Consider the following 57671-nt stretch of genomic DNA (forward strand, 5'->3'; position numbering starts at 1 on the left):
CAACAACAACAACAACAACAACAACAACAACAACAACAACAACAACAACAACCTGCTCCGTCACCTCAACAGCATCCTGAGCCACAAACAGCTCGTGGGCAAATCAATAACACCCAACCGGTAACACCACCACCATCAGGAGGAGTCTCTCCTACCGTCATCAATCAGGTAAGGGTTGAAGACCTTCTGGATGCCTATTTTGCAAAAAAAGAATATACCAGGAAAACAGGAGAAGAGGACGGAACTCATACCTATACTTTCGGAGGAAGCAAAAGTAGCAACAAAACAGCTACTGCCGAAGAAAAAAATAAAGTGGCCCAGACCATTCTTAATAAAATTAAAGAGAACCTGAAATCCTCAAAGAAATATACTACTCTTGAAGTGATTGCTGCTGCATTAACCGCCGAAGCTTATGGAAAAGATACAACCAATCAAAAGACTGTAACTTTTAAAACTTTCAAGCTGGGGGTCGATTTTAAAAAGGTTGATAGTGCTCCATTGGATGATAAACTCTACCTGGTTGCCAGAACTATGCTTCTGGACGGAAAACAGGTCACCATATCCATTAAAGAAAAAGACGGAATTATCAAAGGTTCAGCAGATGCTGTTCTCCCTGTTCTGGAAATTACTGAAGAACAAATGGAACAGAAAACACCTGCCGGAGGAGAAGTTCCGGGAACGGAAAAAACAGAATTCTCAGGAACCGTAAAAGACAATCTCGTAAAAATTCCTATTCACCTCCGTCCGAAATCCGAAGAAGAGCTGAAGCAGTGGAAAGATAAGATCAGCAAAGGAAAAGAAGATGGAACCTATACCTATACATTTGGAAGTGCTACCAACATAACTAATGAAACACAAAAGGCTTCCACAGCAAAAATTATCCTCACAAATGCCCAGAAAGGCAATGCCAAAAACCCTAAAATAGAAGAGGGCAAAACCTCCAGTATAGAAGAAATAGGAAAAGTTTTAACCATAAAGGATTACAAAGCCGGAGATACTATCACCTTTAAATTACTGAAAAAGGTGCCGGAATTCCTGTATCTACACGCAAAAGCACAGGGTGAGAAACAACATGATAAGAAGTTCCTGAATAAAGAGGGAGCATATTTCCAGATTGGGAAAAAATGTGATTGTGAAGCCAGAGTACGGGCATTTATTAGAATGCTTCGTGTAGGAGAAGGTACGGGTGAAATGATTAAATCTTATGATAAAAAAGAGAAAAAGGTAATTTACATCTCTCATGATTTTCAGAGAGGTTATACCACAGCTTTTGCAGGTCATACTATAACAGATTTAAGTACCCATCCTCAGTTAATATATAAAGGTAAGAATGACAAAGAAGGTTCCTCTGCTGCGGGTGCTTACCAGGTAATGAGATATACATGGTGGGAACTGGCTGGGTTTGAAGTCGTAAAGAAGAAAAAAACAGGCAAATACTTTGAAGAGAGAGATCTTTTGAAAAAATATAAAATTCCTGATTACACAACGGAATCCCAGGATAAAATATGTATTGCCCTGATGCAAAAGCAAAGGGAAAATCTTCTTAATAAGATAATAGCCAATAAAATTAGAGAAGCTATACAACAAGATGCCTGCTATATTTGGGCAAGTTTACCAGAAAATGAAACAGAAAGTCATTATTATTACAACGGTAAAAGACAGCCTGCAACACCGTTAAACGCATGTATAGAGCATTATAATCAGTTTCTTGAAGAAGAGTTGAAAGGTAATAGTAATCTACACCTTAAAGAAGGCTTCTTAAAAGATTTTGACATTAAATGTTGTAATAACAGCAATGAATCATCAGGTGTTTGTCCAGAAGATAGATCTCAATGTTTTGAATATTCCGATGTAGTATCCAATCCTAGATTGAACAACCAAAGTGATAATGTTAATAAAAATAGATGGCATCGTACTAAACGTTATAATAATACGCATCCAAATGGATATTATCACACAGGTACAGACATTTTAGCATCTTCCGGTACAACTGTAAGCTCAATATTGTGTGGTACAGTATATGATCTGGTGAAAACATTTACTGCAAATGAATATAGAGAGAACAGTTTGGGTAATTATGTTATTATTAAATCTAAAGATAAAAACGGAGATGATGTTTATATAAAATATTGTCACTTAGATGAAGTATCTGTCGTTAAGAACCAAAAAGTAAAACATGGAGATGCAATTGGTCAATCCGGAAGTACAGGAAATGCAGCTTCTGTTTATGAAAATGGTAAGCTTATTCATGGTATAAATCCTATTTATAGACATATACACATAGAAGCAGCTACAAGTTCCAGCTTTGGCACGACTCGTATTGATCCCGAACAATTTATGAAGACCAAATTTGACGAAACTACAAAAGGAAATCCGACATGAAAATAAATTTTTTATTTCTGCATTTATTACTGTTTTTATGTATAGTTAGCTGTAACGGACAGGAAAAATCAGTAACGTTAATACCTGCTAAAGAAGATAAAATAAAACCTTCGCTAACAGACAACTTTAATAAAACAAGCAATCTGTATTTTGATTCTGAGAAAAAACTGAGTTTTTCTTCCACACTTATCAAAGAATTAGGAAAATTTACAGTGTATTATATTCCAAGGTCAAAAGAAGAGATTATTGATTATCAAAATTTTGAAAAAAATCATGATATTAAACCTTTGCGTGACGAAGAAAATTCATTGAATTATTTTTCTGATGCTGATCAGAAGAAAATTGATAAAATTCTCAGAGAAAAGATAAAGTCAGAAAAAGGCTTTCAAATCATTGGAACATTTATTCCAAAAAATTTCATCAATATTGAAAATGATAATGAGTATAACATCGGTTTTCCATATTCACAAAAGTATTACCAAAAAGAAAATGGGAAATGGAAATACCTATTTGAGAAAAAAATTACAAATGCAGAAGAGGAAATCTCCAACAATTCTAAAAACGCTCTTCTTTCATTCACTATAGCACAAAAGGAAACCTCAGACCCGAATGTAAAATACTCTGTTAATGGAAACTGGCAGGTAGACTGTAAAAAAGGAGCCGGAAGCTTATCTATCGATGGCAATGAGGCATCACTGACGGTTTTGTACAATCAAATTTATATCGATATGAAAGAACTCAAGAGATATGATTTTGAAAAAGGTATTGCCTATACACTAAAAGAAGTTCCGGAAGATATCGGAAACATTGGAAGAGGGCTCAACTGGAAAGAATATGTAAATAATGAACCTATAGCATATCTGAAGATAATTGATGAAAATACTATGTTTTTCTACTGGTACGGATTTTACAACAAAACAACAAAGCAGAGAGAATGTAAAGAAACTAATTTCCAGCAGGAAAGCAAAACCAAAGAAATCATTCTAAAAAGATGTTCTCCTCAAAATTAAAAATTACAGACAAAGTAATTTTGATATAAAAAATGCAAGCAAACAATATCACCTTTATATTGTTATTTATTTTTCTCTTCTCATTGGAAGGGAACGCACAGTCATATAATAAAAATAAAATTAATGTTTTAGGAATATGGAAAACTAAGTGCAATACTGATGATCATGTAAGTAATATTTTATTTTATAATAAGAACGAGGGAGAATTAAACATGTTTAATAATACAAAACTTGTTTCAAAGATGATGGTCGAAGTTTCCCCAGATTACAAATTAATAAAATATATAGGAACAAATATTATTGGAGAAGGAGTAGATGTAAAAAAAATCACTTCACTTACAAAAGGAGATGTGATTGCAGTGATTGAGGGTATTGATGAAAATAAAATATCAATACATTGGTTAGGTTTTGAAAAAGAAGAATTATTTATTAACAATCCTTTTAGCCAAGGAAATACTACAACGTTAGTGAAATGTAATAAATAAATTAAACTTTCATAAAAAATGTTCGTAATGATATGATGAAAGTATCTCAAATTTTATTGCTCGTTAGTGCTCTTCAGATTATTTCCTGCAAGGAAACCCATGGTAATAAAAACACTCCGGAACCCAATTCCAGTCCAAGGCGTGAGAAGATTGTCACAGGGCAGCAAATACAGAAAACAAAAACGGAAGAAAATCCAGGTCAAGCTTCTGTACAGGAAACAGGATCTATCTGGAATGGGAAATATTCAGGTTCATTTTTAAGATTAAAAGATGAAACTGCAGATCCCAGAGCCTGGGGACAGATTCATCTACACATCTATGAGAAAAGTGCAACACTTTCTATCGATTCTTATGTGGAGAATGTTCAAAAAAAATTAGAAATATTCAGCGAATCAAAAGATGAACTCAGACTAAAAGATATTTCCGATGGGAAATCTCTTACCCTATCTAAAAAATCCGGTACAATCACTATGGAAGGTGACTTAATGGAATCAATAGTCGGAATCAGTGAAAAATATGAAATTGAAAAACTGTCAGATAAAACGTATGATGAAGTTTATAATACGGTAACATCTAATGGTAGATATCAGTAATCCAGCCATGATGCTCAACATTTCAACATCTTCGGAACACAGTTTATACTGGGATATAATATTAAATTCTAATACTTATCATAAAAATCAGAAACTCTGAACACCAAACAATTAATGTATTTTTAAAATAATAAAAGTTGTCTCAGACCTATTGAAGACAACTTTTTTCATAACTTTACTTTAAATTTCAGCACTTGGCTAATCTTTACAAAAAAGACTCTCCCTTTCAGGTTTATATATCGTTCAAAAAATATTTGGATGTATTGGAGCATATCCGTTATAACGACCGTCTAGAGTACCGGGTCAATTATGCTGAATCCCTTATCGACAGGACAAAAAATTTCACTGAGCTTAAAGATGGCTTTCAGGATACCACCCTGTTGGAAAAACATGAAGACCTTATCAGGCTTCTGCTTGCTGACCTCTTCCCTACCGGCCTTACCCATAATGAGATCAAAGCGGCAAGCATTCCCCTTTCTAATATTACTTTTAATTATACCGAAAGGTTTAAAAACATCCTTAAGGACGCCGGGAAAGATTTTGAAATAGAGCTCAGAAATATTAGTGACAATGAATTTTATGTTTTCTGCTGCTGCCTGATTCTTCAGAGCTACTTTAAGAAAGATATCAAAAGTACAATCCCTTTTTATTATGATATCCCGAATAAACAGGGAATCATGAAACATTATAAAATAACGGTAAATTCAGACTTTACTGAAATTTATCCCACAGAAGAGGCAAAAATACCATCGGATGATATTTTGGATATGCTGTTGGAAAACCTTGATGACTTTAAATTGTGGAAAAAGTATTTCCCTTCACAATCCTGGATATTAAAGGGGTTTACAATTATTTCACTGGTAGACTGCACTTCCGAAGTCGCCCTTTCAGATCTGAAATCAAGTATGATAGAGATTGATCCTGAAGATTTAAATCCGGATGAAAACCTAACTGAAATTTTCAAATCCTATTTTGAAGTATCAGATCTTAATTTCGGATTGATGACCTTCAATAAGAAAGAACAGAAACTTGATAAACTCCCGATATACGAAAGTCTTCTAACCAATCATATTCTTGATTTCTGGATCAATACATTTGATGAAGAAACACGTAAAAACACGTTCAATAACTTAAACCACAACTCAAAACCCATTGTCGTTTCCAATGTCAATAATCTGGATGAAAATGTCAGACAGCTTCCTTCTTTCAGTATATTAAAAGACAATAATGTCAACAGTTTTATGGTCATTCCCATCATGAAAGATAATGAACTCCTTGCGATCATGGAATTCACGTCTCCTCTGGCTGGAAGTTTTAATGGCTTAAAACTTAAAAAAATGGAGTTTTTCTCCGATATGATCCTTTTCTCTTTAAGCAGATTTTACTTTGAGAAAAACTACCAGATAGAAGCAATTATCCAACGTGAATATACCTCTATTCATGACAGTGTGGTATGGAAATTCAGAAATGAAGCTGAGAAATATTTTACAGCATCGCTTGGAAAAAAAATATATACTTTAAAGGAAATATCATTTAAAAATCTAACCCCTTTATTTGGAGTGTCAGACATCCGTTCTTCTTCAGAGAAACGCTTCAATCTTATGCTTCAGGACCTCAACCAGCAGATTGAATGGTTAATCGATATTTTAACGTTAACCAATTCTGATTCTGAAAAGTTTATGCTGGCATTAGATGTTTTTGAAAATGAACTGAATAATGAGATCAAAGCTGACACCGAGCAGCGTTTTCAAAGATTATTGAGAGAAGAAATCCATCCGTTCTTACAGGGGAAGCTGGAAGTAAGATCATCCAGAGAATTGAAAGCTAAAATTAAAGATTACTTCCTGCAGGTACGGGTTCAAACTGACTTGTTTTATAATCACAGAAAAAAACTGGACGACTCTATCACCCTTGTCAACAGGAAGCTGGCAGATATGCTGGATGAAAGCCAGGTAAAAGCTCAACAGATCTTTCCACATTATTATGAAAGATTCAAGTCTGATGGGGTGGAACACAACCTGTACATTGGTACTACCATAGCTCCGGAGCTTCATTACACTTCAAAAGTAGTTCACAAGCTAAGATATTCGCAGCTAAAAACCATCTGCAAAATGGAAATCGAGTTTCAGTCCTTTAAACAGGACCTTCCGATTCAGTTGGATATAGCTTCACTGATCTTTGTATACAATGAAAAAATAGACATCCGATTCAGAATGGATGAAAAACGCTTTGATGTAGATGGTGCTTACAATTCTTATTATGAAATCATAAAAAAACGTCTCGATAAAGCCCATGTGAAAGACTCTTCGGAAAGAATTACCGCTCCCGGAAAAATCACGATTGTTTATTTCGGGATGGAAAACCAGAAGGAGTACCTGGAATACATCTCAAAACTTCAGAACAAAGAAATTTTACAACCTAATGTAGAATTTCTAAAAGTTGAAGATCTTCAGGGGATCACAGGGTTGCTGGCACTGAGAGTTTCATTAAAATAAAAAATAACAGTAAACTATTCAGGATATGTTTACTTTTTATCATCAATAAAAATGCTCATTTCGAATTCCTCTTTTATTGGAAACCTGTGTACTTTTGCTGACACCCAAGCATTGAGTTCTATTAATTTGAAAATCCTTTCAATCTCTTTTTTAGTATCGTCATCAGTATAACTTAGAATATCTACATTTTCAATAGTATCCTGTTTACCAATTGTTACACGAAACCTATTCTCTCCTTTTTTTGCATTTTCCGGAATTTTAAAGTTTTGAAATATTCTCTCCCGAAATTTAGCATTTCCACCTTTAAAATTAGCTTCATGCAGACCCATTAATTCCACGTCATCAATACAAGCAGCACCATGAATTTTAACACATTTCTCTAAAGACATTATAGCTTCCAATTTTAATGAATCAATTATCCGAGATTCTTCTTTTGTTGGTTGAAATGTTCTTATATTTTCTAAAATTGAAATATGATATGTTACTGATTTCCTCCTTGTGACACAACTGGTAAGGAAAGACAATAATATCAATGCCAATATTTCTTTTTTCATACTTCCTGTTTTCAATAAAAGCTTTATTAAGTAGAAAACCTCTTCTCTGTAAATAAAACAGTCAGCCAACTCAACGCCGGCTGACCATTATAATATATTTTTTGGGTTAAATGCTAAAAAATGCAACGCCAAAAGACAGAACAGAAATAATAATCCCCGCCATAAAGACTTTATACGTTATAGACAACAGCTTGTATTTCCTGTCAAGCACTTTACCGAGATAATAGAGATCCTTAACCATAGAATCATAAATGTAATCTCTGTCTTTGATCAGGTCTTTCATAGCATTGTGATAATCATCAAACAACATTTGATGGAAGTTACCAAAAAACAGCAGGTTTACTTTTCTGTTAGCAATATCCTGAGGAGTAAACGTCGTTTTAGTAACATTGGGTTTAGTAGATAATATCGCAAAGACGATAGTAAGTACACTGGACAACAGCAATATAAAACTCGGAAGAATCAGGTGTGAATTTTTAGGAGCGTCCAGTTTCGGAACCAATACGGAAAGACATACGGAAATAATCACGGCATTTACAGACAGTAGAATATTTGCTTTACTGTCGGCAATATCACTCAATCTCGTATGATTATTAAGGGTTACCCTGAATAACGTATCTACACTTCTGTCAGATTTTTCCTTTTCTTTTTTCCCTTCAGAATTATCTTTTTTATCTTCTTTCTTCTCAGCTTCTTTCTCCAGCTTTTTTTCAATCTTTTTGATATTCTTATTTTTTAAAGGTTCCCAGTTTTCTTTCGCATAATCTGTATAAAAAGTATGTCTGTTTTTCAGCATATCCAGATTTCCGGCGTTCCATTCGTCATTAGAAAAACATTTTACATTGGTAAGTTCCCATTCCTTTCTCAAGGCATCAGAAATATCATTGTAATCATGACCGGCAAAATGACTGAAATCAGCATCCTTCACTATTTTTTCAAGTAGATTCTGAGGTTCATAAGTAATTTTTGTTGCCAGGATCAGCTTTTCAACATCTCCGATATAGTCTTCAGGGTAATTTTCCTGATGTAAAAAATCCTTCATAATCTCTACCCCCCTCTCTTCATGATTCATCGCACATTCTATGTAGCCGGTATCATGGAACCAAAGTGCCACAAGTACCTTCTCCTGATCCGCTTCTGAAACAGGAGTGTTTTTCATGATTTCTTCTGCCTTGTTTACGGTGTAGGCAGTATGAATAAAATTATGATAAAAATATACCGAAGATAACTTATCTTTGAATAAGATTTCAACATAATTTTTAGCTTTGTGTAGAATGCTCATTCCTGAATTTTTGTTATTGTAAATTTATGAATTTATCCTTTAAAACTCATCTAAAAAATACTTCTATTGTTCTAAGGACAGTATTATCCGCAGGAGCCCTTTACTCCTGTGCAACCTATAACGTACAAAAAGGCAAAAACTTATTTGAAGTAAAAGATTCTGATATAAAATCTGAAAACGATTTTAAGCTTTTCCTGATTGGTGACGCCGGAAACGCAGATGAAGTTCAGGCACAGAAAACATTGAACTTACTGAAAGGCAAGCTGGATTCGGCAAACAGCAACTCTATGCTGATCTTTTTGGGTGATAATATCTACCCTAATGGAATGCCTAAAGAAACTGATAAAGACTATAATCTTGCCAAACAAAAACTCGAAAATCAGCTTTCTATCACCAAAAACTTCAAAGGAAAAACATTGGTGATTCCGGGAAACCACGACTGGTACAGCGGTATGGATGGATTAAAAGCCCAGGAAGCTTTTGTAAAGAGTTATTTCAATGATAAAAAACCCTTTTTACCTAAAAGTGGCTGCCCTATTGATGATATCAACGTATCCAAGGATATTAAATTAATTGCTATTGATACGGAATGGGTTATTGCCAACTGGGATAACTACCCGGGAATCAATAAAAACTGCAATATAAAAACCCGTGAAGATTTCTTCACAGAGTTTAAAGACCTGGTCATCAAAAATCAGGGCAAAAGAATTATTGTGGCCCTGCACCATCCCATTATCAGCAGTGGAACTCATGCAGGATTCAGCTCTGCAAAATCTCATCTTTACCCTCTTAAAAGTAAAATCCCTGTTCCCATTGTGGCCAGCGCCATTAATATATTGAGAAGTTCATCGGGAGCAAGCCTTCAGGATATCAATAACCAGCATTATGCAGATCTTGCCAACCGGTTGAAAAGTATTGTTCAGGATAAAGAAAATATCATCTTTGTTTCCGGACATGATCATAATCTTCAATATCATGAAGATGGAAATCTAAGACAGATCATCAGTGGTGCGGGTTCCAAAATTGATCCGTCCACCATTGTTGAAAAAACAGATTTCTCTTATGGTGGAAATGGTTTTGCCGTTTTAAATATCAGAAATGACCAAAGTACCGATGTTGAATTCTTTTCAACAAAAGATACACAGCTTCAGAAGCTGACTCAGATCTCGGTCATTTCAAAACCTGATGTGTTTGTGAATAACTTTCCAAATTCTTTTCCGTCAACAATATCTTCCACTATCTATCCACTCCAGCTTACCCAAAAAAGAAAATTTTACAGGTGGCTTTGGGGAGATCACTACAGAAGATATTATGGAATCCCTGTTGAAGCTCCTACAGCCAATCTTTCGGAACTTAATGGTGGTTTTATCCCCTTCAGAGAAGGAGGAGGAAACCAATCAAACAGTTTAAGATTACAATCTCCAGACGGACAGGAATTTGTAATGCGGGGTGTGAAAAAAAGCGCTATCCGTTTTCTCAACAATATGGCTTTTACCAAAAGTACATTTGGTGAGGAACTTGCCGATACTTTTCCTGAAAAGTTCTTATTAGACTTTTATACCACCAATCACCCTTTCACTCCTTTTTCAGTCGGAAATATGGCGGATAAACTGGGGATTTTCCACAGCAATCCAAAATTGTATTATATTCCTAAGCAACAGGCTTTAGGAAGATACAACCAAAACTATGGAGATGAAATGTACATGATTGAGGAACGTTTTTCTTCAGATCCCAAAACCTTAGCCTCACTGGATAACGCAAAAGATATTGTATCAACTGATGATGTACTGAAAAACCTTATCAAAAACTATAAATATTCTGTTGATAAAGAATCCTATATGAGGGCCCGGATCTTTGATATGCTGATTGGGGATTGGGACCGCCATTCTGACCAATGGAAATGGGCTGAATATGAGAAAGGTGATAAAGTGATTTATAAGCCAATCCCTAAAGACAGGGATCAGGCTTTCAGTAAATATGATGGAGCTGCATTCAAACTTATTATGAATGTTCCGGCCATCCGCCACATGAAAACATTCACAGATGACATCAGTAGTGTAAAATGGCTAAGTATGGAGCCTTATCCAATGGATTTGGTATTTCTAAAAGGATCTACACAGGAAGAATGGGTAGCACAGGCAAAATACATCCAGGAACATCTTACCGATTCCGATATTGATGAAGCGTTCAAAAATCTTCCCAAAGAAGTACAGGACGAAACCATTGCTGATATTCAGAAAAAACTGAAAATAAGAAAAACCAAATTACAGAATTACGCCTTTGACTATTATGATGTACTTCAGAAAAAAGTTCCGTTGGCAGGAACCATAAATCCTGATAAATTCGTCATTACAAAGAATGGGAAGTCTGTACTTGTACAACAGTATAAATTAGGTAAAAACAAAGATAAAAATGAATTGGTTTTTGAAAAAACGTATGATGATTCAAAAACAAAAGAACTCTGGATTTATGGGCTGGAAGATGACGACATTTATGAAGTAACAGGAACCGGGAATCCTAAGATGAATATCAGATTGATTGGTGGATATAATCACGATGTTTATAATGTGGCAGACGGAAGAAAAGTGAAAATCTATGATTTTAAATCACAGAAGAATACTTACAATGCCGGCAATGCCACCAAGAATATTTCTGATGATTATGACCTCAACAGCTACAATTATAAACACCCGAAATACAATTCATTTGCCGGGTATCCTAACTTTGACTATAACCCTGATGACGGGGTAATTGTTGGGGTTTTAGCTAACTATACCGTGAATAACTTTATTCGCGATCCCTACACCCAAAAACACAGTTTAAAAGCCAACTTCTATACTGCTACGGCTGGGTTTAGTCTTACCTATAAAGGGATTTTCAAACAGGCAATTTCAGGATGGGATTTCAATATAGATGCTGCCTATACCACACCAAGGTTTTCTCAGAACTTCTTTGGCTTATCCAATGAAAGCCCATATGACAAAGAAAATACAGAAAGAGAATACAATAGAGCCAGAATTTCCAAATTCAATGTAGCTCCTTCAATCTCCAAGAAAAGCTGGATGAATCTTAATCATCAGATTCAGCTTACCTTTGAAGACAATAAAGTACAGGTAAAGGAAGGAAGATTCATCAACCAATCTCCCGATGTAAGACCTGAAGTCTTCAGTAGCCAGCAGTTTGTAGGGGCCAATTATACATTCAGCTATAAAAATTCAGATAATATAGCCTTCCCTACCCTTGGAATGGAATTCATGCTTAATGCCGACTGGAAAGCAATCTTATCAAATTTTAACCGGAATTTCCTCACCCTGAAAGGTAAGCTGGCCATTGACCATAGAATTGATAAAAAAGGAAATTTTGTTTTTGCCAATTCCAGTCATGCCATGTGGATTAATAATGATAGTTTTGAGTTTTATCAGGCTGCAACTATTGGTGGAAACAATGGAATGAGAGCATTCAGAAATGAAAGATTCTCCGGTAGATCATACTTTATCAATAATTCAGAAATCCGATGGGATTTTGGAAGAATCAGAAATAATATTATCCCTGCTAATCTGGGAATTTTGGTAGGATACGATATCGGACGTGTATGGAATGATGGTGAATATTCAAGAAAATGGCACCAATCTGCAGGGGCAGGCGTTTGGCTAAGTCTTGCCGAAATGATCTCTGCAAGATTAAACTATTTTTACGGTTCAGATGGCGGAAGGATTTCAGCAGGTATTGGAATGAAATTTTAAATGAATAAATAACGAAAATAAAAAAAACTCAGGTTGCCCTGAGTTTTTTTATTTATAAATATGTTTGTATTATTTCTTGATGAATTTAATACTTTCAGAAATTTTTATAGCATAAAAAAATTGAAATAGCAGCTTTTCTCATATTCTTTTTATAATTTAGGATATACATAAACAAAGGCATAAGCTAAACAAAAACACACAACAAAAAACACCAATTACATAAAAACAATTCAATGAAAAAGCATTTTATATTAATTAATTTTATATTCATATTTTCAATTATAAGTTGTATTAATCAGAATAAAAGCGAAAACAACGGAAAAAATTTAACCATAAATGCAAAACAAGAGAAAATTGAAAAAGTACAATTAATCGAACAAACAAGAGGAGTTAATGATAGTGTGACTTTCACAGCTACCTCTAAAGTCTACACCTCCAATAATGCAGACCCAACCAATTCTTCTATCTCTCTTTCTGAATGGGAAAGCATTTCCAAGCAGGCAGAAGCACTTGATTTATCTGCTATATCCAAACTCCAATCCCCTACAACAGGAAGATATTCTGATAGCGCTTTGGCTACTACCATTATTATTACTTCGGGCGGTACAATATATACCTCTGCAACTTTTGACTCAGGTCATCCGCCTAAAGAATTGGAAGCTTTGTATAATGAAATTCAAAAACCTACAAGAATTCTAAAAAAGAAACCTTAAATAGATCAACAAAAAAACCACAGATATTTTCTGTGGTTTTCTATTTATAAAATATTGATGCATTTAAAAAGCAAGCTGGTATACATTTCCTCCTTCGGTTTTAGCCCTTTCATCAGCAATTATTAGTGTTTTGTCATTAAGGAAAACAATGGCTTCTTTTTGCGAATTGTGATCTAATGGTATTTTCTGAACTTTGGCAGGACTGAAATCCTCTGCTGCAAACCCGGTAAGAACATGAATATTTTTATGAGTAAGCAGTACAATTTTATCTTTGGTACTGTTAATTGTTGCAGAAGTAATAGCAGCATCATTATAACCTCCATCAAGTTTTAATCTTCCGATTAATTTCGCTTCAAAATCCCCTTCTTTATTAGGAACTTTAAAAACAAGGAAGGTTCCATCAAAACCCTTGCTTCTATTTTTAGTAAAAAGATAGAAATTACCATCCATTTCTACAAAAGCCTCGCAGTCATATAATAGGTTTGATTTTTTGGGAGGAAATTCCGTCTGTCCCTCATAATGAAATTTTGTAGTCTGAATCACTTTGGTGGTAGTCTGAGTGATATCTTTCAGATCAGTTTTCAAAATAGCAAGATCCTGTCTGTTATTATCATTGTTACCGAAATCTCCGATATAAATATTTCCCTGTGTATCTGAGATAATATCTTCCCAATCTGTATTTTCAGCATTTTCAACCGGAATACGGGCCATCAACTCTCCTTTATCATTAAGTCCATATACAGCATTTTTATTTCCGCTGTCTTCTATGACCCAGGCAGTTTTTTTATCCTGAGACAATGTAATCCCGGAAACTTCCTTTAACTTTTTAGGTAAGGTATATTGTACTTTCAATTTATCATCATTAGTGGATTGATTCTGCGCCTTAGGATTGCAGCTCAGTAAAAGCGAAATAGGTAAAATAAGAAATCTCAACATGTTGTATTTTTTTTAAATGTAATAAAAATAAGAAGCATTAATTGTTCCAAATACGACTTATGAAAGAAGCTTTGCTTTTTCCCAAAGAACATCCATTTCTTCAAGGGACATATCGGCAAGTTTTAAATCCTGCTCATTAGCCAGTACTTCCATTTTTTGAAATCTTGAAATAAATTTCAGATTTGTTCTTTCCAATGCAGAATCAGGATTAATGCCTGAAATCCTTGCATAGTTGATCAATGAGAAAAACACATCTCCCAGCTCCTGTTCTTTTTTATCAGGATCCGTTTCCTCATGAAACTCCTGAATTTCTTCATCTACCTTTGCCCACGCATCTTCCGCATCATGAAATTCAAAACCAATCCCTTTTACCTTATCCTGGATTCTGTAGGCTTTTACCATACTTGGAAGACTTTTCGGAACTCCTCCAAGGATAGATGTATTACCCTCCTTTAATTTTAATTTCTCCCAGTTCTGTTTTACCTCTTCTTCATCTTTTACTTCAGTATCACCGTAAATATGAGGATGACGGAAAATCAATTTTTCATTAAGAGAATTGATCACATCTGCGACATCAAAACTCCCCTTCTCAGATCCTATTTTAGAATAGAAAACAAGATGAAGCAATACATCTCCCAATTCTTTCTTTATTTCCTGCAAATCTTCCTGAAGTATTGCATCTGAAAGTTCGTAGGTCTCTTCAAGAGTCAGATGACGAAGCGACTGTAAGGTCTGCTTTTGATCCCACGGGCACTTTTCACGCAGATCATCCATAATATCCAGTAGTCTTCCGAAAGCTTCCAGCTTTTCCTGTTTTGTATTCATAAGTAATGGGAAATTCAAACTTATACAAATGTAAGGGTTATTTTTACTTTAGTGCAAGCCTTGGAGTTGAAAGTTAAGAATTGAAAGTATGAAGCAAAGGAATTGTGAGTGGTCAATCTGCTATGCTTGTTAATTTTTAGAGATAGCAACTATTCACTTGCTAAGCAGAATTCTCTCCTGGCTTAAAGTTGTATCTCAACATATAATATCTGAAATCTGGCATCTTGATTCTCCTCCACAAAAGAAAAAACCTTGTCAAGAAAATTCTCAACAAGGTTGTATTGTAAAATCCGGTGATTGGATTATCCTTTTTTAGTGTGTGTACTTTTCGGAGCTGATTTTGCAGCTGAAGTAGCTTTCACTTTTGGAGCAGCAGGCTTTTCTGCTTTAGGAGCAGCTTTTTTAGTTTCCTTTTCAATGCTCACTTCTTCTGCAGGCTCACCTTCCAAAGTTTCAGGCTCTGCTTTTACAAAGCTTTCAGGAGTGATATACCCTGCTTTGTGAAGAATATTGTACCACTGAGCCAATTTCTTGATGTCAGATGCGTATACTCTTTCTGTATCATAATTAGGAAGAGAAGACAACATAAATTCCTTCAATTCAGCATCAGAAGATTTGTGAGAAATAGTTTCTTTATAATCATTGTTTTTAGCAACATTTTCAAAAACCTCGAACAAAGGAACTTCTTTATCAAATGTAAACATTGCAATATTATCCAATAAGCTTACCTGGCTAGAGTTACCAATGCTTACTTTTTTCTTGTTTGTAACATCTTCAATAATGAATCCGTTTCTTAATTGAGAAACTAATTTGAAAAGTCCTGGTTTTCCAGAAATTGAAATTATTTTTTCTAACAGCATAATTTTATTTTTTGTAAATTCTGCAATCAGCTTTCAGCTTTTTGCCTTTTATTATTCGTTTTAATCCTTGTTTAAATTATTTTGGAAATCTCATTTTGTAACCAATGCTTACCTCACCTTGAGAGATCTTTGTCAGTTTTCCCTTTACGAGCTTCTTCTTCAGTGCACTCAGATGATCGGTAAATAAAACCCCTTCAATATGATCGTATTCATGTTGAATTACGCGGGCTCTAATATCGGAAAAAGTTTCTGTATGTTTTACAAAATTTTCGTCATAATATTCAATGACGATGGTTCCTTTTCTTTTCACATCTTCTCTTACATCCGGAATAGACAGACAACCCTCATTAAATTTCCATTCTTCCCCTGATTCTTCAAGAATTCTGGCGTTGATGAACACTTTCTTGAACTCTGCCAACTCATCTTTAATATCTTCATAATCCTCATCATCCGCAAGGGGCGTCACATCTATTATAAACAGACGGATATCCAATCCGATTTGAGGTGCAGCAAGACCAATGCCATTTGCACTGTACATCGTTTCGAACATATTATCCAGTAATTCCTGTAATTCGGGATAATCTTTATCTATATCTTTTCCTACTTTTCTCAAAACAGGATCCCCAAAAGCTCTTATCGGTAAAATCATCTTAATCTTTGTTCTAAAAAATTCTGCAATATGATTGTTGCACTTACTTTATCTATTAATCCTTTTTCCTGTCTCTTTTTTTTGCTTTTCCCACTTTGGGAAATAAAAAATGAGGCCATTTTGGAAGTAAATCTTTCATCAAAACGATGGACTGCAATATCCGAAAATTCTTTCTTAAATTCTTCAATGAATTTTAAAATATCCGTTTCCACTTCTGAAATATTCCCTTTCAAATCTATGGGAAGCCCAACTACTACTTCATCCACCTTATTTTCGCTGAAATATTTTTTCAAAAATTCCATGAGAAAACGGGTCTCTACAGTATCCAGTCCACTGGCTATAATCTGCATATCATCTGTTGCAGCAATGCCACAACGCGCCTTTCCATAGTCTATCGCAAGGATTTGTCCCATAATTTTGCAAATTTAGTAAAATTTAATGATTTTATTCATAACGCAGTTTTTTTATATAAATCATGTTTTATTCCATTATTTTTTTTATAATTTTAATCCTCCAAAAAAACAAATATATGAAGAAACTCATCCTCGTACGACATGCAAAAAGCGACTGGCCGGAAGAAACGGAGGATTTTGACAGACCTTTAGCAGACAAAGGTTTAGAAGACGCTATGAACATGTCCAGGTTCCTGAAAAATCATCAGATCTCTATTGATCATTTTATTTCAAGCCCGGCAGTCCGTGCGTTGAATACCTGCAAAATTTTTAACCAAACGTATCAGCTTAATTTTTCTACTGATGAAAAACTCTATAATCCTTCAGAAAGAAATTTTGAGTCTGTAATTTATGATCTGGATGACAGCCTTTCCTCAGTTGCCTTTTTCTCCCACAATAACGGAATTTCAAATTTCGCCAATTCTATTTCTGAAGACATTTTTCATTTTCCGACCTGTGGTGTCGCAGGGTTTGAAGTAGACTGTACTTCATGGTCTGAATTTGACGGAGCCAAAAAGAAACTTCTTTTCTTTTATGAACCGGGGAAAATATAGCTTCTTTTCAATAATTCTTTATTCAGTATTATTTACCTTCTTTTTTTCTTGCCAAAAAAAGAAGAAAACGTATTTTGAAGCTATTGCTGCCAATGATATAAAACTTTCTGAGCCCCAATCAGGAAGCTGGAGATATAATCATCAGGAAAAATTCCAGCAATTCGAAGATTTTCAAAAATCAAAAAATATAAAACCGGAACCGGGAAAAAACACTATTTATCTTCAACCTATTGGAGAATTTAGTGAACTTCAGAAAAAGGAAATCGAACTCACAAAAGATTATCTCAGAATATATTTCCAGCTGGAAACAAAAATATTACCAGCCTTACCAAATACTATTTTTCCTGAAAAAGTCAAAAGAATCTCAAAAGAAGGCCAAGAGCAGATTCTGGCCGGCTATATCCTGGACAGTATTCTGATCAAAAGAAAACCTAAAGATGCTGTAGTACTCATGGGGATTACAGAGAAAGATCTTTTCCCAAAAATGGACTGGAATTACGTTTTCGGGCAGGCTTCTTATGAAGATGGTGTGGGAGTAACATCTATCTACAGATTTTCAGGTGGTCAGGTAACAGACTCCAATTTCAATGAGAGCCTTTTAAGATTAATAAAAGTGGGTTCACACGAGATTGGACATATGTTTGGCATCAGCCATTGCCTGAATGCCAACTGTGTAATGAATGGAAGCAATTCACTCCCTGAAACAGATTATCACCTTGCCAGAGCCTGTTCACTTTGTCAGCAAAAACTGAATTCAAGCATTCATTACGATCATAAAAAACGCTTGCTTGCCTTAAAAAACTTTTTTGCAAAACAGCACCTTAATTCAGAGCTTTCAAGAGCTGAGCAGGACATAAATGTACTCCAATAAATCTACATTTCTTATTATTTATGACCTATTTCTTTCAGGTATCTGTTATAATCTGAATAAGGTTCATTACTTCGCCCATTGGGTTGTAAATAAAGCATTCCTTCTTTATTATCCAATATCACATTAAACTGACTGAGAATCTGATTTCCAAATAAAGTGGGTCTTCCAGTTGGTTTTAAAGGGTCCGCTGCATTGGTGACAATATCCTTAAACGCTCTCCCTCCTATAAAAGCATCCAATCGGATAAGTTTTCTTTCATTCAGCATCTGCAGCTCTTTCAGATTTTCCCAGTTTTCCCCCTCTCTTGTAAAATCATCTCCAATAAGCATGGTCCCCTCACGTCCGGTATCGAAAAGAAACCAGAAAGAATATTTTCTATTATTCTGGGTTATTTCAGCTTTAAATTTTGGACGGTGCTGTTCATAAAATACAGCCTGCTTTGTAAAATCCTTTGCCTTTTTCGGCAGCTCATTATAAACTAAAAAGACCTTTCTGTCATAATTGATCTCTATAATTTTATCCCTAAAAAAACTGTTTCCCACAATAAGATCTTCATCGGATTTCATATTACCTACTTCTGTTAAAGGGACAGTATTCCAGACGGCATCACCTATCTGTATTCTATTTTCAGAACTTGTACGTGCTTCATTGACCCCCTGTGTATTGCTGACCATTGACTTTCCTGAAAACAACAGTTTTAATTTTTCGGAGGACTGCTTGTTGACACAGGAAGTACCCGCCCCAAGATCAAATTGTATATTCACTTCTTCTTTCTGATTCAAAAGCCCTTTAAAGTAAATCCGGGACCCGGTCATTGTAAACGGAATTTCCAAAGGATAAGGCTTATTTTTATTTTGTGTCAATACAATAAAGGAAGGATCTTCTTTAGCCAGAATACGAACAAAGCAACTGTCTTTACCGTTGAGTAAAACAATCAGATCATGACTTTTTCCATATTGGGTCTTGAAACTTATTGCCTCCTGGTCAGTAACCAACTTTACCTTACTTTTTTTATATGGTAGATTTACATAATAAATATCCGGACGTACTTTTGGATCCAGTTTCCAGTTTAGCTTTACATTTTCACCATCATAAATCACAGCATTATCATGGGTCGCTTTTAGAACAGGAGTCTTGTCTTGTGCTGATACAGTATTTATCCAACCGAAGGAAACTAAAAGAAATGTAAAAAACAGGAGAATAAAAGTTCTATTTTTCATGGTCATATCAGCTATAATATCCATTTACCCTAAAAACATTTAACACCTTCATTTACAAAAGAGTAAACCCATATTTATTTACAATAAAGATATGAATAAATATGGGTTTTTTATTTTAAATTGAAAAGACTGTTTATTTCCTTTTCAGATCAAGATCATCAAAATCAAAACTGAAATCTGTAACATCGGAAATGGCTTTCAGTTTCGCGGATTGTGCTTTTCCATTCTCATCATAACTGAAAACAATAAAAGCATCTGCATCATAGCTTCTGTCATCCCATTTTACAATGAAAGAATTGTTGGAATAGGGAATCAGCTCACCTTTCAATCTTGGAGAATTTTTACACGATATTCTGTAGGTATTTCCTTGTTGGGCAATCTCTACATCTCCAAACCAGATGTCATGATAAGTTCCGGTAAACTGTTCTGCTTTTGGCTGAAGTCCTTTATTTTTTTTAAAAATCTCAGATTTTACATAAGCTTCTTTCTTTTGCTTATCATATTCTGCATTTATTTTAGACATTCTCTCACCATATGTTTTCAGCCAGTTTCTGTCTGCTACTCCCAGATAGGAATCTTTCACCGTATTGGTAATTGTATTGAAAGCAGCTCCGGATTGCTGGTTGGTTAATACCACAATTCCAAGTTTCAAATCAGGAATCAGGGTAAATTGTGTCACCGTACCTATAAGTCCACCGGTATGCTGAACCTGCTTATGACCTTTAACATCACTTAAAAACCATCCTAACCCATATCCGTAAAAACTGGTATCATATGGATTTTTTGCGGCCACTCTATCTGGAATCTGTAAACTCCAAAGCTGCTGAACATTCTTATCAGATACTAATTTTTTACCGTCTTTCGTTGTAAAATTATTCAATAGACATTCTGCCCACGTGGTCATATCTTTGATATTACTCATGATTCCTCCTGCCGCATTACCGGTTTCATTCCAATCGTGGGGAACAGCAATTGCTTTCCCATCTACAGGGGCATGTGCATCAATTTTATTGGAGCTAGCTTTTGCTCTGTTGTAGCTTCCAAAACTCGATGTCATCCCTACCGGCTTCATAATTCTCTGCTCAATAAATTCGGCCCAGCTTAATCCGGAAATTCTGTGGATAACTTCTCCAGCTACAATGAACATGATATTATTGTAATCTAATTTCGTTCTGAAAGCGTTTTCAGGCTTCAGATACCTTACATTGTGAACAATATCGTTAACCGTCAGGTTACCTCCTTCCGGAAAGAACATCAGATCTCCCTGTCCCAGCCCTAGCCCGGCTCTGTGAGTAATCAGATCCTTTATGGTTATATTTTGAGAAACGTATGGATCGTACATTTGGAATTCAGGGATATATTGAGAAACTTTATCATCCCAGTTCAGCTTTCCTTCATCTGCCAAAATAGCCAATGCTACGCAGGTAAACCCTTTGGAGTTGGAAGCTATACCCACCAGAGTATGATCATCCATGGGTTGTTTTGTGGTAAGAGAACGTAGTCCGAAACCTTTTGAATAGGTTACTTTTCCATCTTTTACAATACCTACTGACATTCCCGGAACATCGAAGGTCTTTAATGTATTCTGGATTAATTCATCCAGTTTTTTTTCTTCAACCTGGGCAAAGGAAATCAAAGAAAAAAGAATAAAGAACAAAGAGAAATTATGCTTCATTATTACAAATTTTCTGTGAAGATAAGAAATTTGGGGTATGCCACTTACATTTACTTATCTAACAAAAAAAGGAAACTTATCAGTTGATAAGTTTCCTTTTTTGTAAAAATCTAATTTTGAGTCAGATTATTTCCATGATCATAATAATTAAAATCCTTAATATGAAGATGTTCATTATTTCCCCATAATGATATGGGTGGGTATGTGTCCCATTCTGTAAATTGAAAATCATCCCTGAAAGCATTTCCCATCATATTTAAATAATGCTCGTGATTGGTATATTGTACCTCTTGATTATAATGTCTGAAATCTATGACAATATTATGTGTAGCTCCTTGATACACTCTGCTAAAACTGTTGCCTATCAAATTTATTGTACCTCCGGTATAAGGAACGTAAAACAGGTCAACTCCATTTACAGTACCCTCAAAATAGCAATTAATTAAGTTTAAAGAATTTTTGCCATTTTTACCGATATATGAGCAGACTAGAACATCTCCAAAATTACCTTCAAAATCACAAGTGTCAAATTTTACATTATGCGCGCCTTCTAAGTGAACTCCTAAGGTTTCATTAGAATTAAACACACAGTTCACAAAATTCAATAGATTAGGGTTTGTGACATTGTTGGCCGGAATAGGGTCATTACCAATATCGGCTTTAAATGCTTCTTTACAATAATCTATTTTTAAATTTTTAAAATAAGATACACAACAGTCAATTAATGTAAACCCTCTTGTAAATCTAAAAATGTGTATTTCCTCAATATTTAATAAAATTAATTTTTCAATTTTTATAGCAGTCCCACCTGTTGCATTAGTTGTATCAGCCCTTTTTATTGAAAAATGCTTGGCATTAAATCCATTAACACGATCAGGAGAACTGCCTTTTACATCAAAAACAACATGTCCATCATCGCCTTCATCATAAATCTGAGTCAAATTTATTCCTCGTCCTATTAATTCAAATTTCCGATCCTTACCATTGCTGTTTCCATCATTATTATTAGTTGTAAAATCAATAGCTATTGTTTTTGAAACTTTTATTTTGCCCGCCGGCAACGTAATATTCCACCCTACTCTAACCCCAAAATTTACAGCTTTCTGTAAAGCATCGGAATCATCAGTAATATAATCAGCTTTTACACCAAATCTTTTCGCCGATATTTCTGAACCTGACAGAATACTGGTATCCACATAATATTCACCATTTCTTTTTCGATAAATAATCCCATCCACTTTAGAATCGTCCATTAAATAATTATTAATCCAATGGGTAATCTTTTTAAAATTTACATTTTCGTGGGTGTAGCTATCAACTAACTGTACTAAATCATCATTTTGATAAGTACTTCCAGCTGTAAAAAAATCTTCTGTATAAATCATATTTTTTAATTTTGTTTCATAAATATAGGATACATCAGCGCCAAAACTTGACGCATTAAAAAAATAGACATCTTATAGTTGCAAAGAAGTTTTTTTTGCGCATAATTCTTTATTAATTTTGCAGAAATAAAATACATCCCCTTTCTGAATGACAAAAATTCTTCTCCTTTCCGACTCCCATTCTTATATTGATGACCGAATCTTAGAATATGCATCCCAGGCAGATGAAGTCTGGCATTGTGGTGACTTTGGAAGCATGGATGTTATAGAACAGCTGGAAAAAATAAAACCGCTAAAAGGGGTTTACGGAAATATAGACAACGCTCAGATCCGTTCTGAATTTCCTGAAGTAAACCGTTTTCTTTGTGAAAAACTGGAAGTTTTGATGATCCATATTGGAGGATATCCCGGAAAATACACTCCATTAACCAGGAATGAAATAACCCACAAGGCTCCAAAACTGTTTATCTCAGGACATTCCCATATTTTAAAGGCCATGTATGATGAAAAGAACAACCTTTTACACCTCAATCCCGGAGCTTGTGGAAAACAGGGATGGCATAAGATGAGAACCATGATGCGGTTTGTCGTTGATGGAGAAGAAATAAAAGACCTTGAGATTATTGAATTGGGACCGAGAGTGTGAAGTATGAGGGCTTGAGAATAAAGGAGCTTGCCTTCAATACATTTTACTTTTTACCTTTGTACAAATTAGTGATCCAGACAAGTCTTAAAAAATTATGAAGATTGGCGATAAAGTTTCTGTGGTAGATGAAGATTTAAGCGGAGTGGTAACTTCCGTGAAAGGAAATATTGTGGTTTTTAAAGATGAATACGGCTTTACTCATCAATATCCAAAAGAAAAACTGGTTCCCAAAGATGCTGATCTTTATGAAAATATAAGAATCATAAGAAAAGCAGAACCTAAAAAAATCATTTCTAAGAAACATCAGAAAAATCATTTGGTTCTGGACCTTCATTTTCATAATTTAGTAAAGAATCCCAGCGATTATGACAGTTTTGAAAGACTGTTTATTCAAAAGGAGAAATTGACAGAAGTGTTGGCCTTCTGCAGAAAAAACAATTTGAAAAGACTTGAAATTGTTCATGGTATTGGTGATGGTACTTTACAGAGGATGGTACGGGATGTTTTGGAAAGCCAGGTGAATATTGATTTTTATAATAAGGAAATACTTCACCACCAATCGGGTGCGGTAATGGTAGAATTTCACTAAATTTGCAGCAATTGAAATATGAACGTACTTAATTTACTTTTTACCAAAGACGGATTGATCTACCAGATTGTGAAGAATAAAAGCATTCTGGAGGAAAAATCTTATTTCGTTACAGAAGAAACACCAGCCAATCTTATTGAAGAAAAGCTTGACGATATTCTTATCAAACAGCGTTTTGATGAGATTCAGATCATTTCTGCACTGAATCATTTCACTCTGATGCCGGAAGGATTTTCAGAACATGATGCAGGATTTGACCTGATTGCCTTCAATGCTCCGGCAGACAGGAACAAAGAAGAGCTGATGCTTTCGATTAACAAAAAATTTAATATCCAGTTTTACTATACCTTTCCAAAACATTATTACAAAAAAATAAAAGAACTGGCTGTTCCGGTGCATTTTAATTTTTCCGGAGAGAAGTTTTTAAGTGCTATCAACAATAAAAATAACAAAGAAATTCACATCAATCTTTACCATAATCAATGTGAGTTTTTTGCTATCGATCAAAAAAAAGTAATTCTGTACAACAACCTGGATGTCAATTCAGAGGTTGACTTCCTTTACTTTATTATGTTCACGTTAAGCAAATTAGGTTTTGGAATCAATGATACCAACTTTTTCGCTTATGGAGAAACCACGGAAAATGAAACATTCATTTCCGAGCTTCAAAAATTTGTCAGAAATCTTAAAATAGTTTTTGACAATGTTCCCAACAAAAATTTTATACTTAATTAGATTACAGCTACAGGAAACAGAGAGGGAATCTCAGAAATATGTACCCTGTTTTTATAATCTACCACATAAACCCTAAAAAAATATGTTCAGAATAATATCCGGAAAATGGAAAGCTAAAAAAATTGCCGCTCCAAAAAACTTCGATGTAAGACCCACTACGGATTTTGCTAAGGAAGCTTTATTCAGTATTCTGGAAAACAAATATGACATGCAGTCCATTTCCGTTCTTGATTTATTTGCGGGAATAGGTTCCATTTCATTAGAGTATGCTTCCAGAGGATGCAAGAATGTAACCTCTGTAGAAATGAATCCTAAACACACAGGTTTCATTAATTCTACAGCATCTGAATTGGACATGTCACTTCAGATCAACGTACAGAGAGACGATGTTTTCGACTGGCTTAAAAAGTTCAGAAATAAAAAATCTTTTGAAATTGTTTTTTCAGATGCCCCATTCGAAATGGAGGAGAAAAAATATTATGAACTGATTTCTTTAGTATTAAATAATAAATACTTAAAAGAAAACGGAGTTCTTATAGTAGAGCATCAAAGCAGAATGAAGCTTGAGCATCCCAATCTGGTAGATACCAGAAAATACGGAAATGTAAGTTTCAGTTTTTTTGAGCCGAATAAAGAAAATGATAATCAGGAAATTTAATTCCTGATTATTTTTTTTGATATATCAGGTGCACTTTTCCCCCAGTTTGTAATTGCTTCCAAAACAGGCAGCAGGGTTTTTCCAAAATCAGTTAAGGTATATTCTACCATTAAAGGTGGTTTTTCCGTGAACACTTTTCTGTCAATAATTCCATCTTCCTCCATCTGTTTAAGCTGAAGGCTCAACGTTCTTTCCGTAATGGTAGGAATTTCTTTTCTTATTTCATTATATCGTTTGGCTCCTGCAATTAAATGATACAAGATAACCGCTTTCCACTTGCCTCCTATAAATCTCATCGTTACACTGGTGCAACAAGGATATGATTTGTTATCTACTGTGTACATTTTTTATACTATCATTTTTTACCGTTATTGCAAAGTTAATAAACTTAAATTAATTTTGTAACTATAAAAATGATAGTATAAAATTATGAGTTTTTTAGAAAAAATGAAAACAAGGTATACTGTAAAAAAGTATAACCCACAGGGAAGCATCAGTGCAGAACAAGTAAAAGAGCTACAGGAAATTCTGAGCCTTAGCCCTTCTTCTATCAACAGCCAGCCATGGAATTTTATCTTTATAAATAATTCTGAACTTAAAAATCAATTGGCAGAAGTCTCTTACATCAATAAAGAAAAAGTATTGGATTGCAGTCATTTGATTATTTTCCAGGTATTAAAAAATACGGAAGATTTTGAAAAACAAATTGAAGAGAATCTTCCGGAAGGAGCTGTAAATTATTATCGAAACAGGGTAAAACCTAAAGGTGAAGCAGCGGTAAAATCCTGGCTGGCCCATCAGGTATATTTATCATTAGGAATATTCCTATCTGCATGTGCAGCGATGGGCATAGACTCTACTCCTATGGAAGGAATAGAACCTGAACAATATGATGATATTCTGAAAAATGAAAAGTATGAAACGCTGTTCGCCGCAGCCATTGGCCAAAGGGAAGAAACAGATACCAATCAACCCAAATTCAACCCGAAAACAAGGCTGAAAGCTGAAAAAGTAATTATAGAGGGATAAAATATCTCTTTACAAAACCTGGAATACGAATGGATCAATGCATATAATATTCCAGGTTTTCTTTCGCTATAATTTGTACCGGTGACATATAAAAAGAATTCAGCTGTTCTCCATGTACAAGATGTTCAAACATAAGTTTGACACTTTTATATCCTTGCTGAAAAGGTTCCTGACCAATAAGAAAAGTAATAATATCCTGATTCAGATATTTTTTATTCTCCTCAGTCACATCATATCCAACGACCAGATCCAGTTTTATCTGGCGTGTTTCAAAATACCGTCCTGCTTTGGTTATGGAGTTGGAGGGAAAGAACACTCCACCAATATCTTCATGAGCTTGTAAGCTTTCTCCTAACAATTTATAATAGAGTTGAGTATTTTTATTCGGAACTCTTAATTTTTCAATGATCACATGAGAAGTATGGTCTGAGAAAAAGCTCATAAATCCTTTCACCCGCTGATCCAATCCATAATAGTTTTCAAAGTCTTCTAAAACCTCCACTATTAAGACCCGGGGTTTATTCGTATTTTGAGCGATGTGGAAAAGTTTGGCAGCAAGCCTCCCGCTTGCAAAAGAATCCTGTCCTACAAAAGAAATGTTATTGAGTCCTTTCAAGGGAACATTCAAAAACAGATAAGGAATATTAAGGGCATCCAATGCAGCACTTCTTTCCTGTGTTTCTTTAGCAAAATGTGGAGCTATAATAATCCCGTCCAGATTTTTATTCTTCAGGATTTTATCTAATTCCTTATTGTAAGAATCTACATTAAATTCATCAAAATAGGAAACGGAAACTTTCATTCCATAGCTCGAAACTTCTTCTACTGCTTTAAGCACTCCTTTTTTAGGATATTCCCAAAATGGACTGGCCGCATTAAACAAAGGCATTAAAACCGCTACCTGATACTCTTTATTAAGTGCCAAATTACGGGCAATAACATTAGGCTTGAATCCGCCTGCCTGTTCTATTATTTCTATTACTTTCTTTTGGGTACTTTCCGCCACTCCCCCTCTGTTATGCAGTATACGGTCCACTGTTCCAGGGGAAACATTCGCTAATCGGGCAATCTCCTTAATTGTCAAAATATATGATTTAGTGTAAATAAGTCTTCAACAAATATAGAAAACATTTCATTCCTTTTGTTCTACCCGTCTCAAATTCCCATGAAATCTACAAATAACTAAAAATAAAATAAATATTTTATAAATATTTTGCTAATTATAAATAAATATATAAATTCGTGTTCGAACACAATGATAAAAAATTAAACAATCAAGTTGATTTTTTATAAATTCAATAATTAAATGAAAACTAACTCGGTTACCCTTTTTAAAGAAGCTTACGGAAAGTTTTGTATTCCTGCGATCAACATTTCGATGCCTGAGCAGATTCATGCTTTATTTAGTACGGCACAAAAGATGAATGCTCCATTTATTATTCAGACTACTCCGGTTGCCAGAGAATACATGCACCCTCTTATGCTGATCAACTGTGTAAAGGCTGCCGCAAAAATATATCCCGATGCTCTTTTCGCCCTGCATCTCGATCACGGTAATGAACCGCATATTGACAGTGCTATTGAATCAGGAGAATATACATCTGTGATGATAGATGCCTCTCATGATCCTTTGGAAAAGAATATTGAACGGACAAAAAAAATATCCCACAGAGCCCATCTTAAAAATATTTCTGTTGAGGCAGAGCTTGGGGTACTGAGTGGTGTGGAAGATCATCTTAATATAGAAGAAGAGAACGCATTGTATACCAATCCTGCCGACGTAGAGTACTTTGTAAAAGAGGCGGGCTGCGACAGTCTTGCTGTTGCTGTAGGAACAAGCCACGGTGCTTATAAATTCTCTGGAGGCAAAGGACTCCGTTTCGATCTCCTGAAGGATATTCAGAAAAGAGTCCCGGATTTCCCTATTGTTCTTCATGGTGCTTCATCCATAGACTATGAAGAAATAAAACGTATAAATGCCGCGGGAGGAAACATTAAAGAAGATGCAAAAGGTATTACGGAAGAAGAGATCAGAAAAGCCATCCCCTACGGAATATGCAAACTCAATATCGCTACCGATCTTAGAATATTATGGATAAGAATTCTCAGAGAATATTTACAAAATCACCCCGATCAATTAGATCCTTTAAGACCGGGCACTCAATATATGCAGGAACTCGAACTTCTTATCGCTAAAAAGTTTGAAATACTAGGCAACACTAATAAAACACAACTATATAAAAAACACATATGATACAATTAGGAATTGCTCCCATTGGCTGGACTAATGATGACATGCCTGAGCTGGGAGAAGATATTACTTTCGAACAATGCATCAGTGAGATGGCCCTGGCCGGCTATAAAGGCTGTGAAGTTGGAAATAAATACCCTAAAGATCCTGTAATCTTAAAGAAATATCTCGACATCAGAGGGCTTACTATCTGTAACCAATGGTTTAGTTATGAATTGACTGCTAAATCGTATGAACAGGTAAAACAAGATTTCATGAATCAGCTGCATTTTCTAAAACATTTCAATTCTAAAGTAGTGGGTGGTGCAGAATGTGGGAATACCATTCATGGGAAATACAATACTCCCATCACACAACGGAAAAAAGCATCGGATGAAGATTGGAAAAAATTAACCCATGGACTGAACGAACTGGGTAAAATAGCATTGAATGATTTTGGAATGCACCTTTCCTACCATCATCATATGGGAACAATGATACAGACCATTGATGAAACTGACCGCCTGCTCAATGAAACAAAAGAAGAATATGTAAAACTTAATTATGATTGTGGCCATTTTGCTTTTGCCAATGAAGATCCGGTTGAAGCATTAAAAAAATTCATAGGCCGGACAGCCCATATCCATTTCAAAGATGTAAGAAAAAATATTCAGGAACAGGTATATAAAGACAACAACAGCTTTTTACAGGCAGTGAAACTAGGCATATATACTGTCCCTGGAAATGGTAACCTCGATATGCATACGCTGGCTCAAATTATACATCAAAATGATTATAAAGGATGGATCGTAGTAGAGGCAGAACAGGATCCCGCTAAAGCCAACCCTTTTGAATATGCCCAGAAAGGCTACCAATTCATGACAGAAACTTTAAAATTTTAAAAAAAGAAAAATACATTTATGAAAAAATTGAATATTGGAATTGTAGGATTGGGTAGGCTGGGTAAAGAATATGCAAAAAACCTTACCTATCTGGTTCCAAATGCCAATCTGATTGCAGCATGCAGTATAAGAAAGGAAGAGCTGGATTATGTAAAAGAGACCTATAACGTTCCCAACCTATACACCTCCTACGACCAAATGCTTGATCAACAAAAAGATATGGATGCTGTGGTTATTGTTACCTCAACAGATCAACATGCTGATGCAATCATTAAAGCTCTCGAAGCCGGTTATCATGTTTTCTGCGAGAAACCTTTAGCGCTCAATATAGAAGATTGCCTCCGTGTTGAGAAAATAACAGCCAGGCATCCCGACCGGATTACCATGTTAGGGTTTGTCCGGAGGTTTGATTCCAGCTATGCAGAAGCTAAAATCAAAATTAATGAAGGACTGGTAGGAACTCCCTATCTTTTACGTTCCCAAACAATAGATAAAGATACTTTTGCACCATTTCAAATTGAATTCTGTACCACTGGTGGAGGAATTTTTCATGATTATAATGTTCACGACATAGATCTGGCCCATTGGTATCTGGGTTCCAGAATAGAAAAAGTTTGGGCTTTAGGAGGAGCGTACAGATTCCCGGAATTTGGCCTCGCAGGAGATGCAGACAATACAGCTGCTATGTGTGAGCTTCAAAATGGAACTATGGCTGTATTGCTGGCTTCCAGAATTTCCTCTTTCGGGCATAATACCTGTACAGAAATTTTCGCCACAGAAGGTAACTTAAAAATTGGTGATCCTCCCGTAAAAAATATGCTTCAGATATCAGACAAACATGGCATTCGAAGAGAAGGAATGGAAACTTTCTTTGACAGATTCCAGCATGCATTTCTAATACAGATTCAATCTTTTGTAGATCATGTATTAGAAAATAAACAACCTGAACTAACAATGCATAACGCAACCAATGCCACTTTAGTGGCTACAGCATTAACGAAATCATTTAAAGAGAAAAAGCCTGTCACCATTGCCGATCTAATCTCTTAGACCAGAACGCGCCTAATAAAACACAAATGAATCTTATAGTAAAATCCAAAAAACAGAAAATTTACCAAAGCATCTCTGCCGAAAATGCAGGCTGGAACTGGCTAAATTTTGAAGCTCGTCTTATGGGTCCATCTGAAACATGGACCTGTGATACGGGAGGAAATGAAATGGTAATTGTATTATTATCCGGCAATTACAGAGTGGAAAGCAATAAAGGAAACTGGGAAACAAAAAATGGAAGAAAGAATGTATTTCAAGGAGTAGCCCATACCCTTTATCTGCCCAGAGAAACTCAATTTACTCTTATATCAACCTCTGAGGCACTAGACATTGCCTATTGTTGGTGTAGTGCTGATCATGATTTTGAACCTCAGCTGATTACTCCGGAAGAAACTCCCACCGTGATTTTTGGTGGAGATAATGCTACCAGGCAGTTCAATGATTTAATTCCACCGGGATTTGGATGTTCCCGACTTGTATGCCGGGAGGTATATACTCCATCCGGAAATTGGAGCTCCTTTCCCCCACACAAACATGATGAAAGAATTATTGATCATAATGGAGAATTGCAGGAAGCCCAACTGGAAGAGATCTATTTCTATAAATTTCAAAAACCTGAAGCTTATGCTATCCAGCAGATTTATACAAAAGATCATCAGGATCCTTTAAATGAGATATTACGGGTAAGACATGATGATGCAGTATTGGTTCCTAGAGGGTATCATCCGGTAACAGCAGTACATGGCTATCATTGTTACTATTTAAATTTTCTGGCGGGATCCGATCAGTCACTCGCCAATACTCCCGACAGTGACTATGAATGGATTTTTGATTCATGGAAAGGAAAAGACCATCGTCTTCCTTTAGTAACTCCTGCCATGAATAATCAGCAACACGATTAATATAAAGTAAAATGAAATTTGATCTACTAACATTCGGAAGAGCCAGCATAGACCTGTACTCTAAAAATATTGGTGCAGAGTTTAATGACATCAAAGAACTTACCACTGCCATAGGCGGATCTCCGGTAAATATATCCGTCGGAGCACAAAGACTCGGCCTCAAGACAAGTATTGTAACAGGAGTTGGAAATGATCCTGTTGGAGGTTTTATTACCCATACCTTAAAGCAGGAAAATGTAGATGTTTCCCATGTCAATATCATCAGGGATACTACCAGTACGGCTGTCGTTTGTGGTATTGTACCTCCTGATAAATTTCCACTGGTATTTTATCGGGATAAGGCACCAGATAACTATCTCACAATAGATATGGTGAACACAATAGACTTTGACCAATATAAATCTTTCCTGATGACGGGTACAGCATTATCCGTAGAGCCTACCCGGAGTGCGGCTATCTATGCTACTGAAAAAGCCAGAACAAAAGGAACAACCATTTTTTTAGACATCGATTTCAGAGCCAATCTATGGCATGATGTACGGGCATTTGGAGTTACCCTTCGTCAATACCTTCCTCTTTGTGATATTGTTATGGGTACAGAAGAAGAACTTTTGGCAATGGGGCTTACAGATTCCGATCAGGTAACAATTAAAGACAGTGCTATTTCTTCCCCAACTATCGAAGGTGATATCAACGGGGTGATCAAACAGGTATTATCCTCCGGAATAAAGCTTCTTTTGGTTAAAACAGGATCCAAGGGGGTAACCGCTTATTATCCTGACGGAAAGACGGAAGATATCCCGGGATTTCCGGTAGAAGTTGTCAATGTATTGGGTGCAGGAGATGCATTTGCGTCGGGGTTTATTTATGGGTACCTCCAAAATTGGGATACGTATCAATCTGCCCGTCTTGCTAATGCTTGCGGCGCATGGATTGTGACCAGGCAGGGATGTAGCAATTACGCGCCTACTTATGAGGAAATAATTCAGTTCATTACAGATAAAGGAGGCTTTTAACCCTATCAACCGTTGAATTATGGAAACAAAAAGATTAACGGTAGCACAGGCTACTATTGAATTTTTAAAAAATCAGTACACCAAAAGGGATGGTAGAGAACAGCTATTTTTCGCAGGGTGTTTCGGGATTTTCGGGCACGGAAATGTAGCTGGTTTAGGAGAGGCACTGAAACAAAATCCAGATTTCACCTATTACCAAACCCGTCATGAGCAAGCCATGGTCCATACCGCTGCCGCCTATGCAAAAATGAAAAACAGACTGCAGACATTTGCCTGTACGACCTCCATAGGTCCGGGAGCACTTAATATGATTACAGCTGCTGCCGGTGCTACCATTAATAGATTACCCGTATTATTGTTACCCGGAGATTTTTTTGCGACCCGCTCTGCAACTCCTTTATTACAGCAATTAGAATCTGCCCAAACCCAGGATATTTCTGTGAATGACTGTTTTAAGCCCATTTCAAAATACTGGGACCGCATCCAACGCCCGGAACAACTTACCTCATCTTTACTGGAAGCCATGCGTGTTCTTACTTCACCTGCTGAAACAGGAGCTGTAACACTGGCTCTTCCACATGATGTACAAACGGAAGCCTATGATTTCCCTGTTCAGCTTTTTGAAAAAAGAATCTGGTATATTCCAAGGCCGGTACCTGATCTTCAATTATTAGAATATGCCGTAAGCCTTATAAAAAATTCAAAAAAACCAATGCTTATTGCAGGAGGAGGAGTTATCTATTCTGAAGCAGAAGAAGAATTAAAAACTTTTGCAGAACAGTTTGGAATCCCGGTTGCTGAAACCTATGCAGGAAAAGGATCTCTTCATTATGAACATCCCCTTAATCTTGGGGCAATGGGGGGAACTGGTACCAAAGGAGCCAATAGAATTGCTGAAGAAGCAGATCTTGTCATTGGAATAGGGACCCGGTATGGAGATTTTATGTCTGCCTCCAAATCAGCATGGAAAAATCCCAATGTCACTTTTATCAATATCAATATTGCAGAAATTGATGCTTTCAAACATTCTGCAGTTCCTTTACAGGGAGATGCAAGGGAAACTCTTAAAGCATTACGTAAAGCGTTGAGAGATTATCACACGGAAGAAAAGTACGTCGAAAAAGTTCACGGCTATCATAAAGAATGGGATGAAATTGTAGCAAAAGCCTATGCATGCGAAAACCCTGACCGTCCTGTACAGGCAGAGTATATGGGAGCCCTCAATGATTTTATAGAAGATAAAGATGTCATTCTCTGTGCTGCCGGCTCATTGCCTGGAGATCTGCATAAATTGTGGAGAACCAAAAACTCTAAAGGCTTTCACCTGGAGTATGGAAATTCATGCATGGGATATGAAATTCCGGGAGGTCTTGGGGCTAAAATGGCGGATCCTGACCGGGAGATTTATGTGATGTGTGGGGATGCCACTTATCTTATGATGCCTTCTGATCTGATTACCACATTACAGGAAAGGTATAAGATCACCTTAATATTAATCAACAACAATGGCTATGCCTCAATAGGTGGGCTTTCCAATGCTGTTGGAGAAGAAGGGTTTGGAACTTATTTTAATTATAGAAATGAAAAAACAGGCCAACTGGATGGCCACCCTCTGGCAACTGATCTGGCAAAAAATGCAGAAAGTCTGGGAGCTAAAGTATTCCGCCCTAAAAATATGGCTGAATTTCAGGAAAGTCTGATCAAAGCTAAAAATAATAAAGAAACAACAGTTATTTACGTAGAAACCATCCGGGACAGGAAGCTCCAGGGTTACGCTTATTCGTGGTGGGAAGTTCCCATCCCTGAAATATCGGTTTTCCCTGAGGTTATTGAGGCCCGAAAACAATATGAATCCAATAAACAACAACAACAGCAATACATAAAACCTAATCAATACAAATGATGAAAACACTAGAAAATTACATCAACGGAGAGTGGCAGAGCAGTATCTCCACCCAATATACCTCCGTACATAATCCGGCAACTCAGGAGGTTATTGCACAGGTTCCTTCCGGCCCGGATACCGTAAAAGATGTGGAAAAAGCGATACAGCATGCCCAAAAGGCTTATCTGGAATGGAAGGATGTCCCGGCAATGAAGCGAGTACAGCCTTTATTCAAAATGAAAACGTTATTAGAAGACCACAAGGAAGAGATTGCAAAGCTCATTACCAATGAATGTGGGAAAACCTATGCAGAATCTTTGGGTGAAATACAGCGTGCTATTGAAAATGTGGAAGTAGCCTGTGCCACGTATGTTCTCAATCAGTCTGAGTTCTCTGAAAATATAGCTCCGGGGATTGATGAATTCATGATCAGACAGCCCCTGGGAGTCTGTGCCTGTATTACCCCTTTTAATTTCCCGGGGATGATTCCTTTTTGGTTTCTTCCCTATGCAATCGCTACGGGAAACTCTTTCATCTTGAAGCCTTCAGAAAAAGTACCTGCCACCATGCAGTATGTATTTGATCTTATCCACAAGAACTTAGATCTTCCGAAAGGCCTTTTAAGTCTGGTACATGGTGGAAAAGATTCTGTAGATAGTCTACTCCGGCATCCGGATGTAAAGGCTATCAGCTTTGTAGGTTCTACCCCCATAGCCAAATATATTTACTCGGAAGGAGCCAAATACGGAAAACGCATCCAGGCTCAGGGAGGAGCTAAAAACCCTATTGTTATTATGCCAGATGCAGATATCGATATGACTACAAAAATCATTACGGATTCAGTATATGGCTGTGCAGGTCAACGCTGTCTTGCGGCATCCCTCGTAATTACCGTTGGTGATGATAAAAAAATCAAAGATGCTCTGGTAGAAGCCGCCAAGTCCAGAAAAGTAGGATACGGTCTTGAAGACGGAATAGAAATGGGACCTGTGATTTCTCAGGAAAGTAAAACAAGAATTCAGGGGCTTATTCAAAAAGGAATTGCCGAAGGTGCTAACTTTCTGGTAGATGGTACTCAAAAAAATGTTTCCGGATTTGATCGTGGAAATTTCCTTTATCCTACTATCCTGGAAAATGTTCCGCTAGATAAAGAAATTATTTCTACGGAAATATTCGGTCCGGTAATGAGCCTGCTTAATTTCAAATCTATGGAAGACTCTATTCGGTTTATCAATAGTGGACGTTACGGTAATATGGCCTGCATTTTCACTCAGGACGGTCTTTCAGCACGTCAATTCCGGAGTGAAGCAATGGCCGGAAACATAGGCATCAATGTAGGGGTAGCAGCACCAGTCGCGCAGTTTCCTTTTTCAGGATGGAAAGAGTCTTTCTTTGGTGATCTTCATGCACAAGGACGCCACGGCATCGAATTTTATACCCAGACAAAAGTAGTCATCGAACGCTGGCCTAAAACCTGGTCTAGAACCTTTTAATTCCAGGTTCCATATCAAATAAAAGGGTTCGGAATACAGGAAAGTTAAAAACACAAATTCAACTATACATAAAGTGGACACCCAATTAAAAATAGGCATTATAGGACTTGGAAGAATCGGACAGGTACACCTTGCAGCATTAAAAACTATAAAAAATGTTGAGGTTGTAGCGCTATCGGATATTTCTTTGGATCATGTAAAAAAAACAGCTGAAGAGTATCAGATTCCTCATTTCTATACTGATTATCATAATATTCTGCGTCGGTTGGATATTGATGCCGTATGGATATGCTCCCCCACCAGCCATCATTTTACTCAGGTTATGGAAGCTTTAGGGAACAATAAATATGTATTCTGTGAAAAACCACTGGATGCAGATAAAGATAAAATCCAAACCATCATAGATTCTTATCCGGATATCAATCACCGTCTTATGGTAGGTTTTAACCGACGCTTTGACCCTGACTTTGCCAATGCCAAAGCAACCCTAAAAAAAATAGGAAAGCCGGTCATTATTAAAATCACCAGCAGGGATCCTTTCCCGCCATCGGCAGAATATTCCAGACAATCCGGAGGAATTTACAATGACATGAGTATCCATGATCTGGACATGGCCCGTTTTATCAGTGAAAGTGAGGCTGAACAGATCATTGCCATAGGTTCCCGCAATTTTACGGAAGATACAGATACAACCCTTATTACCATTAAGTTTAAAAATGGGGTGATCTGTAATATAGATAACAGCCGAAAAGCTTCCTATGGATATGATCAACGGCTGGAAATATTGGGAGATCAGGGAATGATCTCTGTGGAAAATAAAAAGATCAGCCATACACGTTTTTATTTTGAAAATGCTATTGAAAGCAGTGTACTCGAACCCTTTTTCCTGGAGAGATATAAAGATTCATATATAGAAGAAGCAAAAGCATTTATTACTTCTATAAAGGAGAAAAAAGAATTTCCTTCCACCGCAGAGGATGCCCTTAAGGCTTCCTTATTAGCTGATGCCTGTGCGCAGTCGTTAGAACAACAAACATTGATTTTTCTATAACGAAAATAATGTTTTACAATGGTCATCAAAAAAACTTAACTCTATGCTTACAACATTAATCACATTCTTCATATTTACTGCCGGAGTCGCCTTTATTTCCTGGAGATTTACAAGAAAGACAAAAATGGCCCACTCCTCAATCGGCTACTTTTTAGGGGGGCGGGATCTGAATGCTATTTTAATAACGGCCTCACTGCTACTCACCAATCTGTCAACAGAACATTTGGTAGGACTCAATGGAAGTGCCTATGCCTTTGGAATGGAAGTAATGGCCTGGGAAACCCTGGCCGCTTTAGCTTTGGTGCTTATGGCGGTATATTTTCTTCCCAGATACCTCAAGATGGGACTGGTCACTATTACAGAGTTTTTAGAACTTCGTTATGATAAACAAACCCGGGTAATTTGTTCCGGATTATTTCTGCTGCTGTACATCACTACCCTTCTTCCCATTGTACTGTACACAGGTGCTATTACGATGGAAAGTATTTTCAATGTGTCAGAAAATCTACACATTGATAAATTCACAGCAATGGTCATAATGGTTGTCGGGATTGGTATATTGGGATCTTTATATGCTATTTTAGGAGGGTTAAAAGCAGTTGCCATATCAGATCTCATCAATGGGATAGGCCTTATTATCGGAGGTTCACTAATCCCGATACTTGCTTTCTACAAAATTGGGGACGGCAGCTTTTCAAATGGAGTTCATACTGTTTTTGAAGCTGTTCCCGACCGTTTTAATGCTATAGGAGAATCAACTTCTGATGTACCATTTTCAGTACTTTTTACAGGAATGTTTATTCCCCAGGTATTTTACTGGACAATGAACCAATCTATTATTCAACGGGCATTTGCAGCCAAGAATCTTGCTGAAGGACAAAAAGGAGTGCTGCTGACTGCATTTTTCAAGATATTTATTCCTTTTGTTGTGGTAGTTCCCGGCATTATCGCTTATTATTACTTTAAAAACAGCTTAAACGATCCTGATTATGCCTATCCCGAGCTGGTAAAAGCCGTTCTGCCGGTGGGTCTTATCGGTATTTTTGCAGCTATTGTAGTAGGGGCTATTCTCAGTACCTTCAATGGAGCATTAAACAGTGCTTCAACCTTATTTTCAATTGATATTTATAAAGGGTATTTTAATCAGAAAGCCACAGAAACCGAAATCGTAAAATTTGGTAAAAAATGTGGAACCGTCATGGCCATAGCGTCTATGGTCATCGCTCCATTTATCAGTATGGCGGGTAAAGGCCTCTATATTATTCTTCAGGAATTTAGTTCCATCTTCAACATGCCTATTTTCGCCATTATCATTGCGGGATTACTATTACCTAAAGTATCTGCAAAAGCAGCTAAAATAGGATTAATAACCGGCACATTACTTTATTTATTCTCGAAATTCGGAATGGAGGCGATGGGATTTCGCATTCATTTTTTACATCGCCTGGCAGTTGCCTTTATTGTTACTATTCTTACCCTTATTATTGCCAGCAGATATTATCCCAGAGAAAATAATTTTGTTATTAAAGATACAGGAGCCGTCAATGTGGAAAATTGGAAATATTTAAAACCAGCCTGCATTTTTATTGCTATCCTCACTATTTTGGTTTTCTTATTTTTCAGCCCAATAGGGATTATTCCCAGTCAATAATCCATTATTCGCTGAACTTAGGTTAAAATTCAGTACCCATTTAGTATATTTTTAGAATGCAAACTGCCGGTAATATTCATTTACCGGCAGTTTCTTTATTTTTTTAGAGAATATCAAAAATATTATTCCTCTATTTTTAATTATAAAACAGAATGTACTTATAATACTTTCAATTCCAAATCAATGGTCTTACCAAAGAACTTTTTGGAAATTTTCTCAAAATTCTTAGTTAGATCCGAAAGGTAAAAGTGATAATTCGGTTTCGGATTATTATCATTCAAAAGATGGTATTTATCCAGGATAATTTTAAGATGATTGGCCACAATATTTGGAGAATCAATCACACGAACCCTGTTTCCATAATACTGTTTGATCTCATCAATTAAAAGTGGATAATGCGTACACCCCAAAATTAATGTTTCAATATTTTTCAGCTTATTGTTACTAAGATAATTGTAAATAATAGCGTGGGTAATCGGATGATTCTTAAATCCTTCTTCAATAGCAGGAACCAGTAATGGGGTTGCCAATTCATCTACCTTGATCCATTTATTCTGTTTTCGGATGCTCTTTTTATACAATCCTGAATTTACAGTAGCTTTAGTAGCAATCACTCCAACGTTGTTATGGATTTCGTAAGCTACTTTTTCAGCAACAGGATTAATAACGTCTATCACCGGAACTTTACCTCCCACAGACTGCATTACTTCATTCAAAGCATTTGCAGTAGCAGTATTACAGGCAATAACTATGGCCTTACAATTCTGTTCCATCAGAAAATTGGTGATCTTTGTAGAGTATTCAATAATTGCTTCCTTAGATTTTTCTCCATAAGGAAGGTGTTTGGTATCTCCAAAATAGATCAGATCCTCGTGAGGAAGAAGTCTTTTGATCTCTTTAGCTACAGTAAGCCCTCCCACACCACTATCAAAAATACCGATAGGCTGGCTGGGTGAAAGATGCGAATAATCTTGTTTTTTAGTTTTCAAATTGTGAACTGAAATTTTATACAAAAATAGTGAATAATCCGATACTTACTTAAGATTACTAACTGAAAAATCTTTCGGATACCTTACTTTATAGCTTACTCTAAATTTCTTGGTTTCCGACGGAGAGATTTTAACATTCCAACTCAAAAAACCTTTCTCTTTATCAAAATCTGCATTATCGCTTTGAAGAAGCTCAATTTTGATGGATTCATCTTTACTTAAAGGGATCTGATCCTTTATATCGATAGTGATTACTTCCTTTTTATTATTGCGTACAATAAGATCATATGTGAATGTCTTCTCCTGATAGGAAGAAAAAAACTTCTCATTGGCTTTATCATTCACAACTTCCTTTTAGTTTTTATTTAAAGTCTGGCTTCAAATATACACTAATAAACATTATACCAGAAATAAATCCGAAGCAATACCATCTGCCATAAACCAATGCTTTTCTGGAATTTTCAGGTGATCTTTTTCAATGATTAAAATGCCTTCTTCTATTTTAGATTTTATCTCCGTTTGAAAATGATCCATTACCTTATCAGAGAATTTATTTTTTAAGCTTGAAAGGTCTACTCCCCAAATGGTTCGCAGGCCAATCATGATCATCTCATTAAACTGATCTTCCTGAGACAGTAATTCTTCTTCTTTGGCAAGATTTTTAACCGCCAGTTTTTTAATATACTGTGGATTATTGGCAATATTCCAGCTTCTGACATCAAATCCGTTATAGGAATGTGCTGATGGACCTATTCCAAGATATTCCTGATATTTCCAATATGCTGAATTGTGTCTGGAATAAAATCCCGGTTTTGCAAAATTGGAAACTTCATAATGCTCAAATCCATTATCCTTAAGAAAATCCGAGAGATAGTAGAATTCTCTGTTTTGCTCCTCTTCTTTCGGGCTGATCACTTTTCCTTTTGAAATCCAGTTTTCCAGTGCTGTTTTAGGTTCCACAGTTAAAGCATAAGACGAGATATGAGGAACTTCTAATTCAATAGTTTTATTCAGGTTTTCCTTCCAGATCTCAAGATTTGAAGTAGGTGAACCATAGATTAAGTCAATACTCAGATTTTCAAAACCAAAATCCTGAGCCCTTTTAATAGAACTTTCTGCTTCAGAAGCACTGTGAGCGCGGTTCATCAGTTTCAGATCTTCTTCAAAAAAACTCTGTGTTCCAATAGATAAACGATTCACGGGAGTTCCTGCCAGTTGTTTTACAAACCGTTGATCCAGATCATCCGGGTTAGCTTCCAGAGTAATTTCTATGTTTTTATCAAAGCTGAAGTATTTTAAAGCTTCATCAATTAAAGAATGGATCTCATCTACTGAAAGAATGGAAGGCGTTCCTCCACCAAAATATAAAGATTGTAGGGTTTTGTTCTGTAATTCATCTTTCCGAAGCATCGTTTCAGTTTTCATAGCCTGAAGCATTTCATCCTTAAAATTCAGGGATGTTGAAAAGTGAAAATTACAATAGCTGCATTTTTGCTTGCAGAATGGGATGTGAATATATATCATAAAAAAAGCTCTGAAAAAATTCAGAGCTCAAATTTATTTAAATTAAATTGATTAATATCTAAATCCTCTAACATTAATAAAGTTGTCAAAGTTATAACCAAGGCCAAGCATAAAGCTATTCCCTCCAGATTTCTGAATATCAGACATTCCCAGGTTATAAGTGGCACCGATCATAAATTTGTTAAATCTCACTTTTACAATAGGAGAAATACTCAAATCCTGGCTGTCGAATCTGTTTTGAACAGTTCTGTAGCTTACCCCAAAAGAAAATGCATTAATCTCATTGGAGAATGTTGCCATTAAATTCCAGTCAATCATTCTTGTTGAGTTGGTATTTAAGTTGATCAATGCTGATGGTGCAATTGAAATATTATCAGCAATATTCCAGTTGTATCCTAAATTTAAAAAGAATTTAATAGGTGATGGTTCATATCCGTTTACAATAGACTGATCATTACTTAAAGCAATATCATTAACGGAAACTCCACCGAAAAGTCCTCTATACGTAGCAGCCAAACCAAAGTTAGCATACACCATAAAAAGGTTGCTCTCTTCTCCTCTCAATAATGGGTCATTAGCTTCCTCAGTATTAATTTTTGAATAATCAAAATTCATGTTATAGAAGTTAACACTTGTACCGAAAGAGAATTGATCCTTTCTATCTCCTTCGCTGCTTAGTGGAATAAAATAGGAAGCACCCGCTGTAATACCTCCGGCAGAAATAGGCCCATTGCTATCTCTAAAAACAGAAATACCCGCACCTACTCTATCAAAAATATTCGCATTAATCCCGATTGATTGTACATTCGGAGAGTTGTTGAATTTTGAAAATTGTTGTTGATAATTAGCGTTGAGCTGTACGTAGTCTGTTTTTCCGTATTGAGCTGGGTTGAATAGGAACTCACCATCCATAAGATATTGCTGATAGTAGGGTAGTGTTTCCTGTGCTTTGTATGCATTTGACAAAAGAGCTAAACATACGATAGCATATAGTTTTCTCATAACAAATCTTGATTTCAATTCAACAAATATAAAAAAAATCTCAATATATTTTTAGTTTTCTAAATAATTTCTCCATTTTTTTACGGCATCCACCATATCTTTGGGCATTGGGCTCTCAAAATATAATTCCTTTTTTGTTGTTGGGTGTATAAATCCTAGGGTATGCGCATGAAGTGCATGTCTGGGCAGAATTTCAAAAACATTTTTTATAAACTGCTTATACTTAGGAAGGTTCACTCCTCTTAAAGGAGTATGCCCCTCATATCTTTCATCATTAAACAAGGTATGGCCAATATGTTTGAAATGAGCACGGATCTGATGGGTTCTTCCGGTCTCAAGTTTACATTCTACCCAAGTCATATACCTGAACCTTTCCAAGACTTTATAATGGGTAACAGCATGTTTTCCATGGCTTCCGTCTTCATAAACAGACATCTGCATTCTATTTTTAGGATGTCTTCCGATATGTCCTTTTATTGTTCCCTCGTCTTCCTGTGGATTTCCCCATACAAAAGCCCAGTAAAGCCTTTTAGTGGTTCTGTTGAAAAACTGCTTGGCTAAAAAGCTTAATGCATATTCATTTTTTGCAATTACCAATAGTCCGGAAGTGTCCTTATCAATCCTGTGTACGAGCCCTACCCTGTCCAGATCAGATTTCTCTCCGTTCTTTTCAAAGTGAAAGGCCAATGCATTCACCAGCGTACCGTCCCAATTTCCAAATCCCGGATGAACAACCATTCCCGGTTCTTTATCTACAACCACTAAATCATCATCCTCATATACTATATTAATAGGAATATCCTGTGGAATAATAATATTTTCTCTTGGAGGACGCGTCAGTAAAACAGAGATCTGATCACCAGGTTTTACCCGGTAATTCTGTTTTACCGGATTTCCGTTCACCACTACATTCCCGGCCCTGCAGGTTTGGGAAATTTTATTTCTTGAAGAATTCTGTCGGTGTATTAACAGGAATTTATCTATTCTTAATGGCTCCTGTCCATTGTCAACAGTGAGATTAAGATGTTCGTACAATCCTTTATTTTCTTCATCAATATCGATGTTTTCAATACTGTTGGAATCTAATAATTCTTCATCTAAAAAATCTTCGTTATCTTCTGACATTGTTTTATATTTTTTACACAAAAGGCCTCAACATTTTGCAGTTGAAGCCTGTATTTATTTATACTATTTTGATATTATTCTACGACTACTTTTTTAGCCTTTGGCTTTTGAGCAGGTTGTTGGCCTGTAGAAGCAGCAGGCTTAGCTGTGTTTCCTGTTGCCGGGCTACTGGAGGAGGTTTTAGGCTTCTCTGTTCCGGAAACAGTGGATTTAGGAGCTGTAGTCTGAGTTTTAGGAGTTTCTGTTTTTACAGGCTCAGGTTTTGGTGTTTCCCTTTTGGGTACCGGTGCCGGAGCTACCGGAGGATCAAAACTTGGTTCATTGTGAACTTCCTCATATCGTACCGGTGGCAAAGAAGTATCTACCTTCATACGGTAAATAGAATTCAACTGTTCCACTTTAGCTCTCAGCTCAGCCGGAGTTCGCTTACTTGCCCATAAATCGATTTGCATACCCTGGTCACGTACATCTCCTGCAGCAGGATCCTGATAGTAAATGATGTCAGATTCATCATTGCTGCCATCTTCATGTTCTACCAATCCTACTTCAAACATTCCTTTTGTAATAACCGCTCTTGCTTCTTTTACAGAAAGTCCCACTACATTAGGAATAGAAATATTTCTCATAGGACCTGTTCCTACTACGACATCTATGATAGAGAATCTAGGCAAACGTGTTCCCGGATTAACGGCATTACCTTTATATAATATTCTTAGAAGAGCATCTTTCTGAATACTTGGTTCATAGATGGTATCGCCTATTTTAAGACCCACCTGATCCAGTCTCTGGAAGGCCAGTCCGGAATATTTATTGATAACATCAGGCACAGCAATCTGAGCCCATGTTCTTGGATTAACTTTCAAACGTACCGTTCTTCCGTCTTTTACACGGGAACCCGGTGCCGGATAAATCTGAAGAACCTGAAAAGGTCTGTATTTTGGATCATAATTGGCACTGTCCACTTCATATTCAAGACCGGTATCATCTAATATTTTAATAGCATCATGCACTGATTTATTAACAACATTAGGAACAGGAATTTCCTGTCCATGGTTTGTATGATATTCCAACCAACGAAATGTGAGCCATACCAGACCCACGAAAATGCCGATGGCTATTACTAAATTAAGTAAAACTTTCCAATTGAAAAGTGATTTAAGCATATTTAAAAATACTTTTATTACAACCGCAAATATAACTAATAATTTTAGAATGTGCTTTTTATTTAACAATTCATTTTTGATTTTAAAATTTCCAGTTTTCCCATATTGCATTGCATAAAATGATTAAATTTGCCTTAATTGATACTATATGGTTATGAACAAAAAAAGCGTTGCCGTAGTAATGGGAGGCTATTCTGATGAATATGTTGTTTCCTTAAAAAGCGGACAGTTGATTTATGATTCTTTAGACAGAAATCTATATGATGTATATAAAGTAGTCATTCTAAAAGATGAATGGTACTTTTTGGGAGAAAATGATAAAAAATACGACATCAATAAAGGAGATTTTTCTGTAATTTTAGATAATGGTGAAAAATTAAAATTTGATGTCTGCTTCAATACCATCCATGGAACTCCGGGAGAAAATGGAATTCTACAAGCATATTGGGATGCAATAGGCCAGCGATATACGGGATGCGATTTTTATCAGAGTGCTCTTACCTTCAATAAAAAAGACACCCTTGCTGTATTATCAAAATATGGAATTCCTTCAGCCAAAAGTGTATACTTAAGAAAAGGAGAAACTATTAATGTTGATAAAATTATAGAAGAATTAAGTCTTCCGGTTTTTGTGAAACCGAACCAGTCCGGATCATCTTTGGGAATTTCAAAAGTAAAAGAAAAATCAGAATTGATTGCCGCTACAGAAATAGCTTTCAAAGAAGATGATGAAATCCTGATTGAGAGCTTCCTGAACGGAATGGAGGTCTCTGTAGGAGTTATAGACTTTAAAGGAGAAACCATAGTACTGGGAATTACCGAAATTGTACCTACCAATGAGTTTTTTGATTATGAAGCAAAATATGAAGGAGCTTCAGAAGAAATTACTCCGGCAAGAATTGATGCAGAAACCACAAAAAGAGTGGAAGAAATAGCAAAAAGAGCTTACAATTCATTAGGAATGAGCGGGTTTTCAAGAAGTGAATATATTCTAATGGATGGAATCCCCTATATGCTTGAAATGAATACCAATCCGGGATTCTCTCCTGCAAGTATTCTTCCACAGCAGGCAAAATATTATGGAATTTCCCTTTTGGATCTTTGCGGAAATGAAGTTGAAAAAGCACTTAATAAATAAATGCAATGATCAGACTTCTTACCATTTCAATATTTATTTCCTCTTTGGCATCGGCTCAAAAAGATTTTACTCCGCTTAAACTGCATTTGCCAAAAAATCAGCTTGAGCCGAAGCATATCAATTTTGCTAATGAAGCAATCTATCTGGATGACCAAAAGTGTTTCAGCTATGTCAAAAAGCAAAATGTGATTATTGATAATGAAACAGTTCCCAATTATTTTGAAATTAGCTCTTTAGACCATAAAGTATTATTTTCAGGTATAATAAGAAAAAATGCGGACGGGAATTTTGAAAGTAAGATTACATTTCATCCAATTGATAAAATTTATACAAATTCAAAAGTTATAGGAAGAAATGATTTGATTTTAAATCTATCTTCCAATCAGGTTATAAATAACAACTGCAGCCTAAATCTTGAAAACCTAAGGCTGTTCTACGAAAAATCAAACGAAAACAACTAGGATATGAAAATTGCTGTTTTCCCAGGATCTTTTGATCCTATTACTTTGGGACATTACGATATTATAGAAAGAGCGGCACCGCTATTTGATAAGTTAATTATTGCCATTGGGCAGAATTCTCAGAAGAAATATATGTTTCCTCTTGAAAAAAGGATGGAATTTATTCAAAACTCTGTGGCGGAATTCCCCAATGTAGAAGTAGATTCATTTGAAGGATTAACAGTAGATTACTGTTTTGAAAAAAATGCCCAGTACATTCTAAGAGGTTTAAGAAATCCTGCTGATTTTGAATTTGAAAAAGCAATCGCTCATACCAACAGGACATTAGCTCACAAAAAACTGGAAACCGTATTTTTATTAACTTCATCCGGTAAATCTTTTATCAGCAGTAGCATTGTAAGAGAAATCATCACCCACGGAGGAGAATACGAACTGATGGTTCCCGATTCCGTGAGAGTGAAGAGATAAAACATAGGTAACTGGCAATGAGTAATAAGTAATTTTGATAGTATGGATTTTAAAAACTTTTCTATTGCTATCATTAGAACACTTTCTTCATTACCCTATTCTGATGACCTTTCAATAATAAGGAAACAGATCATCCGATCAGCTACTTCTGTAGCAGCAAATTACAGAGCTGTTTCAAGAGCAAGATCTGAAAAAGAAAAATTTGCTAAAATATATATTGTTGTTGAAGAAATTGATGAAACTCAGCTTTGGCTTGAGATCATTGAAGAATTAGAATATGTAAATCCTGAAAAAAATTCTATATTTAAAAACAGAATGTGAAGAATTAGTAAAAGTCATGACCAAATATAAGTTCAAACTATCACAAATTTAAATGGCATAATTTTTATTACTCATTGCTCACTACTTATTATTTATCACTTATAACTATATGCACGAACAGTTCAATTTCGCCATAGAAGTACTTGGAACCATTGCCTTTTCCATGTCAGGAAGTTTTGCAGCGATGCAAAAACGGCTTGATCCGTTTGGGGTACTTATTATTGCCTTTGTTACTTCTGTAGGTGGAGGAACGGTGAGGGATCTCCTGCTGGACATTCCTGTATTCTGGATGCATGATCTTCTCATGTGTGCATTGATCCTCATTACCAGCATATTTTCAATGGTCTTCAAATCTCTTGAAAAGAATTTTAAAGTAACCTTGTTTATCTTTGATAGTTTCGGATTGGGGTTATTTACCATTATTGGGATTCAAAAAGGGCTAAACGTAGGGATTCATCCTTTGATCTGTATCGGACTGGGAACCATTACCGGCTGTTTTGGTGGGATTATCCGGGATATCTTACTGAACAGAATTCCGTTGATTTTCAGAAAAGAGATCTATGCAACCGCCTGTATTGTAGGAGGGGCAGCATTTTTACTGATGACAAAATATACTCCGCTATCCTATACTTTTATACAGATCTTTACTATTTTACTGATCGTTGCCATCAGAACCTTTGCCGTAAAATATCACTGGCAGATGCCTAAGTTTTATGGCTATGACCATAATTCGGAAATGTAATTTTCTATAGGGTTCTGTTCACTACAAAAATTGGAAACATAACTTTTACGACGATGGTCTCCGGGACAAATTTAAAAAACGGGATCTTTTACTCTTTGTAAAAGAAAATATTTATCCTACAAATCCTTTTTCAGGTAAGAAACTTGACCTCCACTTGTTATAAGTACAAAAAAAAGTCCTGAAAAAATCAGGACCTTGTCTATAATGTATAAGAGAAAATCAATTAGTAGAACTTCCCTCTTTGTCTCATATTAGGATTATGCATATGCTTTTGCATCGTAGGCATTTTCAACTGATCTTTCATCATTTTGATCTGATCTGTCATCATTCCTGCCGTATCTAATCTTTTTGCTTCTTCCAACAATTTCTGACCTTCCTGCTTTCTTCCTTTAGAGATAGCCGATGCAGCAAGATTTAAAGTAGCCATAGCTCTGTCATGCTTCATATTTAAACCGTATTCCAATGCTTTTTTCATCAAAGGTTCTACTTTGGTAGGATGATCCTGAGCTTGCGTTAATCCCAGTAAATAGTGGAAATATCCATATTGGGTTTTGTGAAGCTGTGACTGATAGTTGGTAATCTTAGTCAGCCATTCTGCAGCTTTTTCCATATTCTGCTTTCTCAGTTGCCAGAAAGCCAAAAGGATATATTCATTTTTAAAGAAAAGAAGGATCGGAAATGCTGCAAGAAGAAAAACAACAATCCCCCAGCCCAGATTTCTTGTAAAAAACATCATATAAACTCCCGTAAGGATAAGAAGAGCTGCTATTACAATTTTTATGTATTTATTCATTATTAAATTTTAGAAGTGCAAAGATAATAAATTTAAGGTTTAGAGTTTAAGGTTTACAGTCCAAAAAAGTCAATTATGAATTGTCAATATGCTTAGTCTGTCTATTTTTATGTAAGCTAAAGACATTCACTATTCATTTGCAGAGCAAAAACTGACTATTGATGTTTACCCCTTCTCTTCGGTCTTTATTTTTTCAAACGTCTGGAAGCAGAAATCATAAGCGTTTTTCTCATCTTTCTCATGACAGATTTCATTGGTCTTTTTCCAGATCTTCCCATCAATTTTTGGGAAAAATGTATCAGCCTTCAGATCAGCTTTTACTAAGGTTACCTCAAGTTTATCTACCACATTCATCGTCTGCTCATAGATATTGCCACCACCAATAATAAAAACTTCTTCATCTATTTTTTTTGCAAACTTCACCGCCTCTTTAAGGCTGCCTACAATAAGAATTCCTTCTTCAAACCAATCTTTTTTTCTTGAAACAACAATGTTGGTACGGTTAGGAAGAGGCTTCCCGATACTTTCATACGTTTTTCTCCCCATAATAATCGGATGCCCCGAAGTAAGATCTTTAAAATGTTTTAAATCTTTGGGAAGATGCCAAAGTAACTGGTTTTCAAAACCAATTTCATTTTTCTCTCCCATTGCCACCACTATTGTTGTCATTCAAATAATTTTCTACAAAATTAGCACATAATTTGTATATTTGATTAGCACAAAAAATTAAAAAAAAATAAACTATGAAAAATAAAGGATGTCTGGGCGCCGGAACAATTGGTATTGCCCTCCTTGTTATTGTTGCAATTCTATTCTTTTGGGGAAAAAGCGGATATAATAACTTCGTGACCAAAGAACAGACTGTGAACACAAAATGGTCTAATATAGAGACCGTATATCAGAAAAGAGCCAATCTTATCCCGAACCTGGAAAGAACAGTTAAGTCTTATTCAAAATTTGAACAGGAAACTTTAACACAAGTGGTTGAGGCACGTTCCAAAGCAACTTCTATCAATGTTGACCCTACGAATATGACAGATGCTGACATTGCTAAATTCCAGGCTGCACAAGGAGAATTGTCCGGAGCTTTAAGCCGATTGATGGCCGTTGTGGAGTCTTATCCAAATTTAAAAGCAGACCAGCAGTATATCAACTTCCAAAGAGAATATACCGCTATTGAGAACAGTATCAGAACAGAAACTGTATATTACAATGAGGCTGCGCAGGATTACAATACCTCCATCAAAACTTTCCCCAATAATATTTTGGCGAATTTTACCAACTTTAAAGAAAAACCTTATTTCAAAGCTGAAGCAGGAGCTCAAAAGGCACCTGAGGTATTCAAATAATGAGTAATTTCCTTACAAATCAACAGATCGCTTCCCTTGTGGAAGCGATTCAGTCAGCAGAAGATCATTCTACAGGCGAGATCAGGGTGCATATCGATTCCAATACGGAAGAACGAAATGCAAAAACTGCATTTGAAGTATTCAAAGAGCTTTGTATGGATAAAACAGCGGATAGAAACGCCGTGCTTTTTCATATTAATTTCGAACAAAAATATCTGACCATCATTGGAGATATCGGGATACATGAAAAAGTACAGCAATCTTACTGGGATCATTTGCATGACTATGTGACCTCTGAATTTGCCAAAGGAAATTATCACCAGGCACTAAAAAGTGCCATCCTGGAAACAGGTCTTGAACTCAAAAAATATTTTCCTGTGAAAGGAGAAAACCCAAACCAACTCCCGAATGAAATTACGTTCTCTTAAAATAGTATTTTCATTTTTATTGATCTGCTTGTACAGTTTTGTATCAGCACAATATACTGTTCCTGAAAAGCCGGCAGTGCTATATCCGGTTTTTGATGAAGCCGGACTGCTTTCTCAGCAGGAAAAGGATGAGCTTAATAATAAGCTGATCAAATTTGCAGATTCAACCTCAACGGAAATTGAAGTCGTAATCATCAAGTCTACGAAAGGAGAAGATGTGAACTTTCTGGCCACCATGTTTGGTCAGAAATGGAAGATCGGAAAAAAAGGAGTAGATAATGGAGTTGTTTTCCTGGTTGCTACAGAAGACAGAACGATGTCTATCCAGCAGGGAAGAGCCGTAGAGCAATATCTCACAGCTTCCGTAGCAGGACAGATTCTGGATTATATCGTGACCCCTAATTTCCGGAAAGGACTTTGGTATGAGGGCATCAATCGCGGTACCTCAGCCATTATGGAAGCTGTTCAGGGGAAATTTAAACCTGAAGAAACCACAGCCCCTTCCGGTAATGGAAGCGCATTTAAAGTACTCCTCATTGCTTTTGTCATTTTCATCATTATAGCCATTCTTTTTGGCAACAGAGGTGGTGGCCCCGGCAGAGGGAACAACGATGACGATGATGATGTCATTATCACAAGAAGAGGACGCAGAAACTATCCTGGTGGATTCTTCCCATTCCCTGGAAGTTTTGGAGGCGGAGGCTTCGGTGGTGGAAGTTCCGGCGGTGGAGGCGGCGGCTTTGGAGGCTTCGGCGGTGGCGGAAGTTTTGGAGGCGGCGGTGCATCCGGTGGATGGTAATCCTTTAACACAGAAACAATACATAGAAACAGATCAGGCCAGTATGGCCTGATTTTTTTATTTAAAAACTCAAAATACTATTGTTTTTTTGCTTTTTCTCAATAGTAAATTGCCTTTTCCATATTAAAAAATTAATAAATCAAACCAAAACCTACCTTTTATTCATTATTTTTTTACTATATTTACTGAAAACAGGATTATGAAGAAGACGCTGGTAGTATTTGCTCACCCTTATCTGGAGCACTCTAATTCGAATGTAGAGCTCATCAATTTCTACGTTCGCCACCAGCATTATACCTTACGAGATCTTTATGAAGAATATCCTGATTTTCATATCGCCGCCTTCAGAGAGAGAAAACGTCTTGCCAACTATGACCGCTTTGTCTTCCAGTTCCCACTGATATGGTTTGGAATGCCTCCATTATTAAGATTGTGGATCGATGAAGTTTTCGATAGAGATTGGCTTCAGCCGGGAAAAAATAATCCTTTAGAAAATAAAGAAGTTTATATCCTGATCACTACCGGAGGAAAGGAAAGATCTTTCAGCAAAACAGGAACGTATGAATACACCGTTGATGAACTGATCAGCGGACTGATCGTTTCTTTAAAGGTTTTCAAAGCAGATATCAAACATATTAAGATTGTTTACGAAGCCAATAAGCTTTCAAAAAAAGAAATCATTTTACATAAAAAAGAATTTACAGAACTTCTCAACCAATAGAATATGGAATCCAGTTTAGCAATGAACACATTACTTTTCCTAGGTGTAGCTATTATCATGGTTCCACTGGCCCGAAAATTTGGCCTAAGTTCTGTGATCGGTTATATTTTAGGGGGGATCATCATTGGTCCTTATGTTCTCAGGCTTACAGGAAATAATGTAAATGATATTATGCACGCCAGTGAATTTGGAGTGATCATGCTCTTATTTCTGGTAGGACTTGAGCTGGAACCGCGAAAATTTTGGGATATGCGTAAGAAAATCATGGGCCTGGGCCTCACGCAAATGGTACTTACGATTTCTTTACTTTTTGTGATATTCATCAGTGTGGGTTGGAGAGTAGATAAGGCCGTAGCCGTGGCCATGTGTTTTGCTCTTTCTTCTACAGCAATTGTACTGCAGACTTTACAGGAAAAAAACAGTTTTAAAACAACAGCAGGAGAAGCTTCATTCTCTACCTTGCTATTTCAGGATATTTCGGTAATTCCTATTCTGGCTATACTTCCCATCATTGCCAACTACAAAGCGAAACATCATGATAATGAAATTCAGATTCTGATTCAAAAACTTCCGGAGTGGCTTCAGGCCGGAACAGTAATTATAGGAGTAGCTCTGTTGATTTTATTAGGAAGATATGTATTTGTTCCTTTTTTACGTTATGTTTCAAAATCAGGAATGACAGAACTCTTAACTGCCTCTTCCCTATTTTTAGTGATTGGTGTTTCTGAGCTGATGATCGTTATTGGTCTTTCTCCCGCATTGGGTGCCTTTCTTGCCGGAGTAATGCTGGCCAACAGTGAATTCCGTCATGAGCTTGAAGCACAGATCAATCCTTTTAAAGGTCTTTTATTGGCTGTATTTTTTGTGAGTGTAGGCTCTACCATCAATTTTAATATTATCCAGCAGGATCCTTTATTTATATTTAGTACCGTTTTTGCAGTGGTAACGGTAAAATTTATTGTCTTATACGCTATCGGGAAGTTTTTCAGGATAGATACTCCACAAAGCCTTTTCTACGCATTTGCGCTTTCCCAGGTGGGAGAATTTGCCTTTGTCCTGATCAATTATGCTTCGGACCTTTATCTGTTGAGCCCCGAACTGAATGCACAATTAATGGCTGTTACAGCAATTACCATGTGCATCACTCCTATCCTTCTTATTGTAAATGATAAGTTTATTACCCCAAAATTCATTAAAGAAATTCCTGAGGAGGAACATGATTTCAATATTCTGGACAGTGATGTGAGTCAAAAGAAAATTATTATTGTAGGTTTCGGACATTTTGGAAGTACCGTGGGACGTCTTTTAAAGGCAAACAAAATGTCAGCAACAGTTCTGGACAGAGATTCAGACCGTGTAAAGCTGCTGAGAAGTTATGGTTTTAAAGTATATTACGGTGATGCTACCAGAATACCAATTTTAAGGGCAGCAGGTATTGAAGACGCCGAAATTCTGATCCTATGTCTGGATGATCCCGATGACAATAAATTCATTGCCGAACTTGTTCGTGAACATTATCCGGGGGTGAAGATCTTTGTAAGAGCAAAAAACAGAATTGATGCTTATAATTACCTGAATAACGGAATCAATCATATTTATCGGGAAACATTAGGTACCGCGGTAGATATGGCTGTAGATGTACTTCATGAAGCAGGGATGAGAAAATATGCCGCCAGACGTCTTGGCCAAAGATTTATGGCTATTGATAAGGCTTCTATCAGAAAACTGGCAAGGGCAAAGGATGATGATGATATAGCATTATTTACGACAAAAGAAATCCTCCAGCGAGAGGAGGAATTATTAGCTTATGATAATCTTAATTTTGATAATAAAAATTGGGAAGGATCCTCATCTGCTGATGAAGAAGATGAGGAAGAATCCCAGGATTAATTTATTGAATATTTACACTTCCGCCACTACTTTCTTCTTTAGTAACATTTTTAAGTTCTCCTTTTTTAGTAATATCTACACTTCCACCTGATGAAGCACTTGCTTTTACACTCGTAACAGCACTAATCTGAACGCTTGCCCCACTTGAAGCCTCAGCCTCTACATTATCTGCAATAACGCTTCTTGCCGATATGCTGCTTCCTGAAGAAGAATTGATATCTGCATGTTTAGCCTTACCTGAAATTTCAATACTGGATCCTGATGAAGATTCTATATCAAGGTTGACAGCCCAGATTTTTCCACTGAAATTACTGCTGCTACCTGCTGTAATCTCAAAATCATTAGCTTCCAGATCCCCGGAAACACTTCCTGCACTGGATATCTCAATATCTGTTTTTTCCTGAGTAAATTTATCCTTTACCGTTATTTTTGCGGCTGATCCTGCAATCAGTTTTGTAAAGTCTTTGGTATAAATTTTTGCAGTCACCTTATTGATATTCATCACTCTGATCCCCGGCTTATAATGAATATGAAGCTTTCCTCCTTCATTGTCCACAAGAATCTCATTAATGATACTTTGAGGAGCCGAAATAACAACTTTCTCTGTTTCAGATTTTATTACCTCAGCATCAATCGCCTGAGAAACCTGAATTTCATCAAAATCACCATTAAATTCCTTTTGCTGTACCGGTCCGCTATCTTTATTGATCACTTTATCTACCCAATCACCTTTTTCTCTGTTTTTTTTCTCATGTCTTTCATTACACGAGGCCAATACCACTAAGGCAGAAAAAATAAAAAGAGTCCTTTTTTTCATGTTTATTTATTTTATAGATTATTACTTTGATCGTATTATTTAACAACAACTAAATTATGAAAAATATTACATCTTCTTCAAAAATCCTGTTATTGCTCATCACTAAATGATGAATGCCTAAGTTTATTTTACCAATTGTTTAATTTTATTTTATTTAAAAAGGCTCTTAAACTCTTCAATAAAAACACAAAACATCAGACACTTGAGTGGTTTTTACGTCACATGCACAGGGCATACATAAGTACACCATTTTTTTTCGAAAATCTTTGATTTTCTTCTTGTATCAACTTTTTATATAACATCATTTTAAAATAATTAAAGTGTTTAGAATAAAAGCTTTTCTTACATTTATGGATAAAATATATCCAACATTCCTGTGAAGTAAAAAGTGAAGCCAGCTTTGAAAATACCTATACCGTCTTTTCACTAAATACATTTAAGCAAAATACATTCTATGATGCAAGTTTTTAATATCTTTATACTTTAATAACAACTATTTTATGAAGAATATTTCATCGGTATTATTAATTTCTGCTTTGGCGTTTAATCAATCTTGTACCACAATGAAACCAACTGATACTCAGCAGGAACTTCCTGCACCGGATCCCTCTTTATCTTCCAATCCTTTCATGAAGAAAAGTAAACTTCAATATGAAGCTCCGGAATTTGATAAAATTAAAAATGAACATTTTAAACCTGCTTTTGATTTTGGGTTAAAACAGCATGAAGCTGAAATTGTAAAAATTGCAAATAATCCAGCTACTGCTACTTTCGAAAATACTATTGTAGCATTGGAAAAAAGTGGTGAAGTCCTGAGAAGGGCACAAATTGTTTTTTCAAATCTTACCAGTGCCAATACCAATCCTACACTACAAGCCCTGGATGAGGAATATGCTCCTATCTTTGCTGCGCATTCCGACAAAATGTACCTGAATGAAAATCTTTATAAAAGAATAAAATCCATCAAAGAAGAGGGGCTGGATTCTGAAAGTAAAAGACTTGTACAATATTATAAACAAAATTTTGAGATTGCAGGAGCTAATCTTTCTGCAGCGGATAAAGAGAAATTAAAGCAATTCAATCAGGAGCTGGCTTCTCTTTCCACTCAATATGCCAATAAATTGCTGGAAGCAAGAAAGCAAGGGGGTGTCTTCTTTTCTGACGCAAAAGAACTGGATGGACTTTCTGCGGATGAAATTGCTGCAGCAGCAGCCGATGCCAAAACTGCAGGCCAGCCCGGAAAATACCTTTTGGCTTTACAGAATACTACACAGCAGCCTCTTCTACAAAACTTAAAAAACAGAGCTACCAGAGAAAAACTGTTTAAGGCTTCATGGACAAGAGCAGAAAAGGGTGATGCCAACGATACCAGAGAAACCATTGAAAAACTGGCTAAACTCAGACTTAAAAAAGCTCAGATTTTAGGTAAAAAGAATTACGCTGAATGGAAACTTCAGGATCAGATGGCAAAAACTCCGGAAGCAGCTACCAAGCTGATGAATCAGGTGGCCACTCCTGCCGTGGAAACAGCCAGACAGGAAGCCAAGGATATCCAGGATCTTATCGATCAGCAGAAAGGAGGTTTCAAAGTAGAACCATGGGACTGGACTTTCTATGCAGAACAGGTAAGAAAAGCGAAATTTGATCTTGATGAAAGTGAAATAAAGCCTTATTTTGAAATCACAACAGTTCTGGAAAAGGGAGTTTTCTTTGCTGCTGAAAAATTCTATGGACTGACATTTAAAAAGAGAACTGACCTTCCTGTTTATCATCCTGATGTAGTTACTTATGAAGTTTTTGATCATGATGGAAAATCTATTGCGATCTATTATCTGGATTTCTATACAAGAGATTCTAAAAATGGAGGGGCATGGATGAGCAACTTTGTAGAGCAGTCTTATCTGATGGGAACAAAACCAGTGATTGTAAACTGCTATAATTATCAGAAACCAGCTCCTGGAAAACCATCATTAATTAGCTATGATGATGTTTCCACTATTTTCCATGAATTTGGTCACTCTATCCACGGGATGTTTGCAAGTCAGAAATATCCTTCTCTTTCAGGAACCAATGTGCCGAGAGATTTTGTAGAGTTCCCTTCACAAATTAACGAACACTGGGCATTAGATCCGGTTGTCTTAAAAAATTATGCCGTTCATTTTGAAACAAAACAGCCTATTCCACAGGCTTTGGTAGAAAAGATTAAAAAAGCTTCTACCTTCAACCAGGGGTATATGACCACAGAATTGGTTTCTGCTGCAGCGTTGGATATGGACTGGCATTCTGTAACCAATGACAGCCAGCTGATCCCTGTTTTGGATTTTGAAAAACAGTCCTTAACTAATCATGGATTCACGTTATCAACCGTTCCTCCAAGATACCATACTCCTTATTTCGCTCACATTTGGGGCGGTGGCTACTCAGCAGGATATTATGCTTATTTATGGTCTGAAACATTAGATAATGATGCATGGGAATGGATTAAAAATAATGGCGGATTAACCAGAGAAAACGGTGACCGCTTCAGAAAATATATTCTTTCTGTAGGAAATTCTGTAGATCTTAACCAGGCATTCAGAGATTTCACAGGACATGATCCGGATATCAAACCTTTATTAAGAAACAGAGGGTTTATTAAATAAAACAATCAGACGTATTCTTTAGGAATGCGTCTTTTTTTTATGTTTTACCCAATCACTTATTTATTCATCTTTTTTAACGGACTAAGCCTGTTTCTATTGATATTTATTATTTTTGTGGCTCAAATTTAAAACCAGATATATGGATTGTCCCTGTTGCTCAGGAAAAACCTATGAAGAATGCTGTAAGCCTTATCATACCGGAGAAAAACATGCTCCCACTGCAGAAGCATTGATGCGTTCCCGATTTTCGGCATTCGCTATTCCGAATGGTGAATATCTAATGGAAACCACTCTTCCCGGAAAAAGGAAATACCACAATACCCGCGATCTTCAGGAGTGGGGAGAAATCAACCAATGGACCCGACTGGAAATTATCCGGACACCCGCTTTAAATCAGGTAGAATTTAAAGCCTACTATACCGATGAGGATGGACATCCACAAATTCACCATGAATTTTCCATGTTCCAAAAAATGCATGAACGTTGGTATTATGTTTCTGGTGAATTTTTAAACTCATGATATGAAAAAGAATATTATATACACTCTGCTATTTCTGCTTTGCAGCTTTAGCTTTTCCAATGCCCAGACTGCTGATGACAAAAAGCAGATTACTTTAGCTGTTACGGATATTTTAAATGGTTTTCAGACTAAAAACGGAGACCTTATGAACCAATATATCAATCCCACTTATGGAGTTGGTGTTCTTTTTAAAAGCAGTGGTGATCTGGGATTTGTTTTAAATGAAGATGTAAATTTCAGTATGCCATTAGGGTACAT

Annotated in this window: 57 protein-coding genes (1 of these 57 only partly in view); 36 read left to right on the forward strand and 21 right to left on the reverse strand. The window is 36.2% G+C overall.

The features are described 5' to 3' along the window. From B8967_RS16690 to B8967_RS16710, 5 genes are all read left to right on the forward strand, one after another. Positions 1 to 2382: peptidoglycan DD-metalloendopeptidase family protein (locus tag B8967_RS16690; RefSeq protein ID WP_194294609.1), on the forward strand; the 2382-nt coding region annotated here is incomplete at its 5' end. Continuing rightward, positions 2379 to 3392 (forward strand): hypothetical protein, encoded by a 1014-nt coding sequence (locus B8967_RS16695; RefSeq protein WP_047494328.1) that lies wholly within the window; start codon positions 2379 to 2381, stop codon positions 3390 to 3392. The genes B8967_RS16690 and B8967_RS16695, both read left to right, overlap by 4 nt. Before the next feature lie 32 nt (positions 3393 to 3424). Continuing rightward, the gene (locus B8967_RS16700) at positions 3425 to 3877 is read left to right on the forward strand and encodes a hypothetical protein (RefSeq protein ID WP_084086810.1); all 453 of its coding nucleotides are present in this window, start codon (positions 3425 to 3427) and stop codon (positions 3875 to 3877) included. Positions 3878 to 3909: 32 nt separating this feature from the next. Continuing rightward, positions 3910 to 4470, forward strand: a complete 561-nt coding sequence (locus B8967_RS16705; protein WP_143330538.1) for a hypothetical protein — start codon at positions 3910 to 3912, stop codon at positions 4468 to 4470. A gap of 194 nt (positions 4471 to 4664) precedes the next feature. After that, a complete protein-coding gene (locus tag B8967_RS16710; protein WP_047494319.1) occupies positions 4665 to 6965 on the forward strand; it encodes a GAF domain-containing protein in 2301 nt (766 codons plus the stop codon). Positions 6966 to 6994: 29 nt separating this feature from the next. Here B8967_RS16710 and B8967_RS16715 read toward each other — a convergent pair whose 3' ends face one another. Beyond that, positions 6995 to 7519: a hypothetical protein gene (locus B8967_RS16715; RefSeq protein WP_084086812.1), complete on the reverse strand. Its 525-nt coding sequence runs from the start codon at positions 7517 to 7519 to the stop codon at positions 6995 to 6997. A 106-nt stretch (positions 7520 to 7625) separates the two neighbouring features. After that, positions 7626 to 8801 carry a Pycsar system effector family protein gene (locus tag B8967_RS16720; RefSeq protein WP_047494313.1) on the reverse strand — a complete coding sequence of 392 codons (1176 nt, stop codon included), beginning with the start codon at positions 8799 to 8801 and terminating at the stop codon, positions 7626 to 7628. 26 nt (positions 8802 to 8827) lie between these two features. On the opposite strand from B8967_RS16720, the gene B8967_RS16725 reads away from it, so the two are divergent. Together B8967_RS16725 and B8967_RS16730 are read left to right on the forward strand one after the other, a co-directional pair. After that, positions 8828 to 12544, forward strand: coding sequence for a metallophosphoesterase (locus B8967_RS16725; RefSeq protein ID WP_084086813.1), 3717 nt, complete (start codon positions 8828 to 8830; stop codon positions 12542 to 12544). 233 nt (positions 12545 to 12777) lie between these two features. After that, positions 12778 to 13257 (forward strand): hypothetical protein, encoded by a 480-nt coding sequence (locus B8967_RS16730; protein ID WP_084086814.1) that lies wholly within the window; start codon positions 12778 to 12780, stop codon positions 13255 to 13257. 63 nt (positions 13258 to 13320) lie between these two features. Here B8967_RS16730 and B8967_RS16735 read toward each other — a convergent pair whose 3' ends face one another. The 5 genes from B8967_RS16735 to ruvX all read right to left on the reverse strand — a co-directional run bounded on the left by B8967_RS16735 (position 13321) and on the right by ruvX (position 16940). Then, positions 13321 to 14193, reverse strand: a complete 873-nt coding sequence (locus tag B8967_RS16735) for a hypothetical protein (RefSeq protein ID WP_084086815.1) — start codon at positions 14191 to 14193, stop codon at positions 13321 to 13323. Between the two features lie 57 nt (positions 14194 to 14250). Continuing rightward, positions 14251 to 15018: a nucleoside triphosphate pyrophosphohydrolase gene (gene mazG, locus B8967_RS16740; RefSeq protein WP_084086816.1), complete on the reverse strand. Its 768-nt coding sequence runs from the start codon at positions 15016 to 15018 to the stop codon at positions 14251 to 14253. A gap of 302 nt (positions 15019 to 15320) precedes the next feature. After that, positions 15321 to 15878: a DUF5606 family protein gene (locus tag B8967_RS16745; RefSeq protein WP_084086817.1), complete on the reverse strand. Its 558-nt coding sequence runs from the start codon at positions 15876 to 15878 to the stop codon at positions 15321 to 15323. Between the two features lie 76 nt (positions 15879 to 15954). Continuing rightward, positions 15955 to 16527 (reverse strand): peptide deformylase, encoded by a 573-nt coding sequence (gene def, locus B8967_RS16750; RefSeq protein WP_047493205.1) that lies wholly within the window; start codon positions 16525 to 16527, stop codon positions 15955 to 15957. Next, positions 16524 to 16940 (reverse strand): Holliday junction resolvase RuvX, encoded by a 417-nt coding sequence (gene ruvX / locus B8967_RS16755; RefSeq protein ID WP_047493204.1) that lies wholly within the window; start codon positions 16938 to 16940, stop codon positions 16524 to 16526. The genes def and ruvX overlap by 4 nt, the downstream gene beginning before the upstream one ends. A gap of 116 nt (positions 16941 to 17056) precedes the next feature. Between ruvX and B8967_RS16760 the strand changes: the two genes are divergently transcribed. After that, positions 17057 to 17533 carry a SixA phosphatase family protein gene (locus B8967_RS16760; protein ID WP_084086863.1) on the forward strand — a complete coding sequence of 159 codons (477 nt, stop codon included), beginning with the start codon at positions 17057 to 17059 and terminating at the stop codon, positions 17531 to 17533. Continuing rightward, positions 17514 to 18404, forward strand: coding sequence for an archaemetzincin (locus B8967_RS16765; RefSeq protein WP_084086818.1), 891 nt, complete (start codon positions 17514 to 17516; stop codon positions 18402 to 18404). The genes B8967_RS16760 and B8967_RS16765 overlap by 20 nt, the downstream gene beginning before the upstream one ends. Before the next feature lie 14 nt (positions 18405 to 18418). Here B8967_RS16765 and B8967_RS16770 read toward each other — a convergent pair whose 3' ends face one another. From B8967_RS16770 to B8967_RS16780, 3 genes are all read right to left on the reverse strand, one after another. Beyond that, positions 18419 to 19648, reverse strand: a complete 1230-nt coding sequence (locus B8967_RS16770; RefSeq protein ID WP_084086819.1) for a retropepsin-like aspartic protease — start codon at positions 19646 to 19648, stop codon at positions 18419 to 18421. A gap of 109 nt (positions 19649 to 19757) precedes the next feature. Beyond that, a complete protein-coding gene (locus B8967_RS16775) occupies positions 19758 to 21299 on the reverse strand; it encodes a serine hydrolase (protein ID WP_084086820.1) in 1542 nt (513 codons plus the stop codon). Between the two features lie 110 nt (positions 21300 to 21409). Further along, a complete protein-coding gene (locus B8967_RS16780; RefSeq protein ID WP_084086821.1) occupies positions 21410 to 22684 on the reverse strand; it encodes a hypothetical protein in 1275 nt (424 codons plus the stop codon). A 148-nt stretch (positions 22685 to 22832) separates the two neighbouring features. On the opposite strand from B8967_RS16780, the gene B8967_RS16785 reads away from it, so the two are divergent. The 4 genes from B8967_RS16785 to rsmD all read left to right on the forward strand — a co-directional run bounded on the left by B8967_RS16785 (position 22833) and on the right by rsmD (position 25312). Then, positions 22833 to 23330, forward strand: coding sequence for a metallophosphoesterase family protein (locus B8967_RS16785; protein WP_047493190.1), 498 nt, complete (start codon positions 22833 to 22835; stop codon positions 23328 to 23330). Positions 23331 to 23424: 94 nt separating this feature from the next. Continuing rightward, a complete protein-coding gene (locus tag B8967_RS16790; protein WP_047493187.1) occupies positions 23425 to 23919 on the forward strand; it encodes a Smr/MutS family protein in 495 nt (164 codons plus the stop codon). An 18-nt stretch (positions 23920 to 23937) separates the two neighbouring features. After that, positions 23938 to 24654 carry a DUF3822 family protein gene (locus B8967_RS16795; RefSeq protein ID WP_084086822.1) on the forward strand — a complete coding sequence of 239 codons (717 nt, stop codon included), beginning with the start codon at positions 23938 to 23940 and terminating at the stop codon, positions 24652 to 24654. Between the two features lie 82 nt (positions 24655 to 24736). Then, positions 24737 to 25312 carry a 16S rRNA (guanine(966)-N(2))-methyltransferase RsmD gene (rsmD, locus tag B8967_RS16800; protein WP_047493182.1) on the forward strand — a complete coding sequence of 192 codons (576 nt, stop codon included), beginning with the start codon at positions 24737 to 24739 and terminating at the stop codon, positions 25310 to 25312. On the opposite strand, the gene B8967_RS16805 is transcribed toward rsmD, so the two are convergent. Then, positions 25309 to 25656, reverse strand: coding sequence for a winged helix-turn-helix transcriptional regulator (locus B8967_RS16805; protein ID WP_047493179.1), 348 nt, complete (start codon positions 25654 to 25656; stop codon positions 25309 to 25311). The two genes, rsmD and B8967_RS16805, sit on opposite strands and share 4 nt — an antisense overlap. An 85-nt stretch (positions 25657 to 25741) precedes the next feature. On the opposite strand from B8967_RS16805, the gene B8967_RS16810 reads away from it, so the two are divergent. Continuing rightward, positions 25742 to 26341 (forward strand): nitroreductase family protein, encoded by a 600-nt coding sequence (locus B8967_RS16810; protein WP_084086823.1) that lies wholly within the window; start codon positions 25742 to 25744, stop codon positions 26339 to 26341. Positions 26342 to 26375: 34 nt separating this feature from the next. Here the strand turns inward: B8967_RS16810 and B8967_RS16815 are convergent, their stop codons facing one another. Further along, positions 26376 to 27425 (reverse strand): substrate-binding domain-containing protein, encoded by a 1050-nt coding sequence (locus B8967_RS16815; protein ID WP_084086824.1) that lies wholly within the window; start codon positions 27423 to 27425, stop codon positions 26376 to 26378. A gap of 222 nt (positions 27426 to 27647) precedes the next feature. On the opposite strand from B8967_RS16815, the gene B8967_RS16820 reads away from it, so the two are divergent. The 9 genes from B8967_RS16820 to B8967_RS16860 all read left to right on the forward strand — a co-directional run bounded on the left by B8967_RS16820 (position 27648) and on the right by B8967_RS16860 (position 38521). Continuing rightward, positions 27648 to 28595 (forward strand): class II fructose-bisphosphate aldolase, encoded by a 948-nt coding sequence (locus B8967_RS16820; protein WP_084086825.1) that lies wholly within the window; start codon positions 27648 to 27650, stop codon positions 28593 to 28595. After that, complete coding sequence (gene iolE, locus B8967_RS16825; protein ID WP_084086826.1) at positions 28592 to 29473, forward strand: myo-inosose-2 dehydratase; 882 nt, start codon at positions 28592 to 28594, stop codon at positions 29471 to 29473. Before B8967_RS16820 ends, iolE begins: the two co-directional genes overlap by 4 nt. A gap of 18 nt (positions 29474 to 29491) precedes the next feature. Next, positions 29492 to 30523: a Gfo/Idh/MocA family oxidoreductase gene (locus B8967_RS16830; protein ID WP_047493162.1), complete on the forward strand. Its 1032-nt coding sequence runs from the start codon at positions 29492 to 29494 to the stop codon at positions 30521 to 30523. A 26-nt stretch (positions 30524 to 30549) separates the two neighbouring features. Next, entirely contained in the window at positions 30550 to 31425 is an 876-nt protein-coding gene (gene iolB / locus B8967_RS16835) for a 5-deoxy-glucuronate isomerase (protein WP_084086827.1), read from the forward strand. A gap of 11 nt (positions 31426 to 31436) precedes the next feature. Further along, entirely contained in the window at positions 31437 to 32441 is a 1005-nt protein-coding gene (gene iolC / locus B8967_RS16840; RefSeq protein WP_047493156.1) for a 5-dehydro-2-deoxygluconokinase, read from the forward strand. A gap of 19 nt (positions 32442 to 32460) precedes the next feature. Continuing rightward, on the forward strand, positions 32461 to 34344 hold the full coding sequence (iolD, locus tag B8967_RS16845; protein WP_084086828.1) for a 3D-(3,5/4)-trihydroxycyclohexane-1,2-dione acylhydrolase (decyclizing): 1884 nt from the start codon (positions 32461 to 32463) through the stop codon (positions 34342 to 34344). Next, positions 34341 to 35819: a CoA-acylating methylmalonate-semialdehyde dehydrogenase gene (locus B8967_RS16850; RefSeq protein WP_228406238.1), complete on the forward strand. Its 1479-nt coding sequence runs from the start codon at positions 34341 to 34343 to the stop codon at positions 35817 to 35819. The genes iolD and B8967_RS16850 overlap by 4 nt, the downstream gene beginning before the upstream one ends. A 73-nt stretch (positions 35820 to 35892) precedes the next feature. Then, positions 35893 to 36870, forward strand: a complete 978-nt coding sequence (gene iolG, locus B8967_RS16855) for an inositol 2-dehydrogenase (RefSeq protein WP_179140078.1) — start codon at positions 35893 to 35895, stop codon at positions 36868 to 36870. A 43-nt stretch (positions 36871 to 36913) separates the two neighbouring features. Next, a complete protein-coding gene (locus tag B8967_RS16860; protein ID WP_084086830.1) occupies positions 36914 to 38521 on the forward strand; it encodes a solute:sodium symporter family transporter in 1608 nt (535 codons plus the stop codon). Positions 38522 to 38679: 158 nt separating this feature from the next. Here B8967_RS16860 and murI read toward each other — a convergent pair whose 3' ends face one another. From murI to B8967_RS16890, 6 genes are all read right to left on the reverse strand, one after another. After that, entirely contained in the window at positions 38680 to 39510 is an 831-nt protein-coding gene (gene murI / locus B8967_RS16865) for a glutamate racemase (protein ID WP_047493144.1), read from the reverse strand. A 45-nt stretch (positions 39511 to 39555) separates the two neighbouring features. Continuing rightward, positions 39556 to 39855, reverse strand: a complete 300-nt coding sequence (locus tag B8967_RS16870) for a DUF4139 domain-containing protein (RefSeq protein WP_084086831.1) — start codon at positions 39853 to 39855, stop codon at positions 39556 to 39558. 54 nt (positions 39856 to 39909) lie between these two features. After that, complete coding sequence (gene hemW / locus B8967_RS16875; RefSeq protein WP_084086832.1) at positions 39910 to 41034, reverse strand: radical SAM family heme chaperone HemW; 1125 nt, start codon at positions 41032 to 41034, stop codon at positions 39910 to 39912. 51 nt (positions 41035 to 41085) lie between these two features. After that, positions 41086 to 42036 (reverse strand): PorP/SprF family type IX secretion system membrane protein, encoded by a 951-nt coding sequence (locus B8967_RS16880; RefSeq protein WP_047493137.1) that lies wholly within the window; start codon positions 42034 to 42036, stop codon positions 41086 to 41088. A 51-nt stretch (positions 42037 to 42087) separates the two neighbouring features. Further along, positions 42088 to 43161, reverse strand: coding sequence for an RluA family pseudouridine synthase (locus B8967_RS16885; protein ID WP_179140079.1), 1074 nt, complete (start codon positions 43159 to 43161; stop codon positions 42088 to 42090). Between the two features lie 74 nt (positions 43162 to 43235). Next, positions 43236 to 44324, reverse strand: coding sequence for a PASTA domain-containing protein (locus B8967_RS16890; protein ID WP_084086866.1), 1089 nt, complete (start codon positions 44322 to 44324; stop codon positions 43236 to 43238). Between the two features lie 154 nt (positions 44325 to 44478). Between B8967_RS16890 and B8967_RS16895 the strand changes: the two genes are divergently transcribed. From B8967_RS16895 to B8967_RS16915, 5 genes are all read left to right on the forward strand, one after another. After that, positions 44479 to 45462 (forward strand): D-alanine--D-alanine ligase, encoded by a 984-nt coding sequence (locus tag B8967_RS16895; protein WP_047493217.1) that lies wholly within the window; start codon positions 44479 to 44481, stop codon positions 45460 to 45462. 5 nt (positions 45463 to 45467) lie between these two features. After that, positions 45468 to 45923: a hypothetical protein gene (locus tag B8967_RS16900; protein ID WP_084086833.1), complete on the forward strand. Its 456-nt coding sequence runs from the start codon at positions 45468 to 45470 to the stop codon at positions 45921 to 45923. Positions 45924 to 45926: 3 nt separating this feature from the next. Then, positions 45927 to 46391: a pantetheine-phosphate adenylyltransferase gene (gene coaD, locus B8967_RS16905; RefSeq protein WP_047493126.1), complete on the forward strand. Its 465-nt coding sequence runs from the start codon at positions 45927 to 45929 to the stop codon at positions 46389 to 46391. A gap of 42 nt (positions 46392 to 46433) precedes the next feature. After that, on the forward strand, positions 46434 to 46712 hold the full coding sequence (locus tag B8967_RS16910) for a four helix bundle protein (protein ID WP_228406240.1): 279 nt from the start codon (positions 46434 to 46436) through the stop codon (positions 46710 to 46712). 109 nt (positions 46713 to 46821) lie between these two features. Beyond that, positions 46822 to 47454 (forward strand): trimeric intracellular cation channel family protein, encoded by a 633-nt coding sequence (locus tag B8967_RS16915; protein WP_047493124.1) that lies wholly within the window; start codon positions 46822 to 46824, stop codon positions 47452 to 47454. 223 nt (positions 47455 to 47677) lie between these two features. Here the strand turns inward: B8967_RS16915 and B8967_RS16920 are convergent, their stop codons facing one another. After that, the gene (locus B8967_RS16920) at positions 47678 to 48247 is read right to left on the reverse strand and encodes a tetratricopeptide repeat protein (RefSeq protein ID WP_047493121.1); all 570 of its coding nucleotides are present in this window, start codon (positions 48245 to 48247) and stop codon (positions 47678 to 47680) included. Positions 48248 to 48412: 165 nt separating this feature from the next. Next, a complete protein-coding gene (locus B8967_RS16925; protein WP_084086834.1) occupies positions 48413 to 48916 on the reverse strand; it encodes a dihydrofolate reductase in 504 nt (167 codons plus the stop codon). Positions 48917 to 48990: 74 nt separating this feature from the next. Between B8967_RS16925 and B8967_RS16930 the strand changes: the two genes are divergently transcribed. From B8967_RS16930 to B8967_RS16950, 5 genes are all read left to right on the forward strand, one after another. Further along, positions 48991 to 49596, forward strand: coding sequence for a LemA family protein (locus tag B8967_RS16930; protein WP_047493113.1), 606 nt, complete (start codon positions 48991 to 48993; stop codon positions 49594 to 49596). Continuing rightward, positions 49596 to 50024 carry a TPM domain-containing protein gene (locus tag B8967_RS16935; RefSeq protein WP_174772371.1) on the forward strand — a complete coding sequence of 143 codons (429 nt, stop codon included), beginning with the start codon at positions 49596 to 49598 and terminating at the stop codon, positions 50022 to 50024. The genes B8967_RS16930 and B8967_RS16935 overlap by 1 nt, the downstream gene beginning before the upstream one ends. Continuing rightward, positions 50005 to 50823 (forward strand): TPM domain-containing protein, encoded by an 819-nt coding sequence (locus tag B8967_RS16940; RefSeq protein ID WP_047493107.1) that lies wholly within the window; start codon positions 50005 to 50007, stop codon positions 50821 to 50823. Before B8967_RS16935 ends, B8967_RS16940 begins: the two co-directional genes overlap by 20 nt. 199 nt (positions 50824 to 51022) lie before the next feature. Next, on the forward strand, positions 51023 to 51544 hold the full coding sequence (locus tag B8967_RS16945; protein ID WP_047493104.1) for an NAD(P)H-dependent oxidoreductase: 522 nt from the start codon (positions 51023 to 51025) through the stop codon (positions 51542 to 51544). A gap of 3 nt (positions 51545 to 51547) precedes the next feature. After that, complete coding sequence (locus B8967_RS16950) at positions 51548 to 53434, forward strand: monovalent cation:proton antiporter-2 (CPA2) family protein (RefSeq protein WP_084086835.1); 1887 nt, start codon at positions 51548 to 51550, stop codon at positions 53432 to 53434. Between the two features lies 1 nt (position 53435). Here B8967_RS16950 and B8967_RS16955 read toward each other — a convergent pair whose 3' ends face one another. After that, positions 53436 to 54251, reverse strand: coding sequence for a GIN domain-containing protein (locus tag B8967_RS16955; RefSeq protein WP_047493099.1), 816 nt, complete (start codon positions 54249 to 54251; stop codon positions 53436 to 53438). Positions 54252 to 54751: 500 nt separating this feature from the next. On the opposite strand from B8967_RS16955, the gene B8967_RS16960 reads away from it, so the two are divergent. The 3 genes from B8967_RS16960 to B8967_RS16970 form a co-directional block, all read left to right on the forward strand. Further along, the gene (locus tag B8967_RS16960; protein ID WP_084086836.1) at positions 54752 to 56893 is read left to right on the forward strand and encodes a M3 family metallopeptidase; all 2142 of its coding nucleotides are present in this window, start codon (positions 54752 to 54754) and stop codon (positions 56891 to 56893) included. 139 nt (positions 56894 to 57032) lie between these two features. Then, on the forward strand, positions 57033 to 57413 hold the full coding sequence (locus tag B8967_RS16965; protein ID WP_047493094.1) for a YchJ family protein: 381 nt from the start codon (positions 57033 to 57035) through the stop codon (positions 57411 to 57413). Position 57414: 1 nt separating this feature from the next. Then, positions 57415 to 57671 carry the start of a hypothetical protein gene (locus B8967_RS16970; RefSeq protein ID WP_084086837.1) on the forward strand. Its footprint extends 337 nt past the window's final position, so 257 of the gene's 594 nt are visible here — the first part of the coding sequence; it begins with the start codon at positions 57415 to 57417; the stop codon falls past the right edge of the window.

The organism is Chryseobacterium sp. YR221 (assembly GCF_900176315.1).
Classification (GTDB): Bacteria; Bacteroidota; Bacteroidia; order Flavobacteriales; family Weeksellaceae; genus Chryseobacterium; species Chryseobacterium rhizosphaerae.

Bases quoted from the DNA above. Each gene is read 5' to 3' on its own strand.
- B8967_RS16810 (WP_084086823.1), top strand. From the start codon at position 25,742: ATGAGTTTTTTAGAAAAAATGAAAACAAGGTATACTGTAAAAAAGTAT.
- B8967_RS16860 (WP_084086830.1), top strand. From the start codon at position 36,914: ATGCTTACAACATTAATCACATTCTTCATATTTACTGCCGGAGTCGCC.
- B8967_RS16910 (WP_228406240.1), top strand. From the start codon at position 46,434: ATGGATTTTAAAAACTTTTCTATTGCTATCATTAGAACACTTTCTTCA.
- B8967_RS16720 (WP_047494313.1), bottom strand. From the start codon at position 8,801: ATGAGCATTCTACACAAAGCTAAAAATTATGTTGAAATCTTATTCAAA.
- iolB (WP_084086827.1), top strand. From the start codon at position 30,550: ATGAATCTTATAGTAAAATCCAAAAAACAGAAAATTTACCAAAGCATC.
- B8967_RS16895 (WP_047493217.1), top strand. From the start codon at position 44,479: ATGAACAAAAAAAGCGTTGCCGTAGTAATGGGAGGCTATTCTGATGAA.
- B8967_RS16790 (WP_047493187.1), top strand. From the start codon at position 23,425: ATGAAGATTGGCGATAAAGTTTCTGTGGTAGATGAAGATTTAAGCGGA.
- B8967_RS16700 (WP_084086810.1), top strand. From the start codon at position 3,425: ATGCAAGCAAACAATATCACCTTTATATTGTTATTTATTTTTCTCTTC.
- B8967_RS16920 (WP_047493121.1), bottom strand. From the start codon at position 48,247: ATGAATAAATACATAAAAATTGTAATAGCAGCTCTTCTTATCCTTACG.
- B8967_RS16955 (WP_047493099.1), bottom strand. From the start codon at position 54,251: ATGAAAAAAAGGACTCTTTTTATTTTTTCTGCCTTAGTGGTATTGGCC.
- B8967_RS16785 (WP_047493190.1), top strand. From the start codon at position 22,833: ATGACAAAAATTCTTCTCCTTTCCGACTCCCATTCTTATATTGATGAC.
- B8967_RS16730 (WP_084086814.1), top strand. From the start codon at position 12,778: ATGAAAAAGCATTTTATATTAATTAATTTTATATTCATATTTTCAATT.
- ruvX (WP_047493204.1), bottom strand. From the start codon at position 16,940: ATGGGACAAATCCTTGCGATAGACTATGGAAAGGCGCGTTGTGGCATT.
- B8967_RS16940 (WP_047493107.1), top strand. From the start codon at position 50,005: ATGAAATTACGTTCTCTTAAAATAGTATTTTCATTTTTATTGATCTGC.
- B8967_RS16900 (WP_084086833.1), top strand. From the start codon at position 45,468: ATGATCAGACTTCTTACCATTTCAATATTTATTTCCTCTTTGGCATCG.
- B8967_RS16715 (WP_084086812.1), bottom strand. From the start codon at position 7,519: ATGAAAAAAGAAATATTGGCATTGATATTATTGTCTTTCCTTACCAGT.
- B8967_RS16915 (WP_047493124.1), top strand. From the start codon at position 46,822: ATGCACGAACAGTTCAATTTCGCCATAGAAGTACTTGGAACCATTGCC.
- B8967_RS16765 (WP_084086818.1), top strand. From the start codon at position 17,514: ATGAACCGGGGAAAATATAGCTTCTTTTCAATAATTCTTTATTCAGTA.
- rsmD (WP_047493182.1), top strand. From the start codon at position 24,737: ATGTTCAGAATAATATCCGGAAAATGGAAAGCTAAAAAAATTGCCGCT.
- B8967_RS16805 (WP_047493179.1), bottom strand. From the start codon at position 25,656: ATGTACACAGTAGATAACAAATCATATCCTTGTTGCACCAGTGTAACG.
- B8967_RS16735 (WP_084086815.1), bottom strand. From the start codon at position 14,193: ATGTTGAGATTTCTTATTTTACCTATTTCGCTTTTACTGAGCTGCAAT.
- B8967_RS16775 (WP_084086820.1), bottom strand. From the start codon at position 21,299: ATGAAGCATAATTTCTCTTTGTTCTTTATTCTTTTTTCTTTGATTTCC.
- B8967_RS16745 (WP_084086817.1), bottom strand. From the start codon at position 15,878: ATGCTGTTAGAAAAAATAATTTCAATTTCTGGAAAACCAGGACTTTTC.
- B8967_RS16770 (WP_084086819.1), bottom strand. From the start codon at position 19,648: ATGGATATTATAGCTGATATGACCATGAAAAATAGAACTTTTATTCTC.
- B8967_RS16925 (WP_084086834.1), bottom strand. From the start codon at position 48,916: ATGACAACAATAGTGGTGGCAATGGGAGAGAAAAATGAAATTGGTTTT.
- iolD (WP_084086828.1), top strand. From the start codon at position 32,461: ATGGAAACAAAAAGATTAACGGTAGCACAGGCTACTATTGAATTTTTA.
- B8967_RS16695 (WP_047494328.1), top strand. From the start codon at position 2,379: ATGAAAATAAATTTTTTATTTCTGCATTTATTACTGTTTTTATGTATA.
- coaD (WP_047493126.1), top strand. From the start codon at position 45,927: ATGAAAATTGCTGTTTTCCCAGGATCTTTTGATCCTATTACTTTGGGA.
- B8967_RS16725 (WP_084086813.1), top strand. From the start codon at position 8,828: ATGAATTTATCCTTTAAAACTCATCTAAAAAATACTTCTATTGTTCTA.
- B8967_RS16820 (WP_084086825.1), top strand. From the start codon at position 27,648: ATGAAAACTAACTCGGTTACCCTTTTTAAAGAAGCTTACGGAAAGTTT.
- B8967_RS16705 (WP_143330538.1), top strand. From the start codon at position 3,910: ATGATGAAAGTATCTCAAATTTTATTGCTCGTTAGTGCTCTTCAGATT.
- B8967_RS16880 (WP_047493137.1), bottom strand. From the start codon at position 42,036: ATGAGAAAACTATATGCTATCGTATGTTTAGCTCTTTTGTCAAATGCA.
- B8967_RS16945 (WP_047493104.1), top strand. From the start codon at position 51,023: ATGAAGAAGACGCTGGTAGTATTTGCTCACCCTTATCTGGAGCACTCT.
- mazG (WP_084086816.1), bottom strand. From the start codon at position 15,018: ATGAATACAAAACAGGAAAAGCTGGAAGCTTTCGGAAGACTACTGGAT.
- B8967_RS16760 (WP_084086863.1), top strand. From the start codon at position 17,057: ATGAAGAAACTCATCCTCGTACGACATGCAAAAAGCGACTGGCCGGAA.
- B8967_RS16885 (WP_179140079.1), bottom strand. From the start codon at position 43,161: ATGTCAGAAGATAACGAAGATTTTTTAGATGAAGAATTATTAGATTCC.
- iolE (WP_084086826.1), top strand. From the start codon at position 28,592: ATGATACAATTAGGAATTGCTCCCATTGGCTGGACTAATGATGACATG.
- def (WP_047493205.1), bottom strand. From the start codon at position 16,527: ATGATTTTACCGATAAGAGCTTTTGGGGATCCTGTTTTGAGAAAAGTA.
- B8967_RS16890 (WP_084086866.1), bottom strand. From the start codon at position 44,324: ATGCTTAAATCACTTTTCAATTGGAAAGTTTTACTTAATTTAGTAATA.
- hemW (WP_084086832.1), bottom strand. From the start codon at position 41,034: ATGATATATATTCACATCCCATTCTGCAAGCAAAAATGCAGCTATTGT.
- B8967_RS16795 (WP_084086822.1), top strand. From the start codon at position 23,938: ATGAACGTACTTAATTTACTTTTTACCAAAGACGGATTGATCTACCAG.
- iolC (WP_047493156.1), top strand. From the start codon at position 31,437: ATGAAATTTGATCTACTAACATTCGGAAGAGCCAGCATAGACCTGTAC.
- B8967_RS16950 (WP_084086835.1), top strand. From the start codon at position 51,548: ATGGAATCCAGTTTAGCAATGAACACATTACTTTTCCTAGGTGTAGCT.
- B8967_RS16830 (WP_047493162.1), top strand. From the start codon at position 29,492: ATGAAAAAATTGAATATTGGAATTGTAGGATTGGGTAGGCTGGGTAAA.
- B8967_RS16965 (WP_047493094.1), top strand. From the start codon at position 57,033: ATGGATTGTCCCTGTTGCTCAGGAAAAACCTATGAAGAATGCTGTAAG.
- B8967_RS16850 (WP_228406238.1), top strand. From the start codon at position 34,341: ATGATGAAAACACTAGAAAATTACATCAACGGAGAGTGGCAGAGCAGT.
- B8967_RS16960 (WP_084086836.1), top strand. From the start codon at position 54,752: ATGAAGAATATTTCATCGGTATTATTAATTTCTGCTTTGGCGTTTAAT.
- B8967_RS16780 (WP_084086821.1), bottom strand. From the start codon at position 22,684: ATGATTTATACAGAAGATTTTTTTACAGCTGGAAGTACTTATCAAAAT.
- B8967_RS16935 (WP_174772371.1), top strand. From the start codon at position 49,596: ATGAGTAATTTCCTTACAAATCAACAGATCGCTTCCCTTGTGGAAGCG.
- B8967_RS16930 (WP_047493113.1), top strand. From the start codon at position 48,991: ATGAAAAATAAAGGATGTCTGGGCGCCGGAACAATTGGTATTGCCCTC.